We start from the raw sequence: 57671 nt of genomic DNA, 5'->3' as shown, positions 1-57671 counted from the left end.
CTTCGAGTAGACGACGAACGGCTCCTGCCACAGCACGTGCGAGTCAAACGTCCACACGTGGCTGAAGCCGAGTGTCTCGGCCCGCTTGGCGTACTCCACGACCTGCCGTGCGGGCGGGTCGTTCTGCAGCACCACTCCGATGTCCATGATCACCGCACCTTCGGGAAGCCGAGGTCCACCGCGGACGTGGCCGGGTCCGGCCAGCGGGCGGTGACGACCTTGCCGCGGGTGTAGAACTGCAATCCCTCCGGGCCGTACATGTGCAGATCGCCGAAGAGCGAGGACTTCCAGCCGCCGAAGCTGTAGTAGGCCACCGGCACCGGGACCGGCACGTTCACGCCGACCATGCCGCAGACCACGTCGTACTGGAAGCGCCGGGCCGCGCCGCCGTCGCGGGTGAAGATCGCCGTGCCGTTGCCGTACGGGTTGTCGTTGACCAGTGCCACGGCCTGCTCGTAGGTGTCCACCCGGACCACCGACAGCACCGGGCCGAAAATCTCGTCGGTGTACAGCGGGGTGTCCGTGCCGACCCGGTCCACCAGGGAGGCGCCCAGGAAGAAGCCCGGCCCGCGGCTGGCCGGATCGTCCCGGCCGTCCACCACCACCTCGGCCGTGCCGGGCTCAGCCAGGTACCCGGCCACCCGGTCGCGGTGTTCGGCGCTGATCAGAGGTCCCATCTGCGCCGCCGGGTCGGTGGCCGGGCCGACGGTGATCCGCGCGATGCGGTCGCGGATCGCGGCCACCAGCGGATCCGCGCCGGCACCGACCGCCACCACCACGGAGACCGCCATGCAGCGCTCACCGGCCGAGCCGTACCCGGCGGACACCGCCGCGTCGGCCGCCGCGCCGATGTCCGCGTCCGGCAGCACCACCATGTGGTTCTTGGCGCCGCCGAGCGCCTGCACCCGCTTGCCGCGCCGGGTGCCGGTCTCGTAGATGTGCCGGGCCACCGGGGTCGAGCCGACGAAGCTGACCGCCTGCACGTCGCGGTGCGACAGCAGCGTCTCGACGGCCGTCCGGTCGCCCTGCACCACGTTGAACGCCCCGTCCGGCAGGCCGGCCTGGCGCAGCAGGTCGGCCAGCAGCAGCGACACCGAGGGGTCCTTCTCGCTGGGCTTGAGCACGAAGGTGTTGCCGCACACCAGCGCGTTGCAGAACATCCACATCGGCACCATGGCCGGGAAGTTGAACGGGGTGATGCCGGCGACCACGCCCAGCGGCTGGCGGATCGAGTACACGTCCACCCCGCCCGCGGCCTGCTCGCTGTACCCGCCCTTGAGCAGGTGCGGCGCTCCGGCGGCGAACTCGGCGTTCTCCAGCCCGCGGGCCACCTCGCCCTCGGCGTCCGCGACGGTCTTGCCGTGCTCGGCGCTGACCAGGGCGGCGATCTCCTTGCGGTTGGCGTCCACCAGCTCGCGGAAGCGGAACATCACCTCGGCGCGCCGGCTCAGCGAGGCGGCCCGCCAGCCCGGGTAGGCGGCCAGCGCGGTGGCCACCGCCCGGCCGGTCTCCTGCTCGGTGGCCGGCACCACATAGGCCTGCTGTTCGCCGGTGGCCGGGTCGAACACCGGCAGCCGTGATGCACCGCCGCCGGCCAGGGCCCGGCCGTCGATCCAGTGTTTGATCTCTCGCACGCGGTCTCCTTCCTAGCGCAGGTAGTCGGACAGCCCGCGCCGGACGAACCGGCCGTGGCCGGCGCGGCCCCGGTACTGCCCGCCGGAGCTGATCACCTCGCCGCGGGACAGCACGGTGTCCACCGCGCCGTCGATCTCCCAGCCTTCCCAGGCGGAGTAGTCCATGTTCATGTGGTGCGTCTGGACGCTGATCCGGGTACGTCCGGCCGGGTCGTAGACCACGATGTCGGCGTCCGCGCCGGGCGCGAGCACGCCCTTGCGCGGGTAGAGGCCGAACATCCGGGCCGGGGTGGTGGCGATGGTCTCCACCCAGCGGGCCAGCGACAGCTTCTTGTCCACCACACCCTGGTAGAGCAGATCCACCCGGTGCTCCACGCTGCCGATGCCGTTGGGGATCTTGGAGAAGTCCCCGATGCCCATCTCCTTCTGATCCTTCATGCAGAAGGGACAGTGGTCGGTGGAGACCACGGACAGGTCGTTGGTGCGCAGGCCCTGCCACAGGTCGGCGCGGTGACTCTCGTGCTTGCTGCGCAGCGGGGTGGAGCAGACCCACTTGGCGCCCTCGAAGCCGGGCGCGCCGAGCTGGTCCTCCAGGGTCAGGTACAGATACTGCGGGCAGGTCTCGGCGAACACGTTGCGGCCGGTGTCGCGGGCCGCGGCCACCTGTTCCAGGGCCTTGCTGGCGGACAGGTGCACGATGTAGAGCGGGCAGTCGGCGGCCACCCCGGCCAGCCAGATCGCTCGGCTGGTGGCCTCCGCCTCCAGTTCCTGCGGTCGGGTGATGCCGTGGTGGACCGGGTCCGTCTCGCCGCGTTCCAGGGCCTGCTTGACCAGGACGTCGATGGCCGGCCCGTTCTCCGCGTGCATCATGATCATGGCGCCGTTGTCGCGCGCCTTCTGCATCGCCCGCAGGATCTGGCCGTCGTCGGAGTAGAACACCCCGGGGTAGGCCATGAACAGCTTGAAGCTGGTGATGCCCTCGTCGGCGACGAGCTGGTCCATCGCCTTGAGGGCGTCGTCGTCCACGCCGCCGAGAATCATGTGGAAGCCGTAGTCGATGTGGCACCGGCCCTCGGTCTTGGCGTGCCACGCGGCCAGGCCGTCCTGCACCACCTCGCCGTACCGCTGGATGGCGAAGTCGATGATCGTGGTGGTGCCGCCGATCGCGGCCGCCCGGGTGCCGGTGTCGAAGGTGTCGCTGGCCTGCGTGCCACCGAACGGCATCTGCATGTGCGTGTGCGCGTCGATCGCGCCCGGGATCACGTACTTGCCGGTGGCGTCGATGGTCTCCACGTCGCCGGGCCCGCGCCCGGGTGCGAACAGCGCCGCGATGGTCTCGTCGTCGATGAGCACGTCGGCCTGCACCGGCCCGGTGGCGTTGACCACCGTGCCACCCTTGATCAGCTTCACGGTGTCACCAGCCCCGCATAGGACTCCGGCCGCCGGTCGCGGTAGAACTGCCAGCGGTCGCGGACCGTGGACAGCAGGCTCATGTCCAGGTCGCGCACGATCAGCTCGGGGTTGTGGCCGTCGCCGACGTCGCCGACGAACTTGCCCTCCGGGTCCACGAAGTACGACTGGCCGTAGAAGTCGTCGTCGCCCAGCGGCTCGATGCCCACCCGGTTGATGGCGCCGATGAAGTATTCGTTGGCCACCGCGCTGGCCGGCTGCTCAAGCTGCCACAGATAGCTGGACAGGCCCCGGCTGGTGGCCGAGGGGTTGAACACGATCCGGGCCCCGGCCAGGCCCAGCGCCCGCCAGCCCTCCGGGAAGTGCCGGTCGTAACAGATGTAGACGCCGATCCGGCCGACCGCGGTGTCGAACACCGGATAGCCCAGGTTGCCCGGCCGGAAGTAGAACTTCTCCCAGAAGCCCTTCACCTGGGGGATGTGGTTCTTGCGGTACTTGCCGAGGTAGGTGCCGTCGGCGTCGAGGACCGCGGCGGTGTTGTAGAGCACGCCCGGCTGCTCCTGCTCGTACATCGGCAGGATCATCACCATGCCCAGTTCGGCGGCGAGCGCCTGGAACCGTTCGGTGGTCGGGCCGGGAATCGCCTCGGCGTAGTCGTAATAGGCCGAGTCCTGCACCTGGCAGAAGTACGGGCCGTAGAACAGCTCCTGGAAGCAGATCACCTTGGCGCCCTGGCCGGCGGCGTCGCGGGCGTAGTCCTCGTGCGCCTTGATCATTGACTCCTTGTCGCCTGTCCAGGTGGTCTGGACCAGCGCGGCGCGGATGACGTCAACCATGTTGCCCCTTTCCCGTACGCGTGGCGTGGGTCACCCTGCGATTGTGATCGCCGACTGACCATCTGTCATCGCCCCTCGCCGTGGCTTGACATCGGGCCCGGATGCCGTAGGACACTACGACACAGATTCGGGTGAACAATTGCCCAACTGTTACGACATGTTTCGGAGCGGTAATTTGCTCTCCCTGATCGCGGGCGCGGTCGGTGATCGCAGCGCCCGCGGCATCGCGGCCGCCGTGAGCCGCCTGATCACCGCAGGCAGCCTGCCGCCCGGCAGCCGCCTCCCCACCGTGCGCGACGTCGCCCGCGAGCTCGGCGTCAGCCCGACCACGGTGAGCGAGGCCTGGGGGAGCCTGACCCGTGCCGGGGCCATCCGCACCCGGGGACGTTCCGGTACGTTCGTGGCCGGTCCCGGTCGGCAACGGCTGCGGTACGCCCAACTGGCCGCCGCCGCGCCGGGCGCCGCCCGCGACCTGTCCACCGGCGTGCCCGACCACGACCTGCTGCCCGACCTCGCGGAGGCGCTGCGCCGCGTCGGCGACGGCCAGCTCACCACGTCCTACCTCGACGCACCGGTGCTGCCCGGCCTGGAGACCGTGCTGCGCGCCCGCTGGCCGTACCCGCCCGCCCGGATCACCGTCACCGACGGCGCGCTGGACGCCCTCGACCGGGTGGCGGCCGTGCTGGTTCGCTTCGGCGATCACGTGGTGGTGGAGAACCCGGCCTTCCCGCCGATGCTCGACCTGCTCGACACCCTCGGCGCGGCGGTGGTCGGGGTGCCGGTCGACGCGGACGGCCTGCTGCCCGATGAACTGGCGGCCTCGCTCACCGAGTTCGCTCCGGCCGCGGTGTTCCTGCAGCCGCGGGCACACAATCCGACCGGCGCCGGGATGAGCGCGCGGCGGGCCGCCGAACTGGCCACCGTGCTGGCCGGATTCCCGGACGTGATGGTGGTCGAGGACGACCACGCCGGCGACATCGCCTCGGCCCCGGCGGTCAGCATCGGCACGCATCTGAGTGACCGCACCGTGCACGTCTCCAGCTTCTCCAAGAGTCACGGCCCGGACCTGCGGCTCGCCGCGGTCGGCGGCCCGGCGACGGTGGTCGACGCGGTGGCCGACCGGCGCCTGCTCGGCCCCGGATGGTCCAGCAGGCTGCTCCAGGCGGTGCTGCTCGACCTGCTCACCTCCCCGGCGGCCGTGGCGCGGATCGCGCACGCCCGCGACGAGTACGCCCGGCGCCGCACCTGCCTGGTGCGTGCGCTGGCCCGGCACGGCCTGCACGCCCCGGCCGGCGACGGGATCAACCTGTGGCTGCCGGTCGCCGACCAGCACGCCGCCATGCTCACCCTGGCCGGGCACGGCATCGCGGTCGCCCCCGGCGCGCCGTTCTTCGCCGGGCCGTCCACCGGCGACCACGTACGGGTGACCGCCGGCCTGGTCCGCGACGGATTCGACGAGCTCGCGGCCGTGCTGGCGGCGGCCGCGGCGGACCCGGCGGCGGGCGGCGGCGCGCGCCCCCCGGCACACCCTCGCGGCTGGCGCTGACCCCACCCCTCAAATGACCTCGGACTTCTCTGGAGGCGCAGATGACCGACGAACTGCTCGACCGGCACCGTGCGGTGATGCCAGCCTGGATGCCGGTGTACTACGGCGGCGACGCCCTGGAGATCGTGTCCGGTTCCGGGCGCCGGGTCACCGACGCCTCCGGGAAGACCTATCTGGACTTCTTCGGCGGGGTGCTGACCACGATGATCGGCTACGACATCCCGGAGATCCGCGAGGCGGTGCAGGAGCAGTTGCGCACCGGCGTCGCGCACACCTCCACCCTGTACCTGATCCGCCGGCAGATCGAGCTGGCCGAGAAGATCGCCCGGGTCTCCGGCATCCCCGACGCGCGGGTCTTCTTCACCAACTCCGGCAGCGAGGCGAACGAGGCGGCCCTGCTGTTCGCCACCAACGTGCGCCGGTCCAACCAGATCCTGGCGATCAAGAACAGCTACCACGGCCGGACCTTCGCCACCATGGCGATCACCGGTCACCGTAGCTGGTCGGCCAGTTCGCTGAGCCCGGTCCAGGTGTCCTGGCTGCCCTCCGGCGAGCGGCTGCGCGGCCGGATGGCCGGGCTGACCGACGCCGACCACATCGAGGCGGCGGTGTCCGAGCTGCGCGAGACCCTGGCCACGGTCACCGCCGGGGACGTCGCGGCGCTGATCGCCGAGCCGATCCAGGGCGTCGGCGGGTTCGTGCACGCCCCGGACGGGCTGCTCGGCGCGCTGAAGAAGGAGCTCGACGAACACGGCATCCTGCTGATCGCCGACGAGGTGCAGACCGGCTGGGGCCGTACCGGCGACCACTTCTGGGGATATCAGGCGCACGACGTCACCCCGGACCTGATCACCTTCGCCAAGGGCATCGGCAACGGATTCGCGCTGGGCGGTGTGGTGGGCCGGGCGGACGTGATGAACGCGGTGCCCGCGATCAGCTTCTCCACCTTCGGTGGCAACCCGGTGTCCTGCGCGGCCGGCAACGCGGTGCTCGACTACGTGCTCGACCATGACCTGCAGGAGAACGCCCGGCGGGTGGGCGCGATCCTGCTGGACGGACTGCGCGAGCTGGCGGCCACGTCACCGATCGTGGCCGAGGTCCGCGGTCGCGGGTTGATGATCGGCGTCGAGTTCACCCGCCCCGGCACCGGCGAACCGGACGTGGCCGCCACCCTGCGGGTCTTCGACGAGTGCCGCGCCGGCGGCCTGCTGGTGGGCAAGGGCGGCCTGCACAACAACGTGCTGCGGATGGGTCCGCCGCTGACGCTGACCGAGGCGGAGGCACGTGAGGGCCTGGAGATCCTCACCGCGGCGGTCCGCACCGCCCAGGCGGAGGCCATCTGAGCCCGCCCCCGCCCGCCCTCGCACCCCGCCCGCCCCCTCGCCCCCGCCCGCCCCCCGCCCCGCCCCGCCCGCCTCCGCCCCTCGCCCCGTCGATCTTGGACTTGGTGTGGTCGATTCGTGTGGCTATGTCGCATAAGCCGGACCACAAACATCAAGATCGGCGGGGGTGGCATCGGCGTGTCCCGCCTGCCTGGCGCGGGGGCGGCGTGGCGGGGGGCGGGTGAGGGGCGTGCCGGGTGGGGGCGGGGCGGGCGAGGTGGGGGGGCTACCCGCATGGGTGTCGATGCGTGCCATCGTCGGTGCACGATCATGCCATTTTGGTGCAAAGTGGACCGTGGGATGCCGGTGCGTGGCTACGATGCCCGGCATGATGACCGCCGCGTGTCCCGTCGCCGCTCGTACGGTACACGTGAGTGCTTCGGAGTCGGTGCCGTCGCCCTGCCCGTCCACCGCCGAGCGCATCGGCTGGTTGTTGCGGTCCAACCGGGTGCACGGCGGTGACTCTCGGTGGACCCGGGCCAAGCATTTCGCCCTGGCGTTCCCCGGCGGCGCCTGGCCCGCCGGCATGCACGAGAGCACCATCTCGCGGTGGGAGACCGGCACCGTGCTGCCGCCCAGTTCCGCCGTGCGCCGCTACGAGGAACTGCTCGGCGTCGCGTCCGGAAACATGGCCACGATGGTGGAGACGGTGCGCCGCTTCACCGCGAACCCCGGCGACGACCCGTACCTTCCGGACCGGCTCGGCAACCGGGCCGACCTGGACGAGCTGCTCGAACGCGCGCTGTCCCGGGCCACCATGACCGGTGCGCACTGGGACGCCCTGTCCGCCCGGATCGCCGCCACCCCGCAGCTTGTCCTGGCGCCCCGCGCCACCCGTGCCGAGCTTGCGGAGCGGCTGCTCCGGGAGATGATCATTTCGCACGGGGTGCCGTGGCGGCGGCGTTTCGAGGCGCTCAACCGGCTGCTGGATCATCCGTCCTGTGGTCCGGAGGCGGTCGCCGCGTGCGCGAGCCTCGCGGCGGACCGCACCAACCAGGTGTTCATCGAGACGGTCGGGGTGCTCGACGCCAGCGCGCACCCGGATGCGGCCCGCCACGTTCTCGCCCAGCTCGCCCACCCGACCAACGACCGCGCGCTGACTGGTGCGCTGCTGGCGTGCTTACGCAAGATCCGCTTCGGGCACTTCACCGCCGACCAGCTCGGGGTGCTGGCCGGGCACATCGCCGAACTGCGGGATGATCCGGTGCACCAAGCGGATGCGCGTCCGGTGGCGGCGCTGCTGCGCCGGCGTGCGCCGCACCTGCACCGGCGGCCGGTGCCGGCGGGTCCGGCGCGGGCGGCCGTCCCGGCCCGCGGACCGGGGCTGTCGTTCGACGAGTCGGCGCTGGCCATGCGGATCGCGGAGGCGGCCGGTGGCGCGGCGGGCGCCGACACGCGTACCGGAATGCGGGGTGACATCTTCGCTCACCTGGTGGCCGAAACCCTGTTCCATCCGGTGAGCGACGCCCGGCTCTACAGCGCGATGCTGGTCTCCGCGACACCACACCGGGAAGGGCTGGCCGCGGCGTTGGCCGACGAGCTGAGCCGGGCCGCGACGGACCGCACCGGGCTGGGCACACGCCTGGTGGCCGCCCTGCGCACGCTGGGCGGCGCGGAGCAACGGCCGCTGCTGGAGGGCATCGTCACCGGTCCGGGGTGGCCGGACCCGCTGGTCAAGGAGGCCACGTTCGGGGTCGGTCACCTGGGTTGCGGCAACGATCCCGGCTTCTGGCGGGCCGCGCTGGGCGCGCAGCAGCAGCGGTTCCGGCGGGGCACCGCGGGCGCCGACGCGCTCACCGGCACCGTCTACAGCATCGGGGTGGCGGGGCAACGGGCGGTGCTGGCCGATCTGAGCCGCGATGCCGAGGTCTGTTCGCCGGTCCGGGCGGCTGCGGCCTGGTGGCTGGACATCCCGGAGCACCTGTACGCCAGTGTCCGGCGCTGACCGAGCCGGTTCTTGCACCGCCGAAGCCGCCTGCAATTGATCTCTATGGGGGAGAGTGTCCGGCCTACGGTCGACAGGCGTCGCCGCCGCACGGCCATGGCGCCGTCGCCGTGCCCCGCAGTCCCGGCTGGAACGTGACTGTGGTGTGCCGCTCGGTGACCGGCGGAGGTGAGGGGCGGGATCGGGTCCGGACGTGGCGGCGGCCGGACCCGATCCCCCTCCGCCGAGAGATCGCGTTCGCCGAAAGACCGCTGGTCGGGCGCGGCACGGCGATCCGGAGGCGCTATCGTCGAGGTGGACCGGCGGAGGGTGGCCTTGACGAGACGGTGTGCGGTGCGATGACGCCGACTCAGCTACGGGCGTTCGCCGCCGTGGTGCGTCTCGGTTCGGTCAAGCAGGCCGCCGCGGAACTACAGGTGTCCGAGTCGGCGGTGTCGTTGCACATCGGCCAGCTCCGCCGGGAACTCGGCGATCAGCTTTTCAACCGCACCGGGGCGGGTCTCGCCTTCACGCCCGGCGGTCTGCGTCTCGCGGGCCGCTCCGCCGAGCTGATCGGCTTGCAGGACCGCACGATTCTGGAGGTCACCCAGGCGGGGCAGGGACGACGGCTGCTGCGCGTGGCGGCGTCCAGCCTGTTCGCCGAGCACGCCGCGCCGGGACTGCTGGAGGCGTTCTCGGCTCGCGCCGCGGACCTGGACGTGGAGCTCAGCGTGTGCAACCCGGGCCGGTTCGTGTCGCTGCTGCGCACCCGTGCGGCGGACGTGGCGATCGGCCCGCGCCCGGAGGATCCGGGGACCCCGCTGGCCGTGCGCCCGGTGATGAACATCCATCTGATCCTGGTGGCCGGTCCGGAGCATCCGCTGGCGGGTGCGCCGGTGAACATCGCCCGCGTGCGCGAGCAGACCTGGCTGCTCGGCCCGTCCGCCGCCGGGTCGCTCGGCGCGGTGCCCGCCCTGCTGCGCCGCCTCGGGGTGCCCGAGGAGCACCAGCAGATCTTCCAGAGCCACGCGGCCGCGGTGGAGGAGGCCAAACGCAACAAGGGGATCGCCCCGGTGCTGTCCTTCGCCGTCGCCCAGGACCTGGCCGGTGGTCGCCTGGTCCGGTTGTCCGGGGCGAACCTGCACCTGGACGGGGTGTGGCACGCCGTCGCCCTGGCCGAACCGGACCCGCCACCGGCGGCGGCCGAACTGATCCGGTTCACCGCCACGCCCCGGGCGGTGCAGGCCATGGTGAAGGGCGCGGGCGTGCCGGTCAGCCGGTTCCGGCCCGCGGTGCACGTGACACTGTGGAGCTGATCGCGGTGACCACCTCGGCCAGCGCATGGAAGGTCCCGGCGGGCAGCAGCGCGTCGCAGTAGGGCAGCGCGGCGGCCATGGCCGCCACCCGCGGTGCGAAGCCGGGCTCGCCGGCCCGCGGGTTCATCCAGATCAGCCGGTACGCGCGACGCCGCATCCGGGCCATCGCGGTGGTCATCGCCGAGGGCGGGTCGCTGTCCCAGCCGTCCGAGGCGATCACCACCACCGCGCCACGCACCAGGTTGCCGTGGTGGGAGTCGAGCAGGGCCTGCAGGTTGGCGGCGATGCGCGTGCCGCCGAACCGGTCCGACGCGACGTCGGTGGGCAGGGCCCCGGACGCGAGGCGGGCGGTCATCCGAGTCAGTGACGTTGCGAAGGTGAACACCTCCGCGTCGGCGTGGTCCCGCAGGGCGCGCATCAGGTGCAGGTACGCCGCGGTCTGCGCCTGCATCGACTGGCTCACGTCGCACAGCAGCACGATCCGGCGAGGTTCCCGGACCGGTCGCAGGCAGACCGGCGTCATGAGCTCCCCGCCGGTGCGCCGCGCCCGTGCCAGCGTGGCGCGCAGGTTCACCGCCGGGCCGCGCCGGTGCGCCGCCTGGCGGCGGGTGCGGCGGGTGGGCCAGGTCGTGCCGAAGCCCCGCAGCCACTGCGCGAGCAGGGCGAGCTGATCCGCGTCCAGGTCGTCGAACGGCCGGTCGGCCAGCGCCTCAACCGCGCTGGGCCGCCGCTCGGGCAGCGCCGGGCCGGTGTCGTCATCGGTGTCCGCCTCGGCGACCACCGCGGGCAGCGTCGCCCAGGGCAGCCCGCCCCCGTCGGTGGCGGGTTCCTGCCCGGTGGCGGGTGCGGCGGCGAACCGGCCGGGCGCGGCGGGACCGCGCCGCGCCGCGCCCGTCGGCGGGCTCTGGTCGGCGAACAGCGCGCCGAACACCGCGTCGAACGCGGCGATCTCGTCGTGCCGGCCGACCAGGGTGATCCGGGCGGTCCAGTAGAGGGCCGTGGTGGTGACCGGCGGGTGCACCCGCAGCGCCTCGGCGAGGTCGCCGGCACCGGTCAGGCCGACCGGCACGCCGGCGGCGCGCAACCGGCGCACCAGCGCCACCGCGAACGCGGCCCGGTCCACGCCCCGCAACGGGCCGCCGCCGTGTGACCGGCCGCCGCCGTCTGACGGGCCGCCGCCGTCTGACGGGCCGCCGTGTGATCGCTCGCCGCCGGGTGGGCCGTTCATGTCACCGCACGCGGCGCCAGACCACGATGCCGACCAGCAGCGCCGCCACACCCGCCGCCACCGGCACCAGCCGCTTGCGCAGCGAGCCACCGGCCAGCGCCATCAGGTCCAGCGCCTCCGGTTCCGTCCGGGGCCCGCCGGCGGGCGCCGGGCGGGAGGCGGCGCCGGCGGGGGAGGAGGAGACGGCGGAGGAGGAGACGGCGGGGGAGGAGACGGTGCCGGCTGCGGTGGGCTCGACCGCGCCCGCGACCGCCGCCGCCGGGCCGGCCGTCTCCGTGGTCGCCACCACCGCCGGGGCGACGTCGGTGGCGAAGGCGCTGGCCTGGCCGCCCGGCGCGGTGACCGCCGGTTCGGTGTTCACCGCCGGGTTGCCGGTCGCGGACGCGCCGCCCGCGACCGGAGTGGCCCCGGATCCGGCATCGGAGCCCGCACCGGCTCCGGCATCCGCTCCGGCGTCCGGACCGGCAGCCGCGCCGCCGCCGTCGGTCCCGGCGCCGATCTTCTCCTCCAGCGAGGCCACGAACTGGCCCAGCAGCTTCTGCGACACCTCCTTGATCATGCCGCTGCCGAACTGGGCCAGCTTGCCGGAGATCTTCAGATCGGTGTCCACGCTCACCGCGGTGGCGTCGCCGTCCGGCCGCAACCGCGCGGTGATCATCGCCGCCGCGTTGCCCGCCGACCGGCGGTCGCGGCCCTTCGCGTCGATCACCGCCCGGTGCGCCCCGTCGTCCTTCTCCACGAACCGGGCGGTGCCCGCGAACTCGGACATCACCGGGCCGACCTTCACCCGTACCCGCCCCTGGTAGACGTCGCCGTCCACACCGGTCAGCTCGGCGCCCGGCAGGCAGGGTGCGATCCCCTCCAGATCGGTCAGCACCTGCCAGGCGTGATCGATCGGGGTGTGCACGGTGAACTCGTTGCTGATTTTCATGTCTCCTCCAGCAGGGCGGCGACGGCGGCCAGGTCGTCCGGTGTCTTGGCGAGCGCGCCCAGGGTGGCGAGCGCCTCCCCGCGGACCAGGTCGCCGACGTGCAGGGCGGACAGTGCGCCCACCCAGTCGATCGCTTCGGCCAGGCCCGGTGGCTTCTCCAGGCGCAGGTCGCGGGCGTGGCCGAGGAACGCGGTGGCGGACGCGATGAGCGGCTCGGCGGCGGCCGGCACATTGCGGCGCAGGATCTCCGCGGCCCGCTCGGGTTCCGGATAGTCGATCCAGTGGTAGAGGCAGCGGCGGCGCAGCGCGTCGTGCAGCTCGCGGCTGCGGTTGGAGGTGAGCACCACCACCGGCGGCTGCTGCGCGACGAACGTGCCCAGCTCCGGCACGGTGACCGCGGCCTCGCCGAGGAACTCGAACAGCAGCGCCTCGAACTCGTCGTCGGCGCGGTCGATCTCGTCGATCAGCAGCACCGGCGGGGTCGGCCCGGTGTGCCGCACGGCGCGCAGGATCGGCCGCTCCTGCAGGAACTCCGCGGTGAACAGGTCGGCGTCGGTCAGCGTCTCCCGGCGCGCCTCGGCCAGCCGGATGGCCAGCAGTTGCCGCTGGTAGTTCCACTCGTACAGGGCCTCGGCGGCGGTCAGCCCCTCGTAGCACTGCAACCGCAGGAACGGCGCCGCGAGCACCCGCGCCAGCGCCTTGGCGGCGGTCGTCTTGCCCACCCCCGGCTCGCCCTCCAGCAGCACCGGACGGCCCAGCCGCAGCGCCAGGAACAGCGCGGTGGCCATGCCGTCGTCGGCCAGGTACCCCTGCTCGCCGAGCCGTCGGCGCACGTCGTGAGCGTCGTGCACGCCGCTCAGTCCGCCTGCCGCAGGTACGCCTCGCGGCACCCCGGGCCGCAGAACCACCGGCCGTCGGCGTGCGGCGTGTCCGGCCCGGGTATCACGGTCATCCCGCACACCGGATCGGTCTGCGGTTGCGGGTACGTCGGAGGGGCCGCCGTGGCGGCGGTCAGCCCCTCCGTGCGTACCGCACGGACGATCGCGCCCATCACCGACAGGGCGATCTCCGGGGCGGTGCGCGCGCCCAGCGGCAGACCGGCCGGGGTGTGCACCCGCCGGCGGTCGTCGTCGCTGAGCTGCATCTCGTCGAGCAGGGCCGTGCCGCGGGTGTGGCTGGCGATCAGGGCCACATATCCGACCCCGGCGTCCAGCGCCCCGCGGATCGCCTCGGGCTCCGCGGTGCCCATGCCGGCCACCACGGCCGCGGTGGCGCCCGCGTACCCGCCGTCGCGCACCACCTCGAAGTCCAGGAACGCGGCAAGCGTGGCGACCGCCGCGGCGATCGGGGTGTCGCCGGACAGCCGCAGCACCGGCGGCGGCAGCACCGGGCGCAGGAAGATCTCCAGCGCCCCGCCGGAGTGGCACGGGTTCACCACCACCTGCGCCCCGGGCGTCTCCGGGAAGGCCGCGCCGTCCTCGGGCAGCACCCGCAGCAGGAGCGTGCGGCCACCGCGCAGGGATTCCAGCGCGGCGGCCCGCACCGAGCCCTCGGCGCAGTGGCCGCCGACGAACCCCTCGATGGAGCCGTCGTCCAGGATCACCGCGTCGTCGCCCGGCCGCGCCGACGACGGCGCCTGCGCACGGACCACCGTGGCGTGCACGAACGGCCGCCGCTGCCGGGTGAGCGCGTCCGCGCGCTCGGCGATGGAGGTCACCGTGCCCCCTAGATCGGCGGGCGGGCGGCGCCCCGCATCGCGTCCCAGACCCGCGAGGGGGTGAGCGGCATGTCGGCGTGGCTGACCCCGAACGGCTTGAGCGCGTCCACCACGGCGTTCACGATCGCCGGCGGCGACCCGACGGTCGCGGACTCGCCGACGCCCTTGGCGCCGATCGGGTGGTGCGGGGACGGGGTCACGGTGAAGCCGGTCTCCCAGTCCGGCACCTCCAGCGCGGTCGGGATCAGATAGTCCATCAGCGACGCGCCCAGGCAGTTGCCGTCCGGGTCGAAGGCGATCATCTCCATCAGCGCCATGCCGACGCCGTCGGTCAGCCCGCCGTGCACCTGGCCCTCGATGATCATCGGATTGATGCGGGTGCCGCAGTCGTCGACGGCGATGAACCGGCGCACCTTCACCTGGGCGGTGCCCGGATCCACGTCCACCACGCAGATGTACGCGCCGTGCGGATAGGTGAGGTTGGAGGGGTTGTAGCAGATCTGCGCCTCCAGGCCGCCTTCGATGCCGTCCGGCAGGTCGCCGGCGCCGTGCGCGCGCATCGCGACATCCTGGATGGTCACCGACCGGCCCGGGTCGCCCTTGACGTGGAACGCGCCCTTGCGCCACTCCAGGTCCGCCACCGACACCTCCAGCATCCCGGAGGCGATGATCCGCGCCTTGTCCCGCACCTTGCGGGCGACGAGCGCCGCGGCGGCACCGGACACCGGCGTGGACCGGCTGCCGTACGTGCCCAGGCCGAACGGCGTGTTGTCGGTGTCGCCGTGCAGCACGTCGATGTCGTCCGGTGGGATGCCGATCTCCTCCGCCACGATCTGCGCGAAGGTGGTCTCGTGGCCCTGGCCCTGGGTCTGCACGGACAGCCGCACCACGGCCTTGCCGGTGGGGTGCACCCGCAGCTCGCACCCGTCGGCCATGCCCAGGCCCAGGATGTCCATGTCCTTGCGCGGGCCGGCGCCCACCGCCTCGGTGAAGAAGGCGATCCCGATGCCCATCAGCTCGCCGCGCTCCCGCTTCTCGGCCTGTTCGCGGCGCAGCTCCTCGTACCCGGCGATCTCCATGGCCAGGCGCATCGTCGGCTCGTAGTTCCCGGAGTCGTACACCCACCCGGTCCGGGTGGTGTAGGGGAACTGCTCGGGGCGCAGCAGGTTCTTCAGCCGCAGTTGCGCCGGGTCCATCTCCAGCCGGTACGCCAGGCAGTCCACGATCCGCTCCACCAGGTAGACCGCCTCGGTGATGCGGAACGAGCACGCGTACGCGACGCCGCCGGGCGCCTTGTTGGTGTAGACCGCGGTCATCTTGCAGTACGCGGCCTGCAGGTCGTAGCTGCCGGTGAACACGCCGAAGAAGCCGGCCGGGTATTTCACCGGCGCGGCGGTGCCGTTGAACGCGCCGTGGTCGGCCAGCACGTTGGTGCGGATGGCGAGGATCTTGCCGTCGCGGGTGGCGGCGATCTCGCCGCGCATCACATAGTCGCGCGCGAACCCGGTGCTGATCAGGTTCTCCGAGCGGTCCTCCATCCACTTCACCGGCTTGCCGGTGACGATCGAGCCGACGATCGCGCACACGTAACCGGGGTAGATCGGCACCTTGTTGCCGAAGCCGCCGCCGATGTCCGGCGAGATCACCTGGATCTTGTGCTCGGGCAGGCCGGCGACCATCGCGTACAGGGTGCGGTGCGCATGCGGCGCCTGGGTGGTGGACCACAGCCGCAGCTTGCCCTCCACCGGGTCGAAGTCGGCCACCGCGCCGCACGTCTCCATCGGTGCCGGGTGCACGCGCGGATAGACGATGTCCTGGCTGACCACCACGTCCGCGGCGGCGAACACCCGCTCGGTGGCCTCCGCGTCGCCGGTCTCCCAGTCGAAGCAGTGGTTGTCCGACTTGCCGTCCAGATCATCGCGGATCACCGGTGCCTCGGGGGCGAGCGCGGTACGCGCGTCGATCACCGGGTCGAGCATGTCGTACTCGACGTCGATCAGCTCCAGCGCGTCCCGGGCCGCGTACCGGTCGTCGGCCACCACGAAGGCGACCTCCTGGCCCTGGAAGCGCACCTTGTCGGTGGCCAGCACCGCCTGCACGTCGCCGGAGAGCGTGGGCATCCAGGCCAGGCCCTGCTCGCCCAGCGCCTCCCCGGTGACCACGGCGCGCACGCCGGGGGAGGCCTGCGCCGCGGTGACGTCGATGGAGACGATCCGCGCGTGCGCCACCGGCGAGCGCAGGATCGCCAGGTGCAGCATGCCGGGCAGTTGCACGTCGTCCACGTACCGGCCGCGCCCGCGCACGAACCGCGGATCCTCCTTGCGCAGCATCCGGCCGTGGCCCAGCGGCTTGTGATCGTTGTTCTCCGGCTCCACCCGGTGTGCCGTGGTGGTCATGAGTTCACCGCCGCCCATCTCACCGATCGGACAATCGTCGCGTATCCCGTGCACCGGCAGATCTGCCCCGAGATGGCCTCGCGGATCTCCTGCTCGGTGGGGTCCGGATTGCGGTCCAGCAGCGCGCGGGCGGTCATCATCATGCCCGGCGTGCAGAACCCGCACTGCAGCCCGTGGCACTGCATGAAGCCCTTCTGCACCGGGTCCAGTTCCGCCCCGTCGGCCAGGCCCTCCACGGTGCGCACCTCGTGCCCGCCGGCCATCGCGGCCAGCACCGTGCACGACTTCACCGGCTCGCCGTCCAGCCACACCACACAGGTGCCGCAGTTGCTGGTGTCGCAGCCCCAGTGCGTACCGGTCAGACCCAGCACGTCGCGCAGGAAGTGCACCAGCAGCATCCGGTCCTCGACCTGCCGCGTCACCTCCGCGCCGTTCACGGTCATCGTGATCTGCACTCAGCTCACCCCTCGATCCGTTGCGCGCAGCGGCGCAGCGTGCGCCGGGTCAGCTCGCCGGCCAGATGCCGCTTGTAGTCCGCGCTGCCCCGCTGATCGGTGGCCGGATCGCAGTGCCGGCTCGCCAGCGCGGCGGCCTCCTGCCAGGCGTCCTCCGACGGTTGCCGGCCGCGCAGCGCCTGCGAGATCGCCGGGATGCCGGTGGTGTTCGGGCCGACCGCGGCCAGCCCCACCCGCGCGTCGGCGATGGTCCCGTCCGGGTTCAGCCACAGCGCCGCCCCGGCGGACGTGACGGCCCAGTCGCCGGCCCGGCGCTCCACCTTCTCGTACGCGCTGCTGCCGCGCTCGCGCACCGGGATGCGGATCTCGGTGAGGATCTCGCCGTCGCCGACCGCCGTCTCGTACGGTCCGCGGTGGAAGTCCTCCATGCTCACCGTGCGGGTGCCGCCCGGTGCCCGGATCACGCAGCTCGCGTTCAGCGTGGTGCACACCGCGGACAGGTCCTCCGACGGGTCCGCCTGGCACAGCGAACCGCCCAGCGTGCCGCGGTTGCGCACCACCGGGTCGGCGATCACCCGCTCCGCGTCGGCGAAGATCGGGAACGCGGCGGCGAGCTCGGCCGACTCCAGCAGTTCCCGGTGCCGGGTGAGCGCGCCGATGCGCACCGTCTCCGGGCCGACCACGATGTATCCGAGTTCGCCGTGCAGGTCGTTGATGTCGATCAGATAGTCGAAGACGGCGAGGCGCAGCTTCATCATCGGCAGCAGGCTGTGCCCGCCGGCGACCAGCCGAGCCGTGCTGCCGAGCCGTGTCATGAGATCGAGCGCCTGGTCGACGCTCTCCGCCCGCCGGTACTCGAACGGGGCCGGCACCTGCATGCGCACACCCCCTTTTCGGTCGCGTTGCCGCGGCGTTTCGTGATCGCCGTGCCGTGCGCCGAATGTGTCGCGGGCCACAGGGGATGTCAACAGCGGATTAAGGGATCCCTTAGGTTGATCGTCGGCCGGATCGCGCCGCCGGCTGGATCATGGTGCGGGCAGGCTGATCCGCCGGTCGCGGTGTGCGGCCGGCGGATCGGAGTCCGGGGTCAGCTCGCCAGGAAGCTGCGCACGCGGCTCAGAATCGTGGTGTCGGTCAGATATCCGAGGTGGGTCTCGCACGCCACATAGTTGTTCGTGGCGCCGGACAGCCGGGTGCTGGTGTACGGGATGATCACGCCGTCGCAGGGGGAGTACCAGGTGGCGTACCGGGTGCTGCCCGGCGTCTCGTCACCGGCGCTGAGCGTGTTGATGAACGACGATCCCGGGTACATCTGCTGGCAGGTGCGGAACGCCAGGCAGGTGCTGGCCGCGGTGGTGCCGTGGTTGGCGCCGGCCAGCGAGGCGAGATGGTTCACGTACGCGGAGCCGCCCAGCTCCTTGAGGTACCAGAGGCTGACCAGGCCGCCCATGGAGTGGTTCACGATGTCCACCTTGGCGGCACCGGTGCGCGCCCGCACCATGCTCACATAGGTCGCGAGGCCGCGCGCGTTGTCCACGTTGTCGCCGTAGGAGTCGTACTCGTACGCGTACAGGTCGCTGCTGGAGTAGCCGCCGGCGCGGAAGACGGACTCGGCGGTGATCCAGTTGGAGGCGCTGCCGCTGAACCCGTGTACGAAGATCACCGGGGTGCCGGGGGCGGCGGCAGCGGGCGCGGCCGGCGCGAGGAGCAGGGCGGCCAGACAGACGGCCAGGAGTGTCACGATCCTTCGCATGGAACCTCCATCGAGCGGTCGGGGGTACCACGGAGTCTCGGCGCGTAATCGCACGGAAACATCGGCGAAATCGCCGGTCGGTTGGTGGTGGCACGCGGAGTGAGCGTCCGCCGGGCGGCCGTGCGGGCGGCTGGTGGAAGGGAGGGGTCAACGCATCGATGACCGTCTAAACTTTGGCCATGGAAGTTGCATCATGCGTGCAGTTTGTTTCCGGCGTCCTGGTGCTTGCCGGCGGCCCGGGATCGGGCAAGAGCACGCTCCTGCGCGCGGCGGGCGACGCGGCCGCCGGGGACCGCATCGTGCTGACTGTTCCGGGGCACCGGGATGAGGCGGGGTACGCCTGCGCCGCGCTGCACCGGCTCCGCGCGGCCCTGGCGGGCGTTCTGGCGACCGGAGGCGACGCCGCGGAAGACCGGCACGACGGTGCCGAAGAGGCCGGGATGGCGCTGCTGAGTTTGCTGCGGTCCGCGGCCCGGCATCGCCCGGTGCTCGTCCTGCTCGACGACGCGCACCTGCTCGACCGCCCGTCCTGGGCCGCGGTCGCGGTCGCCGCGCACCGCATCGGCCGCGAGCCGGTCGCCGTGGTGGCCTCGGTGCCCGACGGGTACCCGCCGACCGGGTTGCCGACCCGGCGGCTGGCCCCGTGGGATGACGATGAGTGCCGCGACCTGGTGCTGGCGCGGGCGCCCGACGTCCACCCGGACGTGGTGGCCGCGCTGCTGGAATCCGCGGGCGGGAATCCGGGCGCGCTGTGCGAGCTGGCCGGGGCGCTCACCCCGGAGCAGCGCCGCGGCGACGCCCCGCCGCCCTGCGTGGTGCCCGCGTCCGGGGCGGTGCATCAGGCGTACCGGGACATGCTCGCCGCCGTGGGTGACCCGGCCCGGCGCCTGCTGGTGATCGCCGCGGCGGCCCGCACGCTCAGCGTGGACGAATGGGATGCGGCGTGCACCGCGGCGGGTGTCGGCCTGAGCGTGCCGGCGCCCGCGGAGGCAGCCGGGCTGATCGACACCGCGGGTCCGGTGGTGCGGTTCCGGGAACCGGTGCTGCGCGCGATCGTCTACCACGGCGCGCCGCTGGCGGACCGCCGGTGGGCGCACGCGGTGCTGGCGCGGGTGATGCGGCGGCGCGGGCGGCGGTTGCCCGCGCTGCTGCACCGGGCGTGGTCGGTGCCGGGACCGGACGAACGGCTGGCCGCCGAGCTGGTGGAGGCGGCGGCGTGCGCCGGCGACCACGGTGACGCGGCCGACGCGTGTGCGCGGGCGGCGGAGTTGACCGTGCGCGCGCCGGTGGCCGTGTCCGCGCTTGTCGCGGGGGCCGACCATGCCTGGCTGGCGGGGTTCGCGCACCGCGCGGGCCTGATGACACGCCGGGCGGAGCGGGCCCGCCGCGCTGCGCGGCAGGGCAGCGGCGCCGGCCGGCAAGCGGGTGCCGTGGACGCCGTCGCCCGGTACGCCGGCGGATCCGTCCCGCCCGGCGACCTCCTGCGGATGGCTCGCCACCTCGCCGGATACGACCGGGCCGCGGCGCTTGACGCGCTGCTGCGCGCCGGTGACGGGTACGCGCTGGCCGGGTGCCACGACCGGTACGGCGAGGTCGCCGACGCGGTGCGTGCGCTGCGCCGCGGCGCCGAGCCGGACGGGGCCGCCGTGGCGTTCGCGTACGTCGACGGCCTCGACGCGATGTTCCGGGGCGACCACCCGCGTGCCTTCGCCGAACTGCGCCGGGTGGTGGATCTGGGCGGCCGGGTGGACGACCCGGTGGCGGTGAACCGGGCCGCCACCGCCGGGCTGTTCACCGGCGACGACGCCGCGGCGCGCGACCTGGCCGTGCGGGCCGCGGGGCTGGCCGCCGCCCGTGGCGAACCCGCGCTTGTCCCGCGGAGCCGGGAGACCGCCGCGTTCGCCGCGCTGGCGCTGGGCGATCACGGGTCCGCCGCGGCCTCGGCGGCCGAGGGCGCGCGGCTGGCACGCGCCACCGGCCAGCCCGCGCTGGCCTCCACCCATCTGAGCATTCTGGCGGTGCTCGCCGCGCTGGCCGGCGACGAACCGGGCTGTGCGCAGCGGGTGCGCGAGGCCGGCGCCCGGGACGACGCGGGCGGGCCGGGGCAGGCGCGGGCGCTCTGCGAGTGGGCGCTGGCGTTGCTGGATCTGGTGGCCGGGCGACCGCGCGCCACCGTGCGCCGGCTGCTCGGCATCGTCGCCGCCCCGGCCGGGCGGGGCAACGTGGTGATGCAGGTCGCGGCGACGCCGCACCTGGTCGAGGCCGCCGCGCTGGCCGGCTGGGCGGCACCGGCCGGCCCGCCGCCGCAGACCGGCAGCAGCGGCGGCGGTGGCGGCGAGCCGGACGGCGGGCCGCCGCCGGGTCGCGAGGCGGCCTGGGAAGCGCAGGTGATGCCGCCGTTCGACGCCTGGACCGGGTACACCGGCCGACCGGCGTGGCTGGCGTTGCGGGAACGCTGCCGGGCGTTGCGCGCCGCGGACGCCGCGGACGCCGATGACCACTTCGCCGAGGCGTTGCGCCAGCACCGGGCCGACGGGGCGGATTTCCCCCGGGCGCACACCCAGTTGCTGTACGGGCGCCGGTTGCGTCGCCGCCGTCCGGTCGCGGCACGCGAGCATCTGCGCGACGCGGCCGGCACCTTTCACCTGCTCGGGCTGGTGCCGTGGGCGGAGGCGGCGGACCGCGAGCTGCGCGCCGCCGGTGACCATGTGGCGCAGCCGCCGCCCGGGGGCCGGGCGCTCACCGCCCAGCAGGAGCGCATCGCCGCGCTGGTGGCCCGGGGCGCGACGAACCGGGAGATCGCCGAGCAGATGCTGCTCAGTCCGCGGACCGTCGACCATCACCTACGCAACGTGTTCGCCCGGCTGGGTGTGCGCAGCCGCACCGAACTGGCGCATCTCATGACGTCGTGACGTGCTCCCTCGCGTCGGCGAACGCGAGGTCGCGGGCCAGCACCCCGATGTCGGCCTGGTCGGTGAACAGCCCGTCCAGCCCGGTACGCAGGAAGGTGATCTGTTCGTCGATCGCCCGCCCGTACGCGGTCGGGTCGTCGCCGCGCCGGTAGTCGGTCGGCAGGAACTGGTTCTCCGCCCGGAACGTGTACGGGATGACCTGCAGCCCCGCGGCGTGTGCCCGGTCCACCAGCCCGGTCGGGGCGGCCAGCGCGCCGGTCGCGTCCCGGGCGATGACCTGGTTCTTGTCCGGTCCGATGCCGTCCACCCAGTGGGACAGCCGGCGCAGCCCGGCCGGGGTCAGATAGTCCGCGTACGAGCGCGGGTCGTGGTAGGGCGCGCCGCTCGCGCTGGTCAGGAACACCAGCGGGACCCGGAGCCGGTACGCGGTCCGGAGCATTCGCAGGTTGGCGAACTCGAAGGACTGGACGAAGACCTTCGCTCCCGGCCGGTCCAGCCGGTACCGCCGCAGCGTCCGCACCAGCGGCGTCTCCAGGTCCAGGCCGAGCCCGCGGAAGTAGGTGGGGTGCTTGGTCTCCGGGAAGACGCCGATCTCCCGGCCCAGTTCGCCGGACAGCCGGGCGCGCAGGTCCAGCACCTCGGTGAGGGTGGGCACCGGGAACAGCCCGTCGTAGAGGGTGTTCTCTTGGCGTACCGTGGGAAGACGCTCCACCGCGCGCAGCGTCTTCAGCTCGGCCAGCGTGAAGTCGTGGGTGAACCATCCGGTGACCGGTGTGCCGTCGAGCACCACGGTGCGCCGCCGGGACGCGAACTCGGGGCGGGTGGACACGTCGGTGGTCCCGCCGATCTCCGGCTCGTGCCGGCACACCAGCACCCCGTCGGCGGTGATGACCAGATCCGGTTCGATGTAGTCGGCGCCCATCCGGGCGGCCAGTTCGTACGAGGGCAGGGTGTGTTCGGGCCGGTAGCCTGCCGCCCCGCGGTGGCCGACGACCAGCGGCCGGCGGTGATGCGCCGACGCCCCCGATGCCCGCGGGGCGGCCTGCGCGCCCTGCGCGGCGACGGCGGTCAGGGCGGGCGCGGCGGCGCCCGCCACGGCGATCCGCAGCACCTGTCGGCGATCTGCCATGGCTCCTCCACGGGAGCGGCACCGGCGTCCCTCGCCGGGCTCCCGCAGGCAGTGGACTCGATCGATCCGTACGGGTGGCGACGGGGGCATGGCGCGTCCGCGAACGCGGGCTGATCGAAGCGTGCGAGGTGACGAAGCCCGGACGATGATCGCCGGTTGGTGTGGGGCACTCGCCCGGAAGGCGGGGTTCGCTGCCCGTTTACCCGAAACAGGCATCGCCGCGACACGCTTAGAGTCATGGCCCAAGCGCTCACCGTGAAACCCCGGTCCAGGGAACGCATTCGTGGAGTGTTGTCATGGGATTTCTGGAGCGTCGCGCCGACGGAGTCCGGCGCGCTGCGGACGGTGCCGACGGAGTCCGGCGCCCTGCGGACGGTGCCGACGGAGTCCGGCGCGCCACGGACCGCACCGGCGATCCGCGTCATCAGCGGGGCGAGGGTCGCTACGGGCTCAAGCCCGGCCCGGCGGGCGGGTCCAACGATCCGTTGTTCGACCCGACGCGCCGCCGTGCCGCCGGGGTTCCCCCGCCGGGCGGCCCGGCGCAGACCGCCGCCCCCGATCTGGTCCAGCCCGATCTGGTCCAGCCCGATCTGGTCCAGCCCGAGCCGGTCCAGCCCGAGCCGGTCCAGCCTGAAGCGGCCCCGGCCGTGCGGCCCGCCGACCTGACCGATCTGCTGGGCAGCAGCGTGCTGCACGACCGTACCCAGCGGATCTGTCGCGCCTACGGCCTGCTGCCCCCGGCCGGATTCCGGCTGTCCAGGTCCTATCAGGCGCGCGACGTCGGCGTGGAGATCGCGGCCGATGCACACGGCACCATTACCGCGGTGTTCCTGCACTTCCACGGCGACGACGGGTTTGCCCACTTCGCCGGTGAGATGCCCGGCGCGGGTGGGGTCGCGCCCCGGCGGGCGGCGCTGTGGGCGAACCTGGGCCGCCCGCAGCACAGCGGCGACCCGCAGCGTGACCGGTTCCTGGGCGACCACGGCCCGTGGGACCGCTGGGTGCTGGCGAGCCACGTGCTGCGGGCACAGTACGACCTGGACGGGGAGAGCCTGCTTCGGCTGACCCTCACCCCGCCGCCGCGCGGGTGAGCCGGTCCTGCAGCGCCGCTTCGTTGCCCGCGCGCACCAGCGGCACGTCCACCGGCCCGTCGGCCACCGCCACGAACCAGGGCAGCAACACCCCGTCGGCGTCGCGGACCGGCAGGCAACGTTGCTGTTCGCGGATCACCGCGGTGAGCGCCGCCTCCGGCAGCTCCAGGTGGTCCGGGTCAAAGGTGCCGAGCAGCGGGACCGGCTGCTCGACCAGGTGGCTGATCTGGTCGATGAGGGCGCTGTCCGCGACGGCGTCGATGCGGCCGTCCGGGTAGACCAGGTCCTGCGCGCCGACCATGATCAGGTCGCGGCGGTCCTCCGGGTCGGCGACCACGCCGTTGACCGCGATCGTCTCCATGAACGTCTCGGCCGATGCCACCTCCAGCACCGGCCGGTCCGCGGTGCGCGGGCCACGGGTGCCTCGGCCGGCCGGGAACGACGACACCGTGACCGGTACGACGTCGTGGCCCCACAGCGCGACCAGCCAGCGCACCGGCCGGGTGAGCGTGAGCCGCGGTGCGTCGTGCCCGCTCGTGCCGCCGTCGCCGGGCACTCCGCCGCCCGAGCGGGCCACTCCGCCGATCGCCTGGGCCACTCCGCCGATCGCCTGGGCCACCGCGCCGGCCACTTGGGCCACCGCGCCGGCCGCCGTGTCCACCGCGCCGGCCGCCCGGTCCACCGCGCCGGCCAGCACCCGCGGGGCGTCCCGGCCGGTCGGTGACGGGCGCGCCGCCACGGCGTCGGCCACGGCGATGAGCCGTCGCGGGGTGACGAAGCCGTGCACCTCGCCGTGCGCCAGGCGGTTCGCGGCCAGGGCGTCGGCCAGCCCCCGGCGCAGTTGCTCGACCGCGGTGCGCGCCTGCGCCGGGGGCATCTCCGCGACGCCCACCTCGACCACCAGCGTGCGGGCCCGGTCGCTGGTGGTCGAGGTGGGCGCGGGGGCGGGGACGGCGGCGGCGGGTGCGGCGGCGTGTTCGAGGTCCGCGGTGTGCCGCGCGCGCTGCCGGGCGGTGACGATCCGATCCAGGGCGTACGTGATCCGTACCGTGCCGGCCTGCGGGGTCCGCCCGTCGCCGGGCGCGACGCAGGCGACCTGGCCGATCTCCAGTCCGTCCAGCCACACCGTCCAGGCCGGGCCGGGCTCGCCGGACGCCGGGGAGGGCCAGTCGTCGGCCACGAACCGCACGTCGTGCGCGGCCACGTCGATCCCGAGCGCGCACAGGCTGCCCAGGCAGAGATCCTGGGCGTCACCCGGACCCTGCGCGTCGCCCGCCTCCGGGGCGAGCGTCAGCAGGAACGTCGCCGCCGTCGTGTCCGGCGTGCCCGCTGCGGCTCGGGCGTTCATCGAACCGTCGGGCGGCAGGCAACCCTCGTCCGTCCAGTACGCGGTCAGCCGGGCCGCCGCCTCCTGCAGGGTGAGCATGGCCCAGAAGTCTATGTTCGCGCTGGCGGGGTAGGTGTCACCCATGACCGACGTACTGGCGGGTGACCTCTACCAGATGCAGGATCTGCTGACCGACGACGAACGCGTCGTGGTGGAACGCCTGCGGGCGTTCCTGCGCGCCGAGGTGGCGCCGATCGCCAACGACTGCTGGACCCGTGCCGAGTTCCCGGCGCACCTCGTCAAGAGGTACGCCGACCTGGGCATCGCCGGGCACCCGCACTCGTCGCTGCTGTCCGGATGGATCGCGCTGGAGATGGCGCACACGGACCCGTCCATGGCCACCTTCTTCGGGGTGCACTCCGGGCTGGCGATGGGCAGCGTGGCCGCCTGCGGCTCGCCCGAGCAGCAGGAACGCTGGCTGCCGCCGATGGCCGCGTTCGACCAGATCGGGGCGTTCGCGCTGACCGAGCCGGACGGCGGGTCGGACGTGGCCGCCGGGCTGCGCACCACCGCCCGCCGCGACGGCGACGCGTGGGTGCTCAACGGCGCCAAGCGGTGGATCGGCAACGGCACGTTCGCCGACCTGATCGTGGTGTGGGCCCGCGACGAGGCGGACAACCAGGTGAAGGGCTTCGTGGTGCGCGGCGACAATCCGGGTTTCGCGGCCACCAAGATCGAGGACAAGATCGCGTTGCGGATCGTGCAGAACGCCGACATCACCCTCACCGACTGCCGGGTGAGCGAGTCGGACCGGCTGGCGAACGCGCACAGCTTCAAGGACACCGCGACCATCCTGCGCCAGACCCGCAGCGGCGTGGCCTGGCAGGCGGTGGGGGTGATGCTCGCCGCGTACGAGATCGCGCTGCGCTATGCGGGTGAGCGGGAGCAGTTCGGCCGGCCGATCGGCAGCTTCCAACTGGTGCAGGACCTGCTGGTGCGGATGCTCGGCAACGCCACCGCCGCGCTGGGCATGGTGGTGCGTCTGGCCCAGTTGCAGGATGCCGGGCAGTACCGTGACGAGCACTCGGCGCTGGCCAAGGCGTACTGCACGACCCGGATGCGGGAGGTCGTGGGCTGGGCGCGTGAGCTGCTGGCGGGCAACGGGATCGTGCTCGGCTACGACATCGGCCGGTTCGTGGCCGACTCGGAGGCGTTGTACTCGTACGAGGGAACCCGCGAGATCAACACGCTGATCGTGGGGCGTGCGGTGACCGGGCTGAGCGCGTTCGTCTGACGGATCGGCGCGCCGCCGGGCCGCCGGCTCCGCTCCAGCCGCGCCCGCTCCAGCCGGACCCGCTCACGCCGGGCCCGCTCACGCCGCGAGCCGCACCCCGCCGCCGCCGCGCTTGGCCTCGTACATGGCCGCGTCCGCGGCCCGGAACAGCGACGCCACGTCGGTGCCCAGGTCGGGGAACATCGCCACGCCCACGCTCGCGCCCACCGTGACCGGCTCCCCGTCCAGGTCGAACGGGTGGCGCAGCCGCTCGTCGATGCGCTCGGCGACCAGCATCGCGGTGGCGGTGTCCGGGTCGTCGGACAACAGCAGCGCGAACTCGTCGCCACCCAGCCGCGCGGCCAGGTCGCTCTGGCGCATGGTGCCCTGCAACCGCTGGGCCACCGCGTGCAGCAGGGCGTCCCCGGCGTGGTGGCCGATGGTGTCGTTCACCCCCTTGAAGCCGTCCAGGTCGATGAGCAGCACCGCCGCCCGGGTGCCCGCGCCGGCCGCCCGCGCGATCGCCACCTCCGCCTGTTCCAGCAGGTGTGTGCGGTTCGGCAGGCCGGTGAGCGCGTCGTGGAACGCCTGCCGGGTCAGCTCGGCCACCCGGCTGCGCTCGGCCTGACGCAGCCGCGCGCCCTCCACGATCAGCGCGCCCTCGGCGGCGATCTGGGCGGCCAGCACCCGGTCGTGCGGGCTCCAGTCGCGGGTGCTGCTCTGATCCCCGCACACCACCATGCCGACCTGACCGCTCGCCGACATCAGCGGCACCGCCAGGTAGGAGCGCAGGCCCAGGGCCCGGACCATGCCGCCGGCCGGGGACGGGCCGGCAGCCGCGTCGGCGACCAGCACCGGCCCGTTCTTGTCCTGCACGGCACGCCACAGCGGGTACGCCCGTGCGGGTGTGCCGGCCACGTCGCCGGACAGCGCGGCGCTCTGCTCCGGGGGCAGCCCCACGGTCACCGTGTGCTCGATGCGCCCGTCCGCCGCGACCAGAGCCAGCGCCGCGATCTCGGTGCCGAACGCGTCGGAGACCGCACGGGCCAGCACCCCGCCGGCCTCGACCACGCTGGCGGCCCGGGTGCCCTGCTCGAACAGGACCCGGATGGTGTTGCCCACGTGCGTGATGAAACGCCGCTGCCGCTCGGCGGCCAGGCTCTGCAGGATGGTGCCGAAATGCAGGGCGACGGTGGCCACCACGTCGTGGCGCAGGGCCTCCAGGCCGTCGCCGTGCAGCACCAGCACGCCCACGGTCTGGCCGCCGATGCGCAACCGGATCGCCGTACGGTCACCGTCCACGACCGGCTTGCCGCCCGCCGGGGTGCGGAACACCCGCCCGGCCAGCATCAGGTCCCGGGCGGCGTCGCTGGTCCCGATCACCGGGGTGAGCCGCCCGTCCTCCGGGTCCAGGGTGCAGACCATGATCTCGCGCAGCCCGAGTGGCTGCAGATGGTTACGGACCACGCCGGCCAGGTGTGCGACCGACGGAGTGTCCCGCGCGAGAACCGAGATGAGCTCGGCGAGCAAGGCCTCCTGGGGGTCCGCGACGGCCGGTGCCGGCCTCACCTCGATGCCTGTGGTCACGGCCGCACACATCGGCGGCGAGACGCTGCGCATGAGGGATAGTGGCGGCGTCGGCTACCGTGTCCGCCGGAGAGAGGGCGGAAAGGGGACCCCAAGCATGAGAGTGTGCGTCGCCGGTACCGGTTATGTCGGGCTCACCACGGGTGTCAGCCTGGCGTACCTGGGGCACGACGTGGTCTGTGTCGATCACGACCCGGACAAGGTCGAGTCGCTGCGGTCCGGTCGGCCGCCGATCTACGAGCCGCACATGGACGCCCTGCTCGCGGAGGCGTCCGAGCGGCTCACCTTCACCACCGACTACGCCGAGGGGGTGCCCGGCGCGGACGTGGTGTTCATCGCCGTGCAGACGCCCTCGCTGCCGGACGGCAACCCGGACCTGCGATACCTGCGGTCCGCGGCGGACAGCGTGGGCCGCTGCGTGGCCGGCGGCTTCACCGTGGTGGTGAACAAGTCCACCGTCCCGATCGGCAGCGGCAACTGGGTGGACGCCATCCTGCGCGAGGCGTTCGAGAGCCAGCACGGCCGGCGCCCGGCGGGCGAGTTCTCGGTCGCCTCGAACCCGGAGTTCCTCCGCGAGGGCCAGGCGATCTTCGACACGCTCTACCCGGACCGGATCGTGATCGGCTCGGACAACCCCCGCAGCCTCGATGTGCTCAACCGCCTCTACCGGGTGATCCTGAACCAGACGTTCACCCCGCCCACGTTCCTGCCGCGGCCCGCGGAGCTGGGCGCGGTGCCGATGGTCTCCACCGACCTGGCCTCCGCCGAACTGATCAAGTACGCCGCCAATGCGTTTCTGGCCACGAAGATCAGTTTCATCAACGAGATCGGCGTGGTGGCCGGCAAGGTCGGCGCGGACGTCATGCAGGTGGCCCGGGGCATCGGCCTGGACGCCCGGATCGGACCGCGGTTCCTGGAACCCGGCGTCGGCTGGGGTGGCTCCTGCTTCGGCAAGGACACGGCCGCGCTGATCACCACGGCCGGCGACTACCACCACGAGATGCCGATCGTGTCCGCCGCCCGCACGGTCAACCAGCAGCAGCGGCGCGCTGTGGTGGACCGGCTGCTCCAGGAGCTGCGCATCCTCAAGGGACGCCGGATCGGCCTGCTCGGCCTGGCCTTCAAGCCGGACACCGACGATCTGCGCGACGCGCCCGCGGTGGACGTCGCCCGGCAGCTCATCGCGCACGGCGCCCGGGTCAGCCTGCACGACCCGGTGGCCGGCGAGCGGTTCCGCCGCGAGCAGCCGGATCTGGCCCCGCGGTTGTGCGACACCCTGGACGAGGTGTTCGACGACAGTGACGCCGTGGTGCTGGTGACCAAGTGGTCGCAGTACCTCGACCTGGACTGGGAGAAATACGTGGGGCTGATGCGCGAGCCGGTGGTGCTGGACGGCCGGCACGCCCTGGACCGTGGCCGCCTGGAACGCATGGGCTACCGCTACCTGTCCATCACCGGCGCCTGACCGGCGCGCGCCGACGGCTCGTCGCTCCGCATCGCCCGGCCGGCGTCGGTTTGGCCGGCGTCGGCTTCTCCGCATCGTTCGTCCAGGCCGGACGAACGATGTTGAAACGTGTCCAACGCTCGATTTGATACGCGCGCAACCTTGACGTTACCTGAGCAACGTTGTTGAAATGTGTTTGCTCATGGCGGACCGCGAGCGCTCCACACGGACACGTGGCGCGCCGGACGGTGCTGCCCGCGTGGCGATGAAAGGGAGCGAACCCATGCTGAAACGACGACGGCGGGCACTGACGGTAGCCGCCGCGACCCTGCTCACGGCCGGTTTCATCGCGCCGGCGCAGGGCGCGAGCGCGGCACCGGCCTGGCACAAGGGCAACCCGCCGCTGTCCACCCCGTGGACGGCCGAGGTCGGCCCGAACAACGCGCTGCCCGAATACCCGCGGCCGCAGATGACCCGCGACGCATGGCGCAACCTCAACGGCGTGTGGCAGTTCGCCAAGGCCGACGTGGACCAGGCGCCCCCGGTCGGGCAGGACCTCGGCGAGCGGGTGCTGGTGCCCTACCCGATCGAGTCCGCGTTGTCCGGCATCCAGCGGCACGAGGACCGCATGTGGTACCGGCGCACCTTCACCGTCCCGGCGGCGTGGCGCCTGGCCGCCGGGAACCGGCTGCTGCTGCACTTCGGCGCGGTCGACTACGACGCCAAGGTGTGGGTCAACGGCACCCAGGTGGCGACCCACCGCGGCGGCTACGACGGCTTCGACGTGGACGTCACCGACGCGCTGCGCGGCAACGGTCCGCAGGAGCTGATCGTCTGGGCCGAAGACCTCACCGACGCCACCGGCCAGCCCATCGGCAAGCAGCGCCGCACCAGCGACCACGGCATCTTCTACCAGGGCAGCTCCGGCATCTGGCGGACGGTGTGGATGGAGCCGGTGCCGGCGGCGCACATCGCGAGCCTGTCCATGACACCGGACGTCGAGGCCGGGACGCTCAAGGTCACCGTGCACACCGTGGACAGCGGCGATCTGAAGGCCAAGCTGGTGGCGCGGGCCGCCAACGGCGCGAACGTCGGGCACGTCACCGGCGCCGCGAACACCGAGCTGACCCTGCCGATCCGCAACCCGAAACTGTGGTCCCCGGACCATCCGTACCTGTACGACCTCGAGGTGTCCCTGAAGGACAAGGGCACCACGGTGGACACCGTCGGCTCCTACTTCGGGCTGCGCGAGATCGGCATCAAGAAGGGCGCCGACGGCAAGAACCGGATCGCGCTCAACGGCCAGATCCTGTTCAACATGGCCACCCTCGACCAGGGCTTCTGGCCGGACGGGCTGAACACCGCGCCGACCGACGCCGGCCTGCGTTTCGACCTGGAACAGCACAAGGCGATGGGCTTCAACGCGGTGCGCAAGCACATCAAGGTGGAGCCGGACCGCTGGTACTACTGGGCGGACAAGCTGGGCCTGATGGTGTGGCAGGACATGCCGGCCAGCAACACCGGCCCGATCCCGCCGGCATGGCGCGACCAGTTCGAGTCCGAACTGCACGAAATGGTGCGCGAACACCAGAACTGGACGTCCATCGTCGCCTGGGTGCCGTTCAACGAGGGCTGGGGCGAGTGGGACCGGGACGCCACCGGCCGCATCGCCGACGAGGTCAAGGCGCAGGACCCCACTCGCCTGGTCAACGCGCACAGCGGCGTCAACTGCTGCAACTCCCACGGCGACTCGGGCGCCGGCGACGTCATCGACTTCCACCAGTACACCGGCCCGGCCTCGCCGGCACCCGACGACACCCGCGTAGCCATCGACGGTGAACACGGCGGTTTCGGCCTCAAGGTGCCCAACCACATGTGGTTCGGCGACGGCCAGGCGTACGAGATGGAGCCGGATTCCGCCACGCTGACCAAGAAGTACGTGCAGAACCAGCAGGCGGTCATCACCTCGGCCAACTCGTGCGGCATCAGCGCGGCGATCTACACCCAGATCACCGACGTGGAAGGCGAGCTCAACGGCTTCTTCACGTACGACCGGCAGGTCGCCAAGATGGACATGACCAAGGTGCGCAACGTCAACCGGCGGATCATCCGGGAGGCCACCGGGGACGGCAGCAGCGTGCCGCAGCCGCCGGCCGGCACACCCGGGTTGACCGGCGTGGCGTACTACCCGCTGGACGGCTCGACCACCGACGAGGCCGGCGACCACGACGCCACCCTGGTCGGCGACCCGGCCTACGTCGACGCCCACACCGGTCAGGGCGTCGCGCTGAACGGCTCGAACCAGTACGTGGACACCGGCGCGCCGCTGGTGAACACCGCCTCCGACTACACCGCGGCGGCGTGGGTCAAGCTGGACAAGGCGGACGGTGCCTTCCAGACCGTGGTCAGCCAGGACGGCGCCAGCAACAGCGACTTCTTCCTGCAGTACTCGGGCGCCGACCAGCGGTTCGCGATGAGCTTCGCGGGCGTGCGGGCGCTGGCCCCGGTCAAGCCGGAGGCCGGCCGCTGGTACCACCTGGTCGGCGTGCGCGACTCGGTCAAGGGCGAGCTGCGGCTCTACGTGGACGGCCAGCTCGCCGGAAAGGTCAGCGCCTGCATGCCGCAGGCGGCCCCCACCGGCCACACGGTGATCGGCCGCGGCAAGTTCGGCGGCAACGCGGTGGACTACCTGGACGGCACCGTGGACCAGGTGCACCTCTACGACCGGGCGCTGTCCCCGTCGGAGATCACCGAGCTCTACCAGAGCGGCAACTGACCGCCCGTACGCACGAAGCGAACAGCCCCGCCCCGGTATTTCCCCGGGGCGGGGCTGTTGCGGTGGGGGCCGGACCCCGCCCCTGGGAACGAGGGGCGGGGTCCGGAGTCGAGCCGCAGTCCGAGCCGATCAGGACAACGGCGGGTAGGCGTTCGCCATGAGCTGCTGGAACTGGGCGGGGAACCAAGCTCCGGAGATCGGGGCGTTGGGCAGCGCGCCGGTCATGTTGTTGCCGTTGCGCTCGTTGCCGGTGTAGGTCGGGTCGCACATCCGGTCGAAGCCCTTGCCCTCGTCGTTCGGGATCAGGCTGCTGGAGCCGTCCGACTCACCCGGGGGCTTGATCCAGACGTACGCGTCGATGCCGGATGCCGGGGCCGACTGCGGGCGCTCGCCCAGGCCGGCGCCGGACTGGTTGCACCAGTTGCCGGCGTGGATCCGGCGGTCGATGCGGGACTGGTCGACGAAGGTGTCCACGTTCGTCGAGGTGCTCGCGGCGGTGGGCCGGTTCGGGCCGCCCCAGCCGTTGCGGGACGTGTCGATCAGCATGCCGATGTTGGAGTTGAAGCCCACCGACACCAGCTTCTGCCGGAACGCCTGGGCGAACGACAGCTCGTCGACGTACTGGTTCCAGTCGACCCACTTGGACTGCCGGACCGACGTGCCGTTGACCGTCGTGCTGATGGAGAAGTACGGCTCACGCAGCGCCGAGTAGTTCGCGGTGTTGGTGATGAAGCCGGTCACGTTGTTCACGTTGCCCGACGCGCGGGCGGCTTCGAGCATGATGTCGGCGGACGGGCCGAAGTTGCTGTCCCAGCCGATCCATCCGTGGTGCGCCGCATCCACGTAGTTGTAGGCGTTGCCGATGGCGCCGAGCTTGTTCAGCGCGTACCCGACGCCCTGCACGTACCCGCCGTTGGCCTTCATCGTGGCGCAGGTGGCGACGTTGGTGTTGGTGACCAGGTTCGGCAGCGAGTCGATCTCAACGATGTTGATGATCCGCAGGCTGCGGTACTTCGGGTCGGACTCGATCGACGCGATGGGGTCGATGTACTCCGACTTGTAGCGCGGCAGTTCGTCGGTGCCGAGCTCGCCGTTGGAGGCCAGCGCCGAGCAGTCCCGGCCGGGCAGGTTGTAGATGACGAACTGGATGAAGCCGGCGCCCTGGTCCAGCGCGGCGTCCAGGTGGTCACGCATGCCCATGCTGCCGTTCGAGCTGCTGTCGGAGGTGCCTTCGATGGCCGCGATCCGGTCCAGCCAGACGCCCGTCGGGTTGTTCGACACCCGGCTTCCGCCGGACACCGACTCCGCCTTGGCCTTCCACTCCGGGTTCACATAGCCACGGGCGCCCACGTACGGGTTGTCCACCTTGGTGCCCGACGGCGGGTTCGTCGTCGGCGGGGTGGTCGGGTTGGTCGTCGGCGGCGTGGTGGGTGTCGTCGTCGGCGGGGTGGTGGGCGTGGTGGTCGGCGGGTTGGTGGGCGTCGAGCCGGTGCACGCCGTGCCGTTGAGCGAGAACGAGGACGGCGCCGTGTTCGTCCCGCTGTAGTCGGCGTTGAAGCCGAGGTTCGCCGTCGCGTTCGTACCCAGCGTCGACGACCAGGACGGGCTGGTCACCGTGACGTTCTGGCCGGACTGGTTGAAGGTGCCGCTCCAGCCGTTGGTGATGTGCTGGTTCCCGGGGAACGTCCAGGTCAGCGTCCAGCCGTTGGTGATCGGGTCACCCAGGTTGGTCAGGTTGATGGTTCCGGTGAAGCCGGTGTTCCACTGGTTCACCGAATAGTCCACGCGACATCCTGCTGCCGCGCTGGCCTGGCTCGCCACAGCCACGCCGAGACCGGAGACGAGGGTGAGGGCGGCCGCGGCGGTGAGGCCGCGGACCAGGTGTGGGGAACGGGGTCTCATACAGGACTCCAGGGATTGAGGGGCATCGCTCCGCCAGCATGGCATGGGAGCGCTCCCACCGCAATGACCCAGAAATTGTTCAGCAATTTTTCGTTAACAGAGCTGCCGTTTCCGCAGGTCAAAGCCGGTATCGATCGGGTGGCGGAGGAGCCGATACGCTTCCGCCGTGAACTCCAACGCGCCCGGCACGGGTGTCCCTGGCACGGTCGGCACCGGCACCGGCCCCGGCACCGGCACCGGCACCGGCACCGGCACCGGCCCCGGTCCCGGCCCCGCGGTGACGTTGCGCGCCGTCGCCGACGCCGACCTGGACGCGCTCTACGACCAGATGCGCGACCGGCAAGCCGTGTGGATGGCCGCCTTCACCGCCGACGACCCCGACGACCGGGCCGGCTTCGACGCCCACTTCGTCCGGTTGCGCACCTCGCCGTACGTGGTCCTGCGCGCCGTCGAAGCCGACGGCGTCCTGGCGGGCACCATCGCCAGCTTCGTCGTCGCGGGCGACACCGAGATCACTTACTGGATCGACCGCAAACAGTGGGGCCGCGGCGTCGCCAGCCGGGCCCTGGCGAGCTTCCTGCGGATGCAGACCGTCCGCCCGATGTACGCGCGGGCCGCCGCCGACAACCACGGCTCCCTGCGCGTGCTGCAGAAGGCCGGCTTCCGGATCATCGGGACGGAGACGCCGTACGCGAACGCGCGCGATGCCGTCATCGAGGAGACCCTGCTGCGATTGGACGGACAGGCGTGACGGTCGTCATGCTCCCATACCACCAGGACCGGCGGCTGCCCGCGGACATGCTGCCGTTACCGCCCGGCGCCGCCGCGGTCGTGCTGGACGCCGCTGGCGTGCTGTCCGCCGCCGGTGTGCCGGACGCCGCTGGGGTGCCGGATGCCGCTGGGGTGCCGGATGCCGCTGGGGTGCTGTCCGCCGCTGGGGTGCCGGATGCCGCTGGGGCGCCGGACGGCGACGCGCCCGGCGGGATGTGGCCGCGCCTGGCCGCGCTGAACTCGGCCGCCGCCGGCCAGGTCGCTGCCGCGGTGCGCGCCGGCGACCCAGTCACCGTGATCGGCGGTGACTGCCTGTTCGCCGCCGCCGCGCTCGCCGGCGCCCAGCGGGCCGGCCTGGACCCGGCGATCGTGTGGTTCGACGCGCACGGTGACGTGCACACCCGGGAGACCACCGAGTCCGGATACCTCGGCGGGCTCGCCCTGCGCCTGCTGCTCGGCGCGCATCCGGGCGACTGGGCACGCCCGATCGGGCTGCGTCCGATCGCCGAGGACCGCGCGACGCTGGTCGGCGCCCGCGACCTGGACGCGGCCGAGGAACGATATCTGGCCGCGTCGGCGGTACGCCGCTGCGGCGTGACCGCCCTCAACCCGGACGAGCTGCCGGCAGGCCCGCTGATCCTGCACGTCGACGTGGACGTGGTGGACAGCGCGGAGATGCCGGGACTGCTGTTCCCGGCGCCGGGCGGCCCGTCCACCGCCGAGGTGGTGCACGCGGTACGCCGAGTGCTGGCAAGCGGCCGGGTGGCGGTACTGAACGTGGCGTGCCCCTGGGGCCCGCCGGACGACCTGGGGGTGGAGCGCGTCCGGCGGGAATTGCTGACATCCCTGATGAAGGCGTGGCCGCGATCCTGAGATGGCCCGGCCGCCCGCGGCATGGGCCGCCGCCCCCTCGCCGACTGGTTACCCGGCTGGTGCTCGGCTGGCCGGCAACGGCCCGTCGGTCCCCGGCCGCCTGTCGGTGTTTCTCGGCTGCCCGTCGGTCCCCGACCGCCCTCAGTCGCTGGCTGCCCTCAGTCGCTGGCTGCCCTCACTGGCCGGCGACGAAGAAGCGGTAGACGGCGCGGTACGGCACGCCGGCCGTCGCGTCCGCCGCGCAGCCCCCGGCCGGAGCGATGCCGCCGACCGTGGACAGCCGCTGGATGTACGTCACCGCCCCGAACACTCCGGTGCCGCGGGTGAGCTTCTTGGTGACCAGGAGCTGCGGAATGCTGTTCGGCGTGTCCGACGGCGCCGACACCGGGCTCATGCCTTCGACCAGCGATCCGTCCTCGGCCGACTCCCAGCTCGGCCCGCGGAAGTGGATGGCGCTCACCTTCCGCACCGGCTGCACCGTGATGCCGGTCAGGTTCGCGGCTGGTTCGACAAGCGTCCACGCGCCGTCCGTACACCCGTACACCTGCACCCCACTGGCGGTGTAGACGGCGTTCACCACGTTCCCGGCCGGCGGCTTCAAGGTCTCCGGCACAGCCGGGACGCCACCCAGAAACGCGGCGGCGGCACGCTCCGCCGCGGTGCCGCTTGCCGCGGTGCCGGCCGGGCCGCTGGCTGCGGCGGCCTGCCGGGTACCGGCGGCCTTGCCGGCGACGTCGGCCGGGGTTTCGCCGGCGAACGACATGGTCGCGGACACGCCGACCAGCGTGAGCGCGAGTGCGCCCACCCCGGCTGAGATCCCAATGCGCTTACTCACGGTGTTCCTCCACAGTGGCCAGTGATTGCGGAATCACCGTAGGGCCTGGCGACCCGGGCCGCCTTAAGCCAGCCTGAAGTTCTGTGCAGGAATGACCTAAGTCGCCCATTTCTGGGTGGCCTGGGTCCAAGTCGTCCGGGTCTGGCGTCAGGGTCTGGCGTCAGGGCGCCGGGTAGAAGCGGGCCGGCATCTGATGGTGGCTGTGTCGTGCCGTTTCGCGGGCACGCAGGCGCAGCCGCATCAGCAGCGCGACGCCCAGGAAGACCAGCACCGCTCCGACGATCAAGCCTGGTCCCAGCAGGCTCGGCGCCCGACCGTTCTTGGCGGCCGGGTCGGCCGATAACTGGTCGCCGTCGGCCGGTCCGGCCGCGGCGCCGCCATCGGCGCCTGAGGATGCCGCCCCGCCGTCGCCGCCGATGCCCTCGGTCCCGTCCGGGTCCGGGCTGGGTGATTCCGTGCCGGGTGACTCCGGGCTGGGCGATTCCGCGCCGGGTGACTCCGCCGAGGCGCTGGGGGAGGGGCTCGGCGGATCCGTCTCGCCGCCGTCGCCCGTCACGCGGCTGGCCGCGGATGCCTCTTGCAGCAGCCGCCCGTCCGCGTCGAACGCCTGCGCCCGGAAGGACACCTGGCCCCGGGCGTCGTCGTCGAAGGCGAGCAGGTAGCGCGCCGAGACGGTGCGGCCGGGGCATAGCTGCCCCGGATCCAGTTGCACGTCGGTGATCAGTGCGGTGGTGCCGTCGGTCTGCGCGCGTACCGGGAAGGAGCCGTCCTGCTCGATCCGGTCGATCCTGATCTGGTTCAACCCGACGCCGTCCGCCGCTATCCCCAGCGACCAGCGGACCTTCTGGCATCGCTGATCCCGGTCGGTGGACACCACCACCGTGACCGTACGGGCGCCTGCGCCCGCGGTGAACGTCTGCGGCAGGCCCTGAATGGTCAGGTCGATGCCGTCCACCGCCGCGGCGGCGGGCGCCGCCAGACTCGGCGCGGTCACCGTCGCGACGAGTGCGGCAGAGAGCATTGTTGCGGTTGCGCGAATTCGCACTGCAATCGTCTCCTTACCCAGAGGCGTCAAAGGCGCCGAGGTGTCGGCAAGCCCGCACGACAAGTAGTTCGGGACGGCTCCGGGAAAGGTTCAGCGGGTGCGCCGGCTCACCCTCCCGCGTACCTTATTTTTGCCTTAAACACGGGTTTCTGACGCGTATCTGCGCAGCTCACGGCCCTGTCGGTCGGTGTGGCCGGAAGGCACCGCCAAATCGCGCGGTAAAAACTGCCCGATCGTTCATCCGCAGCAGCGCCCGGCACGTAATGGGGGGAGGGCACGGGAAGGCACGGCACATCGTGAGAAGGGCACGAACCGCCTCTCTTCCCGGTCCGCGAGTACGAGCACGGGGCGCCCCCCACGAGCGCCGACGTCCCACTGCCCGGGGGACGTTCCCGATGCGGAGAACGAGGAGTCATGGCCCGGACGAAGCTGAACCAACGATCCGCCAGTCGTGTGGAAGTGCCCATGGGCGCCACGGGTGGTCGCACCCCGCCGTCGAAGATGACGATGGCGCTGCTCGGGGTGTCGGTCATCTCGGCCCTGTGGGCGGCTGCGATGCTCACGCCGATCGGCCGGGTCGCGTACGTGTACATGTTCGCGTACATGGAGTTCTACATGGGCGTGCTGAGCCTGGTCTCGCTCTCGATCACGGTGATGATCGGCCTGGTCGCCACCGACCGGCTGGTCCTGTCGATCCGGCAGCGGGTGCTGCTGCAGTCCGCGCACCGCACCACCGGCGTGATCGCCGTCGCGGCCCTCGGCATCCACGTGTGGACCAAGTTCTCCATCGGCCACATCTCCCTGATCAACGTGGTCGTCCCGTTCAGCGCCGCCTACAACACCTTCTACGTCGGACTGGGCACCATCGCCGGACTGTCCATGGTCAGCGTTCTGTGGACGGGGCTGGTCCGGGCCCGTTTCGCCGGCCGCGGCAAGCCGTGGATGTGGCGCTCACTGCACAGCATCTCCTACCTGTCCTGGCCGATCGCCCTGGTGCACGGACTGTCGGCTGGCCGCGCGGCGGCCACCTGGGTCATCGTCAGCTACATCCTGTGCATCCTGTTCGTGCTTGTTGCCCTGGCCGTACGGCTGTCGGTCAGCCTGAACCGCAAGAAGGACTTCTCGTCCACGGCCAGCGGCTCCATCAAGCCGGTCGGCTCGCTGGTGCCCACCGCGGCCGGCGGGGCGCCCAAGCGCAAGCCCCGCGCCCGCGACACCGCCCCGGCCGAGCCGCGCGTGTCCGTCGGCGACGACGACCCGGCGGTGCAGACGTTCGCGCCGGCGGCCACCTCACGTCCGGTCAGCGCCCAGCCCGCGTCGCGCCCGGTCAGCGGTCCCGCGTCCCGCCCGGTCAGCGGTCCCGCGTCCCGCCCGGTCAGCGGCCGTCCGGGCCCGCGCCAGGTCAGCGCGCCCGCCGCGCCGGTCAGTGGCATGCCGGTCAGTGGCATGCCCGTCAGTGGCATGCCCGTCAGTGGTATGCCCGTCAGCGGTATGCCGATGAGTGGCATGCCGGCCGGCCCCTCCGCGTACGACGACCGGGCTCCCCGTCGCGGGCGCCGCGCCGCGGAGGACCGCTACGACGAGGTGACCCGGCCGATGTCACGCCGGGCGATGGAGCGCGCGGACCGTGACGACGCGCCGCGGGGTCGTCGCTATGCCGAGGACGACGAGCCGCGCAGCCGCCGGTACGCCGAGGACGACGTCGCGCCGCGGGGTCGTCGCTATGCCGAGGACGACGAGCCGCGCAGCCGCCGGTACGCCGACGACGATCGGTACGCCGACGACGATCGGTACGCCGACGACGATCGGTACGCCGACGACGACCGGTACGCCGACGATGATCGTTACCTTGAGGAGGAACCCCGGGGCCGCCGGTACGTCGAAGAGGAGCCCCGAGGGCGCCGCTACGCCGACCCTGGCATGCCGGAGCGCGGGCCGCGGCCGCCCCGCAGCAATGTTCCCGCGCCTCGCCGTGGCGACGGTGGCCGGCACAACCGCACCGAGTTCGTCGACCTCGCCGGACCTCAGGACCCCTGGGCGGACCGTGCCTCCGGGCGAGCCGACCCGAACTGGAGAGAATCCGACGAGACCCCGACCCTGGTCGACATGGCGTCCCGGCGAGCGATGAAGGCATCTCAGCAGGACACCAGCGGCCAGGGCGCGGGCCGCGGTGGGCGCCGCGGCTCCCGTACGCGTGGTGATGACCTGAGCGACGACCAGTACTGGCGTGTCCTGCGCGGCGAGGCGCAGTGATCTGGCGAGCAGCGGTCCGGCGAGAGGTGCAGCGAAGCGGAGTATGGAAATGAGCGCCAACAAGGTCCCCCCGGTCACCAGCATCGGCACCCCACGCATCACCGCGGGATTCGACGAGTTCGGCCGCCTCGACCTGGTCGCACACCAGGAGGTGCACGGCGGTTTCGCCGCGCTGTCCTCGGGGGAACTGGTCGGCCTGGCCGACCGCATCGAGCTGCGCGGCCGCGGCGGTGCCGGATTCCCGTTCGCCCGCAAGGTGCGTGCGGTGATCGACTCGTGCCGCCGCCAAGACCTGCCGCCGGTGATCGTCGTCAACGCGACCGAAGGCGAGCCGCCGTCCTGGAAGGACAAGGCGATCCTGACGCGTGGCCCGCACCTGATCCTCGACGGCGCCGCGCTGGCCGCCGCTGCCCTGGACGCCGAGGAGATCGTCATCGGGATCGCCGACGACGGCATCGGTCAGGCGTCCCTGGCCGCCGCGCTGGCGGAACGCCGGATGCCGGCGCCGACCCGGATCGTCACGGTCCCGCACCGCTTCATCTCCGGGGAGGGCGGCGCGCTGGTCCGCGGCATCAACGGGGAGGCGCACATTCCGCCCGGCCGCAAGGTCCGCTCCAGCGACAACGGCGTCGACGGGCTGCCGACTTTGCTGTCCAACGCCGAGACGTACTCGCAATTGGCCATCGCCGCCCGGCTCGGGCCGTGGGAGTACAACGCGGTCGGCATCCCGGAGGAACCGGGCACTGTGATGCTGACCGTGGGTGGCTCGGCCTCCGCACCCGCCGTGGTGGAATGCCCCACCGGCACACCGCTGATGGACATCCTCACCATGTGCGGAGCGGACATCGGGCCGGGCATCCTGGTCGGCGGATATCACGGCAAATGGATGACCGCGGAGGCCGCGGAGACGGTCACCATCTCCCGCAAGGGGTTTGCCGCCGCGGGTGCGACGCTCGGCGCCGGCATGATCATCCCGATCGGATCCAAGACCTGCCCGATCGGCGAGGTCGCCCAGGTCACCCAGTACCTGGCGGGCGAGTCCGCCGGTCAGTGCGGCCCATGCCGGCTCGGCCTGCCAGACCTTGCGCGCGCCGTCACCCTCGTCGCCCTCGGCGGCAGCGGGCTGCAGAACGTCCGCGCGGCTGCCGGTGTGGTCAAGGGCCGCGGTGCCTGCAGCCACCCGGACGGAACCTCCCGGTTCGCCCTGTCCGCGCTGGAGGTGTTCGCCGCCGACGTCGAGGCGCACGCCAACGGTGAGGGGTGTGGCAAGCCCGTCCAAGGGCTGCTTCCGCTGCCCTACCACGCCGACCAGGGTGCCCGGAAGCTGGCACTGGACTGGTCTCGATGCGACGGTCACGGACTGTGCTCCGCGGTGGCACCGGAGATCATCCGGTTGGATGCCAACGGGTTCCCGGCCTTCCCGCAGACCCCGCTGCCGCCGTGGCTGGAGAACGGCGCGCGCAAGGCGGTGAACGTCTGCCCGGCGCTGGCGCTGCGGCTCACCGAGGCGACCCGGTGAACGTACGGCGGCTGGGTCTGACCGTTGCCGCGCTGCTGCTCATGCCGGCAGCCGGCTGCGGCGCCGCAACCGATCGGGGTTCTGCCGATCGGGGTTCTGCCGCCGGTCGTGTCGCGGCGTCGGAGACTCTCGCCTTTGCCGGAACCACCGTGGACGGCGCTCCCTTCGACGCGCGAACCATGGCGGGTAAGCCGGCGCTGTTGTGGTTCTGGGCGCCGTGGTGTGCCACCTGCGCCGCCCAGTCCGGGTCCGTGACGGCCGTGCACGACGAGTACCGCGGCCGTCTCGGTGTCCTCGGCATCGCCGGGCTGGGCGACAACCGGGCGATGCGGGAGTTCATCTCCGATATGGAGGTGGGCAGTGTGACGAACCTGGACGACTCCGCCGGCTCCCTGTGGCGGCGGTTCCGGATCACCGAACAGAGCACGTACGTGCTGCTCGACCGCACCGGCCATGTGGTCTCCACCTCCTATCTGGACGATCAAGAGCTGCGTGCCGAGCTGACGCGGCTGCTCGCCTGACCCGCCGTCGTCACCCCGCCGTCGTCACCTCGGCAGATGGCTTCCGTGATCGCGGTGCGCCGCACCGAACTCCACCGCCTCCCGCATCACATCGGACCAGGACAACGGCGACTGCGGGGACAAGCTCAGCCATTGCCGCATGGGCGAGCCCCGGCCGGCGTCGTAGTGCGTGCCGTGACCGGCGGCCACCAAAGCGTCCACGCGGGCTGCGGGCAGACGCACCGCGAGCTGGCCCTGCGTCAGCATCGCGACAATGCGTCCGTGCCGCCGTAGGGCCTGGCCGCCGAAACGTCGGCCGCCGGCCGGTAGCGACACGCCGTCGGCGGCGGTCAGCTCAGCCGCCACCGCGTCGAATCGTTCCGCAGGCGTCATGTCACGCAGCCTTGCTCATGGACGCGCATCGCACAGTCCCCGAACGAGTGGCGTCGTCCCGCCGCCGGTCACCCGTCATCCCGCACCGTTCTGATCCATGAGGCGGATCGTGCCACCGGGGTCCGACAGTTTTCCGGCGAGGCTTCGCGTTCCCGGTCGCCGTCGGTGGCGCGGCCGTTGAGAGGTCGTCCGGCGATGAGGCCGTCCCGGATGAGGTCGGCCGGGCTGAGGTCGGCCGGGCTGAGGCCGCTCAGCGAGGGAGAGGCATGCCGTTTCGTGATCGAGGCCGAGCGGCGGTTCATCGCCGTCCAGGGCCTGCCCTCTGCGGTACGCGCGAGGCGCGGACCTCCGCTGACCCACGCGGTGCGCGACGACACGTTCGCGGTGACCACGACGTACGTGCCGCTGCCGACCGCCTGACCGGACGCTCCGAGTTATCCACAGGGGAGCGACTCGGCACACATTCCGTCGTACACCTGTTCCAAGATGGGCGCGTGCTGCAGAACATCCGAGAGCTCGCAACGGCGACTGCGAAGGTCGCCGCCGCTCCACTCTGGTCCATGCCGGACGAGCAACTGATCGAGGCGCTCAACATCGCTCACCGGCTGGAGCAGTCCGCGGCCGCGCTCACCGCCCACATCGTCCACCAGATCGACGCCCGGGGAATTGCGGCCCGCGACGGGTATCGCGGCACCGCGAGCTGGCTGCGCGACACCTTACGCCTGGACCCGCACGCGGCGCGAAATCTGGCAGCGCTCGCGGCCGGGCTGCAGCGCCATCGCGACGTGGACCGGGCGTTCAGCGCCGGGCAGGTGCACGACCGTCAAGCGATGGCGATCATCGAAGCGGTGGACGCGCTGCCCGACGTCGCCGGTGTGCCGGCCGTGGACGCCGCCGAATCCGCCATGGTCGAGTGGTCCACCGACTTGGCGCCGTCGCCACTGCGCCGCCTGGGGGAGCACATTCTGGAATACGTCGCGCCGGACAGGGCCTGCGAAGCCGCCGAGGAAACGTTGCGCCGGCAGGAGGAACGTGCTCGCCGCCGTCGTGGCCTGTCGTGGCGTCCGCCGGTCGACGGGCTGGTCCGCGTCTTCGGTCACCTTACCGTCGAGGACGCGGCCGTGCTGCGCGCGGCGGTGGACCCGATGACCGCCCCGCGGCGCGACGGCACCCCCACCTCCGAGACCGAGGCGTCTGCCGGCGCCCAGGAGGCTGCCGGCCCGGCACCTTCTCCGGTACGGGAGATGCGCAGTCCCGCGCAACGCCGCGCGGACGCCTTGACCGAGATCTGTCGCCAGGCTTTGCGCCGCGGTGACCTGCCCGAGTCCGGTGGCGAGCCGCCGCAGATTGCGGTCACCATGCGCTACGACCCGCTGGCCCGCGCCGTCAGCCGGGCGCGGCTGGACACCGGCGAGTCGCTGAGCGCCCGAACGGCCCGACGCCTGGCCTGCGACGCGCGCATCGTGCCGATGGTCCTGGGCGGCGCCGGCCAGGTCCTCGACGCGGGACGCAGCCGACGGCTGGTCACCGGAGCGCTGCGCCGGGCCCTGGTCGTCCGTGACCAGGGCTGCGCGTTCCCCGGCTGCGATCGTCCACCACGGTGGTGTGACGGGCACCACATCCGGCACTGGGTCGACGGCGGCCGTACGGACCTGGACAACCTGGTGCTGTTGTGTCCGCACCACCATCGGCTGATCCACGACGGGGACTGGGAGATCCAGCGCGGCGCGGACGGTCAACCCGACTTCATCCCGCCGCGTCGCATCGACCGTGCGCAGCGTCCCCGCCGCAACGTGTTCCACGCGCGCACATAGCCGGCCCGGACCGCAACGAGCCGCCCGGTCCGGCCGCCCGGTCCGGCCGCCCGGTCCGGCCGCCCGGTCCGGCCCGCGCGGCCGGCCGGACGCAGGGCCGGGCCGGATTCGTCAGTCGCGCGTCAGGCCGGCGCGGCGCAACGCGTCGGCCATCGCGCCGCCGTTGAACGAGCCGCCGCCCTGCCGTGGCTGCCGGCGTTGCTGGCCGCGTTGCTGGCCGCCTTGTTGGCCGCCTTGTTGGCGGTCGTCGCCGCCGCTTCGGCCGCCGCCGCCGCCGCCGCGGCCGTCACCGCCGCCGCGGCTCTGCCGTCCGCCGCCGGGTCGGCCTGCGCCGTCCGGCCGTCCGCCGTCGCGTCCCTGGCGTGGCTTGTCCTCCAGGCGCATGGTCAGCGAGATCCGTTTGCGAGCCTCGTCGATGTCCAGGACACGCACCTTGACGACGTCGCCAGATTTGACCACGTCGCGCGGATCCTGCACGAACCGGTCCGCCAGCGCCGACACGTGCACCAGGCCGTCCTGGTGCACGCCGATGTCCACGAACGCGCCGAACGCCGCCACGTTCGTGACCACGCCTTCCAGCACCATGCCCGGCTTGAGGTCGGCGATCTTCTCGACGCCCTCGGCGAACGTCGCCGTGGTGAACGCCGGCCTCGGGTCGCGGCCCGGCTTGTCCAACTCCCGCAGGATGTCGGTGACCGTCGGCAAGCCGACGGACCCGGTGACGTACCGTTCCGGCTTCAGCGCCCGCAGCAGCGGGCTGTTGCCGATCACGGACTTCAGGTCGGTACCCGCGTCCGCCAGGATGGTGCGCACCACCGGATATGACTCGGGGTGCACGGCCGACCCGTCGAGCGGATCATCGCCGTCGGAGATCCGCAGGAAGCCCGCGCACTGCTCGAATGCCTTCGGGCCGAGGCGCGGCACGTCCCGCAGCGCCGTCCGCGAACGGAACGGGCCGTTCGCGTCCCGGTGCAACACGATGTTCTCGGCCAGGCCGGCGCCGATCCCGGACACGCGGGTGAGCAGGGGAGCGGACGCGGTGTTGACGTCCACGCCCACCGCGTTCACGCAGTCCTCCACCACCGCGTCCAGCGAACGGGACAGCTTCATCTCGGACAGGTCGTGCTGGTACTGCCCGACGCCGATCGACCGAGGGTCGATCTTCACCAGCTCGGCGAGCGGATCCTGCAGGCGCCGGGCTATAGAGACTGCGCCGCGCAACGACACGTCCATGCCGGGCAGTTCCTGCGACGCGTACGCGGAGGCGGAGTACACCGACGCGCCCGCCTCGGACACCATGACCTTGGTCAGCGACAGCTCCGGGTGCCGTTTGATCAGGTCGCCGGCCAGCTTGTCGGTCTCCCGCGAGGCCGTGCCGTTGCCGATGGCGACCAGGTCGACGCCGTGCTTCGCCGCCAGCGCGGCCAGTTTGTGCACGGCCTCGTCCCAGCGGTTCTGCGGCACATGCGGGTAGATCGTGTCGGTCGCCACGCACTTGCCGGTGGCGTCGACGACGGCGACCTTCACTCCGGTGCGGAAGCCGGGGTCCAGGCCCATGGTGGCGCGCGCGCCGGCCGGTGCGGCGAGCAGCAGATCCCGCAGGTTGGCGGCGAACACGCGCACGGCCTCCTCCTCGGCTGCCTGCCACAGCCGGACCCGCAGGTCGGCGCCGAGGTGAATGAGGATCCGGGTGCGCCAGGCCCACCGCACGGTGTCGTTCAGCCACCGGTCGCCGGGCCGTCCCTGGTCGGCCACGCCGAACCGGGCCGCGATGCGCGCCTGGTAGTAGCCGGTCTCCGGGTCCTCGTCGGGTGCCATGGTCAGGTCGAGCGCTTCCTCCTTCTCGCCCCGGAACATCGCCAGGATGCGGTGCGACGGCAGCTTGGTGAAGGGCTCGGCGAAGTCGAAGTAGTCGGAGAACTTGGCGCCGTCGTCCTGTTTGCCGTCGCGGACATGCGAGGAGAGCCGGCCGCGCTTCCACATCTGCTCGCGCAGTTCGCCGATCAGGTCGGCGTCCTCGGCGAAGCGTTCCACCAGGATCGCGCGGGCCCCGTCCAGCGCGGCCGCCGCGTCCGCCACTGCGGCGTCCGGGTTGACGAAGGCCGCCGCCTCGGCGCGCGGATCCCGGTTCGGGTCGCCGAGCAGCAGGTCCGCCAGCGGCTCCAGACCCGCTTCGCGGGCGATCTGGGCCCTGGTGCGGCGCTTGGGCTTGTAGGGCAGATAGATGTCTTCGAGGCGGGCCTTGGAGTCGGCCGCCATGATCTGCGCTTCCAGCTCCGGTTCCAGCTTGCCCTGCCCGCGGATCGACTCGAGCACGGCAGCTCGCCGGTCTTCCAGTTCGCGCAAGTATCCGAGCCGTTCCTCCAGCGTGCGCAGTTGCTGGTCGTCGAGGGTGCCGGTGACCTCCTTGCGGTAGCGGGCGATGAAGGGCACCGTGGCGCCGCCGTCGAGCAGCTCCACCGCTGCGGTCACCTGCCGCTCGCGGACCCCGAGCTCCTCGGCGATGCGCTGATGAATCGTGGTCGTCACGGCAGCGATTGTGTCCCAGCGACGGCCCGGTTGTCGCGCCGCCCCGCGCAACCATCTCGACAATCGAGCGATATGAATGCGCCCGGGTGGTGCCGTACCGTCGGGGGAGGGAACGATCCGCGTCGCCACCTGCGGCGCCGTGTGACGTACCTAGAGACAGGGCGGTCCGCTGCTGGCAGTCTGTTCTCATGACGCTAGCTGTCCGGGCGGTCTCCGCCACCGACCAGGGCCTCGTGCGCGCCAACAACGAGGATTCCGCGTTTGTCGGGGCCCGGCTGCTCGTCGTCGCCGACGGCATGGGTGGTCTGCCCGCGGGCGAGTTGGCCAGCGACATCCTCGTCCGGGCGCTGACGGTGGTCGACGACATGCCGGACACCGGCGAGCCGTTGCAGGACCTGCTGGCGGCGTTGCGCAGCGCGAACGAGCAGATCGAGGCGGCCGTGGCGGACGACGACGCCCGCGACGGGATGGGTTCCACGGTGACCGCGCTGTTGCTGTCCGGCGACCGCGCCGCGGCGGTGAACATCGGGGATTCGCGTTGCTACCTGCTGCGCGAGGCGCGGATGACCCAGTTGACCCGCGACGACACGTACGTGCAGGCGCTTGTCGACCAGGGGGTGCTGACCGCGGCGGACGCCCGCCGGCACCCGCAGCGTGCGCTGGTGACGCAAGCGGTGCAGGGCGGGCCGCTGCGTCCCACCGGACGCATGATCGATCTGCGGGCGGGTGATCGTCTGCTGCTGTGCAGCGACGGGCTCTCCGACTACGTGGAGGACGCGGTGATCGAGGAGACGTTGCGCGACACGCCGGACGCGGGGGAGTGCGCCGCGCGGCTGATCGCCCGCACGCTGGACGCGGGCGCCCCGGACAACGTCACGGTGATCGTGGCGGATGTCCGAGGCGCCCAGGGATGACGAGGACCGGGCCTCAGCTTGAGTACCGCAGCCAGACCGCACCCAGCGGGGGCACCCGCAGCGCCGCCGAGGCGCTCATGCCGTGCCATTCGATCTCCTCGGCGTGCACCTCGCCGAGGTTGCCCACGCCCGAGCCGCCGTAGAGCTCGCTGTCGGTGTTGATCACCTCGTGCCAGACGCCCGGCCGGGGCAGGCCGATCCGGTAGCCCTCATGCGGCACCGCCGCGAAGTTGACCACGCAGGCCAGGGCGTCGCCGTTGGGGGCGAACCGCAGGAACGAGAACGTGTTGTGCTGGGAGTCCTCGGAGCTGATCCAGCGGAAGCCGCTGGGCTCGGTGTCCTGGGTCCAGATCGCCGGGGTGTCGCGGTAGATATGGTTCAGGTCGCGGATCAGGCGCTGGATGCCGCCGCCTTCGCGTTCGTCGGCGGTCAGGTCCCAGCCCAGGCCGCGCCCCTCGTTCCATTCCCGTTCGTCGCCGGTTTCGCCGCCCATGAACACCAACTGTTTGCCGGTGAACGCCCACATGAAACCGAGCAGGGCCCGCGTGTTCGCCAGCTTCTGCCACCGGTCGCCGGGCATCTTGCCGGTCAGGGAGCCCTTGCCGTGCACCACCTCGTCGTGGCTGATCGGCAGGATGTAGTTCTCGCTCCACGCGTAGACGGTGGCGAAGGTCATCTGGTGGTGGTGCCACTGACGGTAGATCGGCTCCTTGACCATGTAGGACAAGGTGTCGTTCATCCAGCCCATGTTCCATTTGAACCCGAAGCCCAGGCCGCCCAGGTGGGTGGGACGGGTGACGCCCGGCCATGCGGTGGACTCCTCGGCGATGGTCATCACGCCGGGGTGGTGCTTGTAGACGGTCGCGTTCATCTCCTGCAGGAAGCTGATCGCGTCCAGGTTCTCCCGGCCGCCGTACTGGTTCGGCGTCCACTCGCCGTCCTTGCGGGAGTAGTCCAGGTACAGCATCGAGGCGACCGCGTCCACGCGCAGGCCGTCGGCGTGGAACTCCTCGCACCAGTAGAGCGCGTTGGCGACCAGGAAGTTGCGCACCTCGCGGCGGCCGAAGTCGAACACGTACGTGCCCCAGTCGGGCTGTTCGCCGCGCCGCCAGTCGCCGTGCTCGTAGAGCGGCGTGCCGTCGAAACGGGCGAGTGCCCACTCGTCCTTGGGGAAGTGCGCCGGCACCCAGTCCAGGATCACCCCGATGCCGGCCTGGTGCAGCGTGTCCACCAGGTGCCGGAACTCATCCGGAGTGCCGAACCGCGCGGTCGGCGCGAAATAGCCGGTGACCTGGTAACCCCAGGACCCGCCGAACGGATGCTCCATCACCGGCATCAGCTCGACGTGGGTGAAACCCATCTCGGTGACGTACGCGGTGAGCTGGTCGGCCAGCTCGGTGTACGACAGGCCGGGCCGCCACGAGCCGAGGTGCACCTCGTACACGCTCATCGGTTCCCGGTACGCCTGCTGGGCGGCGCGCTGCGTCATCCAGTCGCCGTCGCGCCACTCGTACGTGGAGTCGAAGACGACCGACGCGGTGGCCGGCGGCACCTCGGTGTGCTGGGCCAGCGGGTCGGCGTGCTCGCGCCACACCCCGTCACGGCCCAGGATCTTGAACTTGTACTTGGTGCCCACGTGCGCGCCGGGCAGGTAGATCTCCCAGACCCCGCTGCTGCCCAGCGAACGCATCGGCCAGCCGTCGTACGGCCCCCAGCCGGTGGTGTCGCCGATCAGCTGCACGCCGCGGGCGCTGGGCGCCCACACCGCGAACGCCACGCCGGACCCCTTGGGCTGCGCGCCGAGCACCCGCCACAACCGTTCGTGCCGGCCCTCGGCGATCAGGTGCAGGTCGAGCTCGCCCAGGGTGGGCAGGTGCCGGTACGGGTCGTCGCTTTCCACACCGTCCACGTCGAGCCGGTAGTCCAGCACCCCGCCGGGCAACTCGGCGGCGAAGATGCCTCCGTCGTGCACCTTGGTCATGGCGACGCGTTCGCCGCCGTGCACGACGCTGACCTCCTTGGCGCCGCGCCGCAGGGTGCGCACCACGGTGCGTTCGCCGTGCGGGTGCGCGCCGAGCACGGCGTGCGGGTCGTGCGTGTCGCCCGCGACCACGCTGTCCATCGCCCGATGGTCGGCGGCCAGGGGTGAGGTGGTATGCCCGATCATCCGTGTCTCCTCAGGGTGTCAGCCGACGAGGCGGGCGATGGACCGCAGCGGGATCCGCAGCCAGCCCGGCCGGTGCCGTGCTTCGTACGCGGCCTCGTAGACCGCCTTGTCGAGTTCGTACGCGGCGAGCAGGGCCGCGAATTCGCGCGGGTCGGTGCCGGACGCCTCGGCGTACCCGTCGCAGAACGCGGCCCGGTTGCGGTCCACCCATTCGCGGGCCCGCGCGGCCAGATGCTCGTCGTCCTGCTGGTCGACCAGCAACTGGTAGGCGGCGTACTCGTAGGACCGCAGCACGCCCGCCACGTCGCGCAGCGGGGAGTCGGGCGTGCGCCGTTCCTCCAGCGGCTGGCCCGGCTCGCCCTCGAAGTCGATCAGCAACCAGTTGTACGGGCTGCGCAGCACCTGACCCAGGTGCAGGTCGCCGTGTACCCGCTGGACGACCACCTGCTCGCCGGTGAGCTTGCGGAACCGGTCCTCCACGGCCGGCACGTACGGCGCCAGGTCCGGCACCGCGGCGGCGGCCGACGCGAGCCGGGCCAGGACCGCGTCCACCGGAAACGGCGCCGGTCCGGAACCGAGCTGCTCGGCCAGGGTGGCGTGCACCGACGCGACCGCCTCGCCCAGACGATGCGACTCGCCGGCGAAGTCACCGCCCACCTGGTCGGCGCGCATCTCCGCGTCGGCGAACAGGTCGCGGGCGCTGGCGGTGGCCATCGCCCAGCCCTCGGCCGAGTTCGCGGCGTACTGCGTGACCATGCCCAGCGGGCACGGCTGCCCGGCCTCGGTCGTCTCGAACGAACCCATCAGCCGGGCCACGTTCTCATTGCCTGCCCGGCCCAGCACCCGGTTCAGTTCGATGTCCGGGTTGATGCCGCACTCCACCCGGCGGAAGATCTTGAGGATGGCGTCCTGTTCGAAGATGACGCTGGTGTTGCTCTGCTCGGCGTCGAACACCCGCGGCGCGGAGTCGAGCGGGAACTCCACGCCCGGCTCCGGCTGGAAGGCGATGTCGCCCAGCACCTGCCCGGAGGCCATCAGCGACAGCAGGAAGCGGGCCGCCTCCGGGTCGTACAGCGCGTCGTACCCGGTGCGGTCGCCGGAAGTGCCGATGGTGGCCACCGTGCTGTACTCGGAGATCGGGCCGGAGTCCCAGGCGACCACCACCTGGTAGCGCTCCGCGCTGCCGTCGGTGTACGAGGCGTCCAGCAGCACCAGGTCGAGGTTGTCCCGCAGCGGCGTCGTGGACGCCTCCCGCACGGACTCCAGGGTGCGGCTGCGGCCCGCGTACCAGCGTTGCTGGGGCAGCCAGTCGTCGTACGGCAGCGTCATTGCTTCTCCTCCGACCCGCACAGCTGGAACCAGTAGAAACCGTGCCCCGGCAGGGTCAGCAGGTACGGGAGCTGACCGATGCGCGGGAAGTTCACGTGCCCGGTCAGTTCGACCGGGGTGTACCCGTTCCAGTGCTGCAGGTTCAGCTCGATCGGCTGCGGGAAACGGGACAGGTTGTTCACGCAGAGCACCACGTCGTTGTCGCTCTCGCGCAGGAACGCCAGGATGGCCGGGTTGGAGCCGCCCAGCTCGCGGAACGTGCCCACGGCGAACGCCTCGTGCCGGCGCCGCACGGCCAGCATGGTGCGCGTCCAGTTGAGCAGCGAGGTGGAGTTGTCCCGCTGCGCCTCCACGTTCACCGACTGGTAGCCGTACAGCGGATCCTGGTTGGCCGGTAGGTAGAGCCGGCCGGGGTTGGCGGTGGAGAATCCGGCGTTGCGGTCCGGGGTCCACTGCATCGGGGTGCGCACGCCGTCGCGGTCACCGAGCCAGATGTTGTCGCCCATGCCGATCTCGTCGCCGTAGTACAGCACCGGCGATCCGGGCAGCGACAGCAGCAGCGCGGTGAACAGTTCGATCTGGTTGCGGTCGTTCTCCAGCAGCGGCGCCAGCCGGCGGCGGATGCCGACGTTCGCCTTCATCCGCGGATCCTTGGCGTACTCCGCGTACATGTAGTCGCGTTCCTCGTCGGTCACCATTTCGAGCGTCAGCTCGTCGTGGTTGCGCAGGAAGATGCCCCACTGGCAGTTGGCCGGTATCGGCGGCGTCTGCGCCATGATCTCCGAGATCGGGAAGCGGGACTCGCGCCGCACCGCCATGAAGATGCGCGGCATCAGCGGGAAGTGGAACGCCATGTGGCACTCGTCGCCGCCGCTGTCCGGGTCGCCGAAGTACTCCACCACGTCGGCCGGCCACTGGTTCGCCTCGGCCAGCAGCACCCGGCCGGGGAACTCGTCGTCGATCACCTTGCGGCAGTGCTTGAGGAACTCGTGGGTCTCCGGCAGGTTCTCGCCGTTGGTGCCCTCCCGCTCGTACAGGTACGGCACGGCGTCCAGCCGGAAACCGTCGATGCCCAGATCCAGCCAGAAGCGCAGGACGTCGAGCATGGCCTCCTGCACGGCCGGGTTGTCGTAGTTGAGGTCCGGCTGGTGGGAGAAGAACCGGTGCCAGAAGAACTGCCGGCGCACCGGGTCGAACGTCCAGTTCGACTCCTCGGTGTCCACGAAGATGACCCGCGCCTCGGAATAGCGCTCGGCGGTGTCGCTCCACACGTAGAAGTCGCCGTACGGCCCGTCCGGGTCGCGCCGCGACTCCTGGAACCAGGCGTGCTGGTCCGACGTGTGGTTCATGACCAGGTCGGTGATCACCCGGATGCCCCGCCGGTGCGCGGCGTCCAGCAGCGCGACGAAGTCCTCCACCGTGCCGAACTCGGGCAGCACCCGGTAGAAGTCGCGGATGTCGTAGCCGCCGTCACGCAGCGGCGAGTCGTAGAACGGCGGCAGCCAGAGGCAGTCCACCCCGAGCCACTGCAGGTAATCCAGGCGCTCGATCAGCCCGCGCAGGTCCCCGGAGCCATCCGAGCTGGAGTCGTAGAAGGCCCGGACCAGCACCTCGTAGAAGACCGCGCGCTGGAACCAGGTCCGGTCCGCGGGCAACGTCCGGGCATGTCCGAAGTCGTCCGCCGTGGGGTGTTCGACCACCCCGTCCTCGACGTGGCTGCCTTCGGTGGGGTCGTGCTCAGGCGTCGGGTCTACGTCGCTCGTCAGGTCCATCGGTCTCCCACCTACCCCAGCCGCGGGTTGTTGAATCGGTTGCCGCCCGCCCTTCGCCATCGAAGGTCAGCGCCCCGGCGCCGTGTGATCGCGCCGTGCGAATCCAGTCTTGCGGGGCCGCGCCCCGGCCGTCAGTTCTTCCGCAGAACGAACACGTGCGCCGGTTCCACGTACGGGTCGATGCGGACCGCGTTGTGCTGACCCCACTCGTACGTGGCCCCGGTGATCTGGTCGGTCACGGTGAACCGCTCGTGCCAGTCCAGGCCCAGCGCCGGCATGTCCAGGGTGGTGTTCCCCCACTGCACGTTGGCCGGGTCGAACGAGCAGATCACCAGCACCGTGTTGCCGGTGTCCGGGTCCCGCTTCGACCAGCACAGCAGCGCGTCGTTGTCGATGCCGTGGAACTCGGTGTTGCGCAGCCAGTGCAGCGCCGGGTTCGCCTGCCGGATCTCGTTGAGCCGGGTGATGTAGGGCGCCAGGGACCGCCCGGAACGCTCGGCGGCGGCCCAGTCGCGCGGCTTCAGCTCGTATTTCTCGTTGTCGACGTACTCCTCGGAGCCGGGCCGCGGCACGTGCTCGAACAGCTCCAGTCCCGAATACATGCCCCAGGACGGCGAAAGCATGCTTGCCAGCACCGTCCGGATCTTGAACATCGGCGGGCCGCCGTGCTGCAGGTGCTCCGGCAGGATGTCCGGGGTGTTCGGCCAGAAGTTCGGCCGCATCCAGTCGATCGACTGCTTGAGCTGCTGCACGTACTCGCGCATCTCCCAGGCGGTGGTGCGCCAGGTGAAGTACGTGTACGACTGGGTGAAGCCGATCTTGCCGAGCCCGTTCATCATGGCCGGCCGGTGGAACGCCTCGGCCAGGAAGAGCACGTCCGGCTCGACCGCCTTCACCTTGCCGATCAGCCACTGCCAGAAGTTCAGCGTCTTGGTGTGCGGATTGTCCACCCGGAAGATCTTGACGCCCTGCTCGACCCAGTGCAGGACGATGCGCAGCACCTCTTCGCGCAGCCCGATCGGGTCGTTGTCGAAGTTGATCGGGTAGATGTCCTGGTATTTCTTCGGTGGATTCTCCGCGTACGCGATCGAGCCGTCGGCGCGGGTGGTGAACCACTCCGGGTGTTCGGTGACCCACGGATGGTCCGGCGCCGCCTGCAACGCCAGGTCCATGGCGACTTCCAGGCCGTGCTCGCCGGCGGTGCGGATGAACGCGCGGAAGTCCTCCAGCGTGCCCAGTTGCGGGTGGATCGCGTCGTGGCCGCCCTCATCCGCGCCGATCGCCCACGGCGACCCGACGTCCTCCGGGCGGGCCACCAGCGTGTTGTTGCGGCCCTTGCGGTTGATCCGGCCGATCGGGTGGATCGGCGGAAGGTAGAGCACGTCGAAGCCCATCGCCGCGACCGCCGGGATGCGCCGCGCGGCGGTAGCGAACGTGCCGTGCTCGACCGGCGTGGCGTCCGCGTCGATCCGGGCGCCCTCGGAGCGCGGGAAGAACTCGTACCACGCGGAGAACAACGCCCGCTTGCGGTCCACCCACAGCGAATACGACCGGGTGCTGGTCACCAGCAGCCGCACCGGATGCTCCCAGAGCAGCATCTCCAGGTCCAGCGCGGGGGAGACCCGGGAGAACAGCGAGCGCTGGTCGTCGCGCAGCGCGGCGGCGGCGGCGCGCACCCGCTCCTCGTCCGGCGCCGGCACGATCTTCGCGGCCAGGTCCAGCACCTCGGCGCCCTCGGCCAGGTCGTTGGCCAGATCCTCCGGGCCCTGCCCGGCGCCGATCTTCTTCACCACCGCATAGCGCCAGGTCTGGTACGGGTCGTCGAACGCCTCGACGGTGAACGTCCACCGGCCCACCGCGTCCGGACGGATCACCGTGTGCCACTGGTCCAGTCCCGGCTCGCCGGGTCGCATCCGGGTGAACGGCCGGGTCTGCCCGTCCGGGCCGCGCCACACCACGTTGACCCCGAGCGCGTTGTGGCCTTCCCGGTAGGAGACCGCGGCGACCGGCACCAGCTCACCGACCACCGCCTTGGCCGGGTAACGGCCACAGGACACCGAGGGCGTCACGTCTTCGACGGGAAAGCGACCGGTCATGATCTCCACCGTAGTCTTCCGGGCGTGGGCAGGCGGCGTGGACGGGCTCTGCGACCGGGTCAAAGGCGCCGCTGAAGAAAGACATCTCCGTAAACCGGCGTCCGCAAACGGTCGCGCACCGATGCTTTCAACCTACCGGAGGCCCGTCCCGCCGACTCGCCGCACCCGCGAGGAAGCGTCGAGTTCATCACCGCGCACAGCCACGCCACCCTTGCTCGGCGTTGTCGGCTGGTTGCCGTCGGTTGCCATCGTGGCGAGGCTGCTCATCCCGCCGCGCGCGCGTCCGACCGGTGAGCGTGACGACGCCCGCGCGCGAGCCGTGCCGGGACGAAGCAGCGCCGTCCCACCGGGCGCGCCGAGACGAAGGGAGACAGCCGTGGCCGGACCGTCCGTCGCGCTGTCACCGCTCATCGCCGCCAGCGCGCACTGGCTGACCCGCGCCTATCCGCCCGCCGCCAGCGACAGCACTTCCCTCATGCTCGTCGAGATGCAGGCTCGGCAGGCGGTGACCGCCGCCGCGTGGCTGCGGTACCCCACCGACACCGACGCGGCGCTGGTCGGCATCGCCGGGCCGGGTGGCTCCGCGCTGCTGGACTGGCGGGCGGGCAGCGAGCCGGATCCCGAGGACGCCGCGGAAGGCTGGCGCACCTGGGTGGACGAGGTGGTGGTGAGCTGGGCGGCGTGCCTGCTGGCCGACCCCGCGCTGGCCCGGCGCGCGGTGGACTCGGTGGCGGCGGCGATCCCGGACGGCGCACGGCCACGCCCCTATCCACGGCAACCGGAGCAGCGGCAGCCGGAGCAGCGGCAGCCGGAGCGGGACCGGGAGTCCGCGGGCCGGCGCGGCGCGCGCGAGCTGACCGCCGACTTCCGTCGGCTGATCGAGCCTGCGCAGGGCGACCGGGACGCCGCCGCGCTGCTGCGTCACCCCGATCTGCTGGAGCCGGTGGCCGGCATGCACCGCGCCGATCTGTTGTACCTGCTCGGCACGGTCGGCGCCTGACCCCGCCGGCCCGCGGTGGGGTGGGGCCATGCCGCCGGCCCGCGGTGGTGGGGCCGTGCCGCCGGCCCGCGGTGGGGTGGGGCCGTGCCGCCGGCCCGGCCTCAGGCCAGCCGGGCGGGGAAGCCGCCGGTGGCCACCGGCCCCCAGCTCTCGATGGTCACCCGGATCAGGGACTTGCCCTGGTCGCGCATGGCCTGCCGGTACTCGTCCCAGTCCGGATGCTCGCCGGAGATCACCCGGAAGTACTCCACCAGCGGCTCCAGCGATTCGGGCATGTCGAGCACCTGCGCCACCCCGTCCACCTGCACCCAGGGCCCGCTCCACTCGTCGGAGAGCACGCAGACGCTGACCTGCGGGTTGCGGCGGATGTTGGTGACCTTGGCGCGTTCCGGATAGGTGGAGATGACGATGCGGCCCTGCTCGTCCACCCCGCACGTGTTGGGTGAGGACTGCGGGCGGCCGTCCGCACGCGTGGTCATCAGAATGGCGCGGTGCCGGGGCCGCAGAAACTCGACCAGGTCGGCGCGGTCGACGCGGTTGGCGGTGGCGATGGTGCGCGGCACGGTTTCTCCTCGGATCGGGCGTGATCGGACCTGGGGCGCGCGGGGCCCGGGGCGCGCTGGGGCCTGGGGGCGCGCTGGGGCCTGGGGGTGCGCTGGGATCTGGGGCGCGCGGGGTTTCAGGAAGCCGGGTGCCCGGCCGGCACCTCGACCGGGCCGGGCGCGGCGCCGGCCTGCTCGGCGGCCACCGCCGCGCCGATGATGCCGGCGTTGTTCAGCAGCGCCGCCGGCACGAACGGGGTGCGCACGTCGATCAGCGGGAAATACCGGTCGGCCTTCTTGCTGACCCCGCCGCCGATGACGAACAGCCGGGGCGACAGCAGCATCTCCACATGCCGCAGATAGTCCTGCACCCGGCCGGCCCACTTCTCCCAGCTCATGTCCTCGGCCTCGCGGACCCGGTCGGAGGCGTGCAGCTCCGCGTCCGCGCCGTGCAACTCCACGTGGCCCAGCTCGGTGTTCGGGATGAGCGTACCGTCCAGGAAGAGAGCGCTGCCGATCCCGGTGCCGAAGGTCAGCATCATGGTCAGCCCCGGCTGGTCCTTGCCCGCGCCGAAGGCCACCTCGGCCACGCCGGCGGCGTCGGCGTCGTTGAGCACCGACACGGGCGCGCCGAGGCGTTCGGCGAACAGTTGCGCCGCGGGCGCGTCGATCCACGACTTGTCCACGTTCGCGGCGGTCCGGGTCACCCCGTCGACGACGACGCCCGGAAAGGTGATGCCGACGCGTTCGAAGCCGGGGAAGCGCTCGGCCACCTGCGCCACCGCCTCGACGACACTCGTCACGTCCGAGGGTTGCGGGGTGGGCACCCGATGCCGTTCGTCGAGGAGTTCACCCCGGACGGTGTCGACCGGGGCGCCCTTCACTCCCGAGCCGCCGATGTCGATGCCGAGGATGGCCATCAGTGTGTCCGTTCTTCCAGTCGAATGCTGCCTCTGCTGTTTACCACCCGGGCGGTCCCTCGAATCGCCGCCGTCACCGATGGTGGGCGCGCTCGGCGGCCCTCGCCGAGGATCTTCCGGGCGATACCGGGCTGGGGACGTCGGTGCCGGAACCGTACTCATCCTTTCGTACTAGTCAGGACTCGGCTTCTCGGGTAGCGTCACACCATCTGAACGGTCGCCGCGCGCGGGCACGGCTCTCTGCCCGCATGATGGAGGACCCAGCCATGAACACTGTGCTGTCCGACTCGGCCGCCGACCTGCTGGCCGCCGCTGCCGCCGCCCCCGCCGGCACCCCGGGACGCGCCCGGGCACGGGACCGGGCCATTGAGGCGTGGTTGCCGTTGGCGCGGCATCTGGCGCATCGGTATTCGGGGCGTGGTGAGCCGAC

Annotated in this window: 44 protein-coding genes and 1 pseudogene (1 of these 45 running past the window's edge); 19 read left to right on the top strand and 26 right to left on the bottom strand. The window is 72.0% G+C overall.

Annotated elements, in window-relative coordinates; translation table 11 throughout:
• The 4 genes in view from IEY73_RS19475 to IEY73_RS19460 are tightly spaced (at most 12 nt apart) and all read right to left on the bottom strand, a layout consistent with a single transcriptional unit that may run on beyond the window.
• Positions 1-147, bottom strand: partial view of a TIGR03842 family LLM class F420-dependent oxidoreductase gene (locus IEY73_RS19475; RefSeq protein ID WP_189080677.1) — the 5' end (the start) only. 849 nt of this gene lie to the left of the window's left edge; only the first 147 of its 996 coding nucleotides appear in the window; the start codon lies at positions 145-147; its stop codon lies off the left edge, out of view.
• Between the two features lie 2 nt (positions 148-149).
• Entirely contained in the window at positions 150-1634 is a 1485-nt protein-coding gene (locus IEY73_RS19470) for a CoA-acylating methylmalonate-semialdehyde dehydrogenase (protein WP_189080676.1), read from the bottom strand.
• A gap of 12 nt (positions 1635-1646) precedes the next feature.
• A complete protein-coding gene (gene hydA, locus IEY73_RS19465) occupies positions 1647-3044 on the bottom strand; it encodes a dihydropyrimidinase (RefSeq protein WP_189080675.1) in 1398 nt (465 codons plus the stop codon).
• A complete protein-coding gene (locus tag IEY73_RS19460; protein WP_189080674.1) occupies positions 3041-3880 on the bottom strand; it encodes a nitrilase-related carbon-nitrogen hydrolase in 840 nt (279 codons plus the stop codon). Before IEY73_RS19460 ends, hydA begins: the two co-directional genes overlap by 4 nt.
• 157 nt (positions 3881-4037) lie before the next feature.
• Between IEY73_RS19460 and IEY73_RS19455 the strand changes: the two genes are divergently transcribed.
• The 4 genes from IEY73_RS19455 (at position 4038) to IEY73_RS19440 (ending at position 10048) form a co-directional block, all read left to right on the top strand.
• A complete protein-coding gene (locus IEY73_RS19455) occupies positions 4038-5426 on the top strand; it encodes an aminotransferase-like domain-containing protein (protein ID WP_229715971.1) in 1389 nt (462 codons plus the stop codon).
• 41 nt (positions 5427-5467) lie between these two features.
• Positions 5468-6769 (top strand): aspartate aminotransferase family protein, encoded by a 1302-nt coding sequence (locus IEY73_RS19450; protein WP_189080673.1) that lies wholly within the window; start codon positions 5468-5470, stop codon positions 6767-6769.
• A gap of 409 nt (positions 6770-7178) precedes the next feature.
• Positions 7179-8753 carry a helix-turn-helix domain-containing protein gene (locus IEY73_RS19445; RefSeq protein WP_189080672.1) on the top strand — a complete coding sequence of 525 codons (1575 nt, stop codon included), beginning with the start codon at positions 7179-7181 and terminating at the stop codon, positions 8751-8753.
• 338 nt (positions 8754-9091) lie between these two features.
• Complete coding sequence (locus tag IEY73_RS19440; protein WP_189080671.1) at positions 9092-10048, top strand: LysR family transcriptional regulator; 957 nt, start codon at positions 9092-9094, stop codon at positions 10046-10048.
• On the opposite strand, the gene IEY73_RS19435 is transcribed toward IEY73_RS19440, so the two are convergent.
• The 8 genes from IEY73_RS19435 to IEY73_RS19400 all read right to left on the bottom strand — a co-directional run bounded on the left by IEY73_RS19435 (position 10005) and on the right by IEY73_RS19400 (position 18528).
• Positions 10005-11276 carry a vWA domain-containing protein gene (locus tag IEY73_RS19435; RefSeq protein ID WP_189080670.1) on the bottom strand — a complete coding sequence of 424 codons (1272 nt, stop codon included), beginning with the start codon at positions 11274-11276 and terminating at the stop codon, positions 10005-10007. The genes IEY73_RS19440 and IEY73_RS19435 overlap by 44 nt on opposite strands.
• Position 11277: 1 nt before the next feature.
• Positions 11278-12207, bottom strand: a complete 930-nt coding sequence (locus IEY73_RS19430) for an SRPBCC family protein (RefSeq protein ID WP_189080669.1) — start codon at positions 12205-12207, stop codon at positions 11278-11280.
• Positions 12204-13058 (bottom strand): AAA family ATPase, encoded by an 855-nt coding sequence (locus IEY73_RS19425; RefSeq protein ID WP_229715970.1) that lies wholly within the window; start codon positions 13056-13058, stop codon positions 12204-12206. Before IEY73_RS19425 ends, IEY73_RS19430 begins: the two co-directional genes overlap by 4 nt.
• 5 nt (positions 13059-13063) lie before the next feature.
• Entirely contained in the window at positions 13064-13924 is an 861-nt protein-coding gene (locus IEY73_RS19420; protein WP_189080668.1) for an XdhC family protein, read from the bottom strand.
• 8 nt (positions 13925-13932) lie between these two features.
• Positions 13933-16320 (bottom strand): aerobic carbon-monoxide dehydrogenase large subunit, encoded by a 2388-nt coding sequence (locus tag IEY73_RS19415; protein WP_189080667.1) that lies wholly within the window; start codon positions 16318-16320, stop codon positions 13933-13935.
• On the bottom strand, positions 16317-16775 hold the full coding sequence (locus IEY73_RS19410; protein ID WP_229715969.1) for a (2Fe-2S)-binding protein: 459 nt from the start codon (positions 16773-16775) through the stop codon (positions 16317-16319). Before IEY73_RS19410 ends, IEY73_RS19415 begins: the two co-directional genes overlap by 4 nt.
• A gap of 5 nt (positions 16776-16780) precedes the next feature.
• Positions 16781-17653, bottom strand: a complete 873-nt coding sequence (locus IEY73_RS19405; RefSeq protein ID WP_189080666.1) for an FAD binding domain-containing protein — start codon at positions 17651-17653, stop codon at positions 16781-16783.
• 209 nt (positions 17654-17862) lie between these two features.
• Positions 17863-18528, bottom strand: coding sequence for an esterase/lipase family protein (locus tag IEY73_RS19400; protein WP_189080665.1), 666 nt, complete (start codon positions 18526-18528; stop codon positions 17863-17865).
• Positions 18529-18707: 179 nt separating this feature from the next.
• Here IEY73_RS19400 and IEY73_RS19395 point away from each other — a divergent pair, with 179 nt between their 5' ends.
• Entirely contained in the window at positions 18708-21440 is a 2733-nt protein-coding gene (locus IEY73_RS19395; protein WP_189080664.1) for a LuxR family transcriptional regulator, read from the top strand.
• Here IEY73_RS19395 and IEY73_RS19390 read toward each other — a convergent pair.
• The gene (locus tag IEY73_RS19390) at positions 21427-22569 is read right to left on the bottom strand and encodes a glycerophosphodiester phosphodiesterase (protein WP_189080663.1); all 1143 of its coding nucleotides are present in this window, start codon (positions 22567-22569) and stop codon (positions 21427-21429) included. The genes IEY73_RS19395 and IEY73_RS19390 overlap by 14 nt on opposite strands.
• 296 nt (positions 22570-22865) lie before the next feature.
• Between IEY73_RS19390 and IEY73_RS19385 the strand changes: the two genes are divergently transcribed.
• Positions 22866-23660 (top strand): DUF6392 family protein, encoded by a 795-nt coding sequence (locus tag IEY73_RS19385; RefSeq protein WP_189080662.1) that lies wholly within the window; start codon positions 22866-22868, stop codon positions 23658-23660.
• Here IEY73_RS19385 and IEY73_RS19380 read toward each other — a convergent pair.
• A complete protein-coding gene (locus IEY73_RS19380; protein ID WP_189080661.1) occupies positions 23638-25131 on the bottom strand; it encodes a glycine--tRNA ligase subunit beta in 1494 nt (497 codons plus the stop codon). The two genes, IEY73_RS19385 and IEY73_RS19380, sit on opposite strands and share 23 nt — an antisense overlap.
• Between IEY73_RS19380 and IEY73_RS19375 the strand changes: the two genes are divergently transcribed.
• Entirely contained in the window at positions 25130-26281 is a 1152-nt protein-coding gene (locus tag IEY73_RS19375; RefSeq protein ID WP_189080660.1) for an acyl-CoA dehydrogenase family protein, read from the top strand. The genes IEY73_RS19380 and IEY73_RS19375 overlap by 2 nt on opposite strands.
• Positions 26282-26359: 78 nt before the next feature.
• Here the strand turns inward: IEY73_RS19375 and IEY73_RS19370 are convergent, their stop codons facing one another.
• Positions 26360-27847 (bottom strand): sensor domain-containing diguanylate cyclase, encoded by a 1488-nt coding sequence (locus IEY73_RS19370; RefSeq protein ID WP_229715968.1) that lies wholly within the window; start codon positions 27845-27847, stop codon positions 26360-26362.
• A gap of 97 nt (positions 27848-27944) precedes the next feature.
• Between IEY73_RS19370 and IEY73_RS19365 the strand changes: the two genes are divergently transcribed.
• Together IEY73_RS19365 and IEY73_RS19360 are read left to right on the top strand one after the other, a co-directional pair.
• A complete protein-coding gene (locus IEY73_RS19365; RefSeq protein ID WP_189080659.1) occupies positions 27945-29312 on the top strand; it encodes a UDP-glucose dehydrogenase family protein in 1368 nt (455 codons plus the stop codon).
• 262 nt (positions 29313-29574) lie between these two features.
• Positions 29575-32067, top strand: a complete 2493-nt coding sequence (locus IEY73_RS19360; RefSeq protein ID WP_189080658.1) for a LamG-like jellyroll fold domain-containing protein — start codon at positions 29575-29577, stop codon at positions 32065-32067.
• Between the two features lie 129 nt (positions 32068-32196).
• Here the strand turns inward: IEY73_RS19360 and IEY73_RS19355 are convergent, their stop codons facing one another.
• Positions 32197-33969, bottom strand: a complete 1773-nt coding sequence (locus IEY73_RS19355; RefSeq protein WP_306661509.1) for a glycoside hydrolase family 6 protein — start codon at positions 33967-33969, stop codon at positions 32197-32199.
• Positions 33970-34135: 166 nt separating this feature from the next.
• On the opposite strand from IEY73_RS19355, the gene IEY73_RS19350 reads away from it, so the two are divergent.
• Positions 34136-34720 carry a GNAT family N-acetyltransferase gene (locus IEY73_RS19350; protein WP_229715967.1) on the top strand — a complete coding sequence of 195 codons (585 nt, stop codon included), beginning with the start codon at positions 34136-34138 and terminating at the stop codon, positions 34718-34720.
• Positions 34717-35613: an arginase family protein gene (locus IEY73_RS19345; RefSeq protein WP_189080657.1), complete on the top strand. Its 897-nt coding sequence runs from the start codon at positions 34717-34719 to the stop codon at positions 35611-35613. The genes IEY73_RS19350 and IEY73_RS19345 overlap by 4 nt, the downstream gene beginning before the upstream one ends.
• A 175-nt stretch (positions 35614-35788) precedes the next feature.
• Here the strand turns inward: IEY73_RS19345 and IEY73_RS19340 are convergent, their stop codons facing one another.
• Both IEY73_RS19340 and IEY73_RS19335 read right to left on the bottom strand, forming a co-directional pair.
• Positions 35789-36448 (bottom strand): DUF3455 domain-containing protein, encoded by a 660-nt coding sequence (locus IEY73_RS19340; RefSeq protein WP_189080656.1) that lies wholly within the window; start codon positions 36446-36448, stop codon positions 35789-35791.
• Between the two features lie 160 nt (positions 36449-36608).
• Complete coding sequence (locus IEY73_RS19335; RefSeq protein ID WP_189080655.1) at positions 36609-37493, bottom strand: hypothetical protein; 885 nt, start codon at positions 37491-37493, stop codon at positions 36609-36611.
• Positions 37494-37907: 414 nt separating this feature from the next.
• On the opposite strand from IEY73_RS19335, the gene IEY73_RS19330 reads away from it, so the two are divergent.
• Genes IEY73_RS19330 through IEY73_RS19320 form a run of 3 tightly spaced genes read left to right on the top strand, consistent with a single transcriptional unit; the run spans position 37908 to position 41786 of the window.
• Positions 37908-39746, top strand: coding sequence for a ferric reductase-like transmembrane domain-containing protein (locus IEY73_RS19330; protein ID WP_189080654.1), 1839 nt, complete (start codon positions 37908-37910; stop codon positions 39744-39746).
• Between the two features lie 49 nt (positions 39747-39795).
• A complete protein-coding gene (locus IEY73_RS19325; protein ID WP_189080653.1) occupies positions 39796-41265 on the top strand; it encodes an NADH-quinone oxidoreductase subunit NuoF family protein in 1470 nt (489 codons plus the stop codon).
• On the top strand, positions 41262-41786 hold the full coding sequence (locus IEY73_RS19320; protein WP_229715966.1) for a redoxin domain-containing protein: 525 nt from the start codon (positions 41262-41264) through the stop codon (positions 41784-41786). Before IEY73_RS19325 ends, IEY73_RS19320 begins: the two co-directional genes overlap by 4 nt.
• Before the next feature lie 24 nt (positions 41787-41810).
• On the opposite strand, the gene IEY73_RS33675 is transcribed toward IEY73_RS19320, so the two are convergent.
• Positions 41811-42158, bottom strand: a complete 348-nt coding sequence (locus IEY73_RS33675) for a TfoX/Sxy family protein (RefSeq protein WP_229715965.1) — start codon at positions 42156-42158, stop codon at positions 41811-41813.
• A gap of 276 nt (positions 42159-42434) precedes the next feature.
• Here IEY73_RS33675 and IEY73_RS19310 point away from each other — a divergent pair, with 276 nt between their 5' ends.
• Positions 42435-42578 carry a hypothetical protein gene (locus tag IEY73_RS19310; protein WP_189080652.1) on the top strand — a complete coding sequence of 48 codons (144 nt, stop codon included), beginning with the start codon at positions 42435-42437 and terminating at the stop codon, positions 42576-42578.
• A gap of 74 nt (positions 42579-42652) precedes the next feature.
• The gene (locus IEY73_RS19305) at positions 42653-43972 is read left to right on the top strand and encodes an HNH endonuclease signature motif containing protein (RefSeq protein WP_229715964.1); all 1320 of its coding nucleotides are present in this window, start codon (positions 42653-42655) and stop codon (positions 43970-43972) included.
• Positions 43973-44083: 111 nt separating this feature from the next.
• On the opposite strand, the gene IEY73_RS19300 is transcribed toward IEY73_RS19305, so the two are convergent.
• Positions 44084-46501 (bottom strand): Tex family protein, encoded by a 2418-nt coding sequence (locus IEY73_RS19300; protein WP_189080651.1) that lies wholly within the window; start codon positions 46499-46501, stop codon positions 44084-44086.
• A 188-nt stretch (positions 46502-46689) separates the two neighbouring features.
• On the opposite strand from IEY73_RS19300, the gene IEY73_RS19295 reads away from it, so the two are divergent.
• Entirely contained in the window at positions 46690-47415 is a 726-nt protein-coding gene (locus tag IEY73_RS19295) for a PP2C family protein-serine/threonine phosphatase (RefSeq protein ID WP_189080650.1), read from the top strand.
• 13 nt (positions 47416-47428) lie between these two features.
• Here the strand turns inward: IEY73_RS19295 and glgB are convergent, their stop codons facing one another.
• The 4 genes from glgB to IEY73_RS19275 form a co-directional block, all read right to left on the bottom strand.
• Positions 47429-49582, bottom strand: a complete 2154-nt coding sequence (glgB, locus tag IEY73_RS19290; RefSeq protein WP_229715963.1) for a 1,4-alpha-glucan branching protein GlgB — start codon at positions 49580-49582, stop codon at positions 47429-47431.
• A gap of 18 nt (positions 49583-49600) precedes the next feature.
• The gene (locus tag IEY73_RS19285) at positions 49601-50911 is read right to left on the bottom strand and encodes a maltokinase N-terminal cap-like domain-containing protein (protein WP_189080649.1); all 1311 of its coding nucleotides are present in this window, start codon (positions 50909-50911) and stop codon (positions 49601-49603) included.
• Positions 50908-52683, bottom strand: coding sequence for a maltose alpha-D-glucosyltransferase (gene treS / locus IEY73_RS19280; RefSeq protein ID WP_189080648.1), 1776 nt, complete (start codon positions 52681-52683; stop codon positions 50908-50910). The genes IEY73_RS19285 and treS overlap by 4 nt, the downstream gene beginning before the upstream one ends.
• A gap of 131 nt (positions 52684-52814) precedes the next feature.
• Positions 52815-54779, bottom strand: a complete 1965-nt coding sequence (locus IEY73_RS19275) for an alpha-1,4-glucan--maltose-1-phosphate maltosyltransferase (RefSeq protein ID WP_189080647.1) — start codon at positions 54777-54779, stop codon at positions 52815-52817.
• A 376-nt stretch (positions 54780-55155) separates the two neighbouring features.
• Here IEY73_RS19275 and IEY73_RS19270 point away from each other — a divergent pair, with 376 nt between their 5' ends.
• Positions 55156-55779 carry a hypothetical protein gene (locus IEY73_RS19270; protein WP_189080646.1) on the top strand — a complete coding sequence of 208 codons (624 nt, stop codon included), beginning with the start codon at positions 55156-55158 and terminating at the stop codon, positions 55777-55779.
• Positions 55780-55880: 101 nt separating this feature from the next.
• On the opposite strand, the gene IEY73_RS19265 is transcribed toward IEY73_RS19270, so the two are convergent.
• Together IEY73_RS19265 and ppgK are read right to left on the bottom strand one after the other, a co-directional pair.
• A complete protein-coding gene (locus IEY73_RS19265; RefSeq protein WP_189080645.1) occupies positions 55881-56342 on the bottom strand; it encodes a PPOX class F420-dependent oxidoreductase in 462 nt (153 codons plus the stop codon).
• A 116-nt stretch (positions 56343-56458) separates the two neighbouring features.
• Positions 56459-57241 (bottom strand): polyphosphate--glucose phosphotransferase, encoded by a 783-nt coding sequence (gene ppgK / locus IEY73_RS19260; RefSeq protein ID WP_189080644.1) that lies wholly within the window; start codon positions 57239-57241, stop codon positions 56459-56461.
• Between the two features lie 248 nt (positions 57242-57489).
• On the opposite strand from ppgK, the pseudogene IEY73_RS19255 reads away from it, so the two are divergent.
• Positions 57490-57671: pseudogene (locus tag IEY73_RS19255) on the top strand (RNA polymerase sigma factor SigF); the annotation flags it as partial.

The organism is Mangrovihabitans endophyticus (assembly GCF_014646155.1).
GTDB classification, from domain to species: Bacteria; Actinomycetota; Actinomycetes; order Mycobacteriales; family Micromonosporaceae; genus Actinoplanes; species Actinoplanes endophyticus.
The sequence above is the reverse complement of the archived record's forward strand: the minus strand, read 5'-3'. Positions and strand labels throughout refer to the sequence as shown.

Excerpts from the sequence above, each read along its gene's own strand:
- IEY73_RS19360 (WP_189080658.1), top strand. The coding sequence starts at position 29,575 with ATGCTGAAACGACGACGGCGGGCACTGACGGTAGCCGCCGCGACCCTG.
- IEY73_RS19395 (WP_189080664.1), top strand. The coding sequence starts at position 18,708 with ATGGAAGTTGCATCATGCGTGCAGTTTGTTTCCGGCGTCCTGGTGCTT.
- IEY73_RS33675 (WP_229715965.1), bottom strand. The coding sequence starts at position 42,158 with ATGACGCCTGCGGAACGATTCGACGCGGTGGCGGCTGAGCTGACCGCC.
- ppgK (WP_189080644.1), bottom strand. The coding sequence starts at position 57,241 with ATGGCCATCCTCGGCATCGACATCGGCGGCTCGGGAGTGAAGGGCGCC.
- IEY73_RS19455 (WP_229715971.1), top strand. The coding sequence starts at position 4,038 with ATGTTTCGGAGCGGTAATTTGCTCTCCCTGATCGCGGGCGCGGTCGGT.
- IEY73_RS19355 (WP_306661509.1), bottom strand. The coding sequence starts at position 33,969 with ATGAGACCCCGTTCCCCACACCTGGTCCGCGGCCTCACCGCCGCGGCC.
- IEY73_RS19440 (WP_189080671.1), top strand. The coding sequence starts at position 9,092 with ATGACGCCGACTCAGCTACGGGCGTTCGCCGCCGTGGTGCGTCTCGGT.
- IEY73_RS19435 (WP_189080670.1), bottom strand. The coding sequence starts at position 11,276 with ATGAACGGCCCACCCGGCGGCGAGCGATCACACGGCGGCCCGTCAGAC.
- IEY73_RS19380 (WP_189080661.1), bottom strand. The coding sequence starts at position 25,131 with ATGGGTGACACCTACCCCGCCAGCGCGAACATAGACTTCTGGGCCATG.
- glgB (WP_229715963.1), bottom strand. The coding sequence starts at position 49,582 with ATGATCGGGCATACCACCTCACCCCTGGCCGCCGACCATCGGGCGATG.
- IEY73_RS19415 (WP_189080667.1), bottom strand. The coding sequence starts at position 16,320 with ATGACCACCACGGCACACCGGGTGGAGCCGGAGAACAACGATCACAAG.
- IEY73_RS19285 (WP_189080649.1), bottom strand. The coding sequence starts at position 50,911 with ATGACGCTGCCGTACGACGACTGGCTGCCCCAGCAACGCTGGTACGCG.
- IEY73_RS19430 (WP_189080669.1), bottom strand. The coding sequence starts at position 12,207 with ATGAAAATCAGCAACGAGTTCACCGTGCACACCCCGATCGATCACGCC.
- IEY73_RS19295 (WP_189080650.1), top strand. The coding sequence starts at position 46,690 with ATGACGCTAGCTGTCCGGGCGGTCTCCGCCACCGACCAGGGCCTCGTG.
- IEY73_RS19365 (WP_189080659.1), top strand. The coding sequence starts at position 27,945 with ATGAGAGTGTGCGTCGCCGGTACCGGTTATGTCGGGCTCACCACGGGT.
- IEY73_RS19330 (WP_189080654.1), top strand. The coding sequence starts at position 37,908 with ATGGCCCGGACGAAGCTGAACCAACGATCCGCCAGTCGTGTGGAAGTG.
- IEY73_RS19385 (WP_189080662.1), top strand. The coding sequence starts at position 22,866 with ATGGGATTTCTGGAGCGTCGCGCCGACGGAGTCCGGCGCGCTGCGGAC.
- IEY73_RS19405 (WP_189080666.1), bottom strand. The coding sequence starts at position 17,653 with ATGCAGGTGCCGGCCCCGTTCGAGTACCGGCGGGCGGAGAGCGTCGAC.
- treS (WP_189080648.1), bottom strand. The coding sequence starts at position 52,683 with ATGGACCTGACGAGCGACGTAGACCCGACGCCTGAGCACGACCCCACC.
- IEY73_RS19275 (WP_189080647.1), bottom strand. The coding sequence starts at position 54,779 with ATGACCGGTCGCTTTCCCGTCGAAGACGTGACGCCCTCGGTGTCCTGT.
- IEY73_RS19375 (WP_189080660.1), top strand. The coding sequence starts at position 25,130 with ATGACCGACGTACTGGCGGGTGACCTCTACCAGATGCAGGATCTGCTG.
- IEY73_RS19390 (WP_189080663.1), bottom strand. The coding sequence starts at position 22,569 with ATGGCAGATCGCCGACAGGTGCTGCGGATCGCCGTGGCGGGCGCCGCC.
- IEY73_RS19450 (WP_189080673.1), top strand. The coding sequence starts at position 5,468 with ATGACCGACGAACTGCTCGACCGGCACCGTGCGGTGATGCCAGCCTGG.
- IEY73_RS19460 (WP_189080674.1), bottom strand. The coding sequence starts at position 3,880 with ATGGTTGACGTCATCCGCGCCGCGCTGGTCCAGACCACCTGGACAGGC.
- IEY73_RS19400 (WP_189080665.1), bottom strand. The coding sequence starts at position 18,528 with ATGCGAAGGATCGTGACACTCCTGGCCGTCTGTCTGGCCGCCCTGCTC.
- IEY73_RS19325 (WP_189080653.1), top strand. The coding sequence starts at position 39,796 with ATGAGCGCCAACAAGGTCCCCCCGGTCACCAGCATCGGCACCCCACGC.